50 protein-coding genes and 2 pseudogenes (1 of these 52 running past the window's edge) are annotated in these 57,671 nt (G+C 57.3%); 18 read left to right on the forward strand and 34 right to left on the reverse strand.

Annotation, left to right across the window (positions count from 1 at the left end; translation table 11 throughout):
• Positions 1-245: 245 nt before the first annotated feature.
• From PG5_RS15975 to PG5_RS16005, 7 genes are all read right to left on the reverse strand, one after another.
• The gene (locus PG5_RS15975) at positions 246-1,034 is read right to left on the reverse strand and encodes a CpsD/CapB family tyrosine-protein kinase (RefSeq protein ID WP_020798147.1); all 789 of its coding nucleotides are present in this window, start codon (positions 1,032-1,034) and stop codon (positions 246-248) included.
• Between the two features lie 11 nt (positions 1,035-1,045).
• Positions 1,046-2,608, reverse strand: coding sequence for a Wzz/FepE/Etk N-terminal domain-containing protein (locus tag PG5_RS15980; RefSeq protein ID WP_020798148.1), 1,563 nt, complete (start codon positions 2,606-2,608; stop codon positions 1,046-1,048).
• A 20-nt stretch (positions 2,609-2,628) separates the two neighbouring features.
• A complete protein-coding gene (locus PG5_RS15985) occupies positions 2,629-3,720 on the reverse strand; it encodes a hypothetical protein (protein WP_020798149.1) in 1,092 nt (363 codons plus the stop codon).
• Between the two features lie 56 nt (positions 3,721-3,776).
• Positions 3,777-4,334: a polysaccharide biosynthesis/export family protein gene (locus PG5_RS15990; protein ID WP_020798150.1), complete on the reverse strand. Its 558-nt coding sequence runs from the start codon at positions 4,332-4,334 to the stop codon at positions 3,777-3,779.
• A 109-nt stretch (positions 4,335-4,443) separates the two neighbouring features.
• Positions 4,444-4,779 (reverse strand): hypothetical protein, encoded by a 336-nt coding sequence (locus PG5_RS15995; RefSeq protein ID WP_131658025.1) that lies wholly within the window; start codon positions 4,777-4,779, stop codon positions 4,444-4,446.
• Between the two features lie 568 nt (positions 4,780-5,347).
• Positions 5,348-5,866, reverse strand: coding sequence for a G/U mismatch-specific DNA glycosylase (gene mug / locus PG5_RS16000; protein WP_020798151.1), 519 nt, complete (start codon positions 5,864-5,866; stop codon positions 5,348-5,350).
• The gene (locus PG5_RS16005) at positions 5,859-6,485 is read right to left on the reverse strand and encodes a TetR/AcrR family transcriptional regulator (RefSeq protein WP_020798152.1); all 627 of its coding nucleotides are present in this window, start codon (positions 6,483-6,485) and stop codon (positions 5,859-5,861) included. Before PG5_RS16005 ends, mug begins: the two co-directional genes overlap by 8 nt.
• Before the next feature lie 249 nt (positions 6,486-6,734).
• Here PG5_RS16005 and PG5_RS16010 point away from each other — a divergent pair, with 249 nt between their 5' ends.
• From PG5_RS16010 to PG5_RS16030, 5 genes are all read left to right on the forward strand, one after another.
• The gene (locus PG5_RS16010) at positions 6,735-7,853 is read left to right on the forward strand and encodes an HlyD family secretion protein (RefSeq protein WP_020798153.1); all 1,119 of its coding nucleotides are present in this window, start codon (positions 6,735-6,737) and stop codon (positions 7,851-7,853) included.
• On the forward strand, positions 7,853-9,352 hold the full coding sequence (locus PG5_RS16015) for a DHA2 family efflux MFS transporter permease subunit (protein ID WP_020798154.1): 1,500 nt from the start codon (positions 7,853-7,855) through the stop codon (positions 9,350-9,352). The genes PG5_RS16010 and PG5_RS16015 overlap by 1 nt, the downstream gene beginning before the upstream one ends.
• A gap of 19 nt (positions 9,353-9,371) precedes the next feature.
• Positions 9,372-10,832, forward strand: coding sequence for an efflux transporter outer membrane subunit (locus PG5_RS16020; protein ID WP_020798155.1), 1,461 nt, complete (start codon positions 9,372-9,374; stop codon positions 10,830-10,832).
• Between the two features lie 31 nt (positions 10,833-10,863).
• Positions 10,864-11,814 carry an aldo/keto reductase gene (locus tag PG5_RS16025; RefSeq protein ID WP_020798156.1) on the forward strand — a complete coding sequence of 317 codons (951 nt, stop codon included), beginning with the start codon at positions 10,864-10,866 and terminating at the stop codon, positions 11,812-11,814.
• 62 nt (positions 11,815-11,876) lie between these two features.
• The gene (locus tag PG5_RS16030; RefSeq protein ID WP_020798157.1) at positions 11,877-12,824 is read left to right on the forward strand and encodes a LysR family transcriptional regulator; all 948 of its coding nucleotides are present in this window, start codon (positions 11,877-11,879) and stop codon (positions 12,822-12,824) included.
• 36 nt (positions 12,825-12,860) lie between these two features.
• On the opposite strand, the gene PG5_RS16035 is transcribed toward PG5_RS16030, so the two are convergent.
• The 12 genes from PG5_RS16035 to PG5_RS16090 form a co-directional block, all read right to left on the reverse strand.
• The gene (locus tag PG5_RS16035; protein WP_020798158.1) at positions 12,861-13,127 is read right to left on the reverse strand and encodes a DUF2790 domain-containing protein; all 267 of its coding nucleotides are present in this window, start codon (positions 13,125-13,127) and stop codon (positions 12,861-12,863) included.
• Between the two features lie 245 nt (positions 13,128-13,372).
• Positions 13,373-15,037, reverse strand: a complete 1,665-nt coding sequence (locus tag PG5_RS16040) for a BCCT family transporter (RefSeq protein ID WP_020798159.1) — start codon at positions 15,035-15,037, stop codon at positions 13,373-13,375.
• Between the two features lie 211 nt (positions 15,038-15,248).
• Positions 15,249-16,430 (reverse strand): MFS transporter, encoded by a 1,182-nt coding sequence (locus PG5_RS16045; RefSeq protein ID WP_020798160.1) that lies wholly within the window; start codon positions 16,428-16,430, stop codon positions 15,249-15,251.
• A gap of 27 nt (positions 16,431-16,457) precedes the next feature.
• Entirely contained in the window at positions 16,458-16,829 is a 372-nt protein-coding gene (locus PG5_RS16050; protein ID WP_020798161.1) for an ethanolamine utilization protein, read from the reverse strand.
• Entirely contained in the window at positions 16,826-18,154 is a 1,329-nt protein-coding gene (locus PG5_RS16055; protein ID WP_020798162.1) for an FAD-binding oxidoreductase, read from the reverse strand. The genes PG5_RS16050 and PG5_RS16055 overlap by 4 nt, the downstream gene beginning before the upstream one ends.
• Before the next feature lie 10 nt (positions 18,155-18,164).
• Entirely contained in the window at positions 18,165-19,562 is a 1,398-nt protein-coding gene (locus PG5_RS16060; RefSeq protein WP_020798163.1) for an FAD-dependent oxidoreductase, read from the reverse strand.
• A gap of 5 nt (positions 19,563-19,567) precedes the next feature.
• On the reverse strand, positions 19,568-21,013 hold the full coding sequence (locus PG5_RS16065) for an aldehyde dehydrogenase family protein (RefSeq protein ID WP_020798164.1): 1,446 nt from the start codon (positions 21,011-21,013) through the stop codon (positions 19,568-19,570).
• A 12-nt stretch (positions 21,014-21,025) separates the two neighbouring features.
• Positions 21,026-22,213: an aromatic ring-hydroxylating dioxygenase subunit alpha gene (locus PG5_RS16070; RefSeq protein ID WP_020798166.1), complete on the reverse strand. Its 1,188-nt coding sequence runs from the start codon at positions 22,211-22,213 to the stop codon at positions 21,026-21,028.
• A 254-nt stretch (positions 22,214-22,467) separates the two neighbouring features.
• On the reverse strand, positions 22,468-23,385 hold the full coding sequence (locus PG5_RS16075) for a LysR substrate-binding domain-containing protein (RefSeq protein ID WP_020798167.1): 918 nt from the start codon (positions 23,383-23,385) through the stop codon (positions 22,468-22,470).
• 364 nt (positions 23,386-23,749) lie between these two features.
• The gene (locus tag PG5_RS16080; protein WP_033039167.1) at positions 23,750-24,397 is read right to left on the reverse strand and encodes a hypothetical protein; all 648 of its coding nucleotides are present in this window, start codon (positions 24,395-24,397) and stop codon (positions 23,750-23,752) included.
• Positions 24,398-25,079: 682 nt separating this feature from the next.
• Entirely contained in the window at positions 25,080-25,496 is a 417-nt protein-coding gene (locus PG5_RS16085; RefSeq protein ID WP_033039169.1) for an organic hydroperoxide resistance protein, read from the reverse strand.
• A gap of 206 nt (positions 25,497-25,702) precedes the next feature.
• Positions 25,703-26,056 (reverse strand): hypothetical protein, encoded by a 354-nt coding sequence (locus tag PG5_RS16090; protein WP_042955448.1) that lies wholly within the window; start codon positions 26,054-26,056, stop codon positions 25,703-25,705.
• Between the two features lie 182 nt (positions 26,057-26,238).
• On the opposite strand from PG5_RS16090, the gene potE reads away from it, so the two are divergent.
• From potE to PG5_RS16120, 6 genes are all read left to right on the forward strand, one after another.
• Positions 26,239-27,648 carry a putrescine-ornithine antiporter gene (potE, locus tag PG5_RS16095; RefSeq protein WP_020798171.1) on the forward strand — a complete coding sequence of 470 codons (1,410 nt, stop codon included), beginning with the start codon at positions 26,239-26,241 and terminating at the stop codon, positions 27,646-27,648.
• Positions 27,645-29,930, forward strand: a complete 2,286-nt coding sequence (locus tag PG5_RS16100; RefSeq protein WP_020798172.1) for an Orn/Lys/Arg decarboxylase N-terminal domain-containing protein — start codon at positions 27,645-27,647, stop codon at positions 29,928-29,930. The genes potE and PG5_RS16100 overlap by 4 nt, the downstream gene beginning before the upstream one ends.
• Positions 29,931-30,117: 187 nt before the next feature.
• On the forward strand, positions 30,118-30,519 hold the full coding sequence (locus tag PG5_RS16105; protein ID WP_020798173.1) for a hypothetical protein: 402 nt from the start codon (positions 30,118-30,120) through the stop codon (positions 30,517-30,519).
• 214 nt (positions 30,520-30,733) lie between these two features.
• Positions 30,734-31,012 (forward strand): DUF3303 domain-containing protein, encoded by a 279-nt coding sequence (locus PG5_RS16110; RefSeq protein ID WP_008063017.1) that lies wholly within the window; start codon positions 30,734-30,736, stop codon positions 31,010-31,012.
• 267 nt (positions 31,013-31,279) lie between these two features.
• A complete protein-coding gene (locus PG5_RS16115) occupies positions 31,280-32,548 on the forward strand; it encodes an OmpP1/FadL family transporter (protein WP_020798174.1) in 1,269 nt (422 codons plus the stop codon).
• Positions 32,549-32,594: 46 nt separating this feature from the next.
• Entirely contained in the window at positions 32,595-33,269 is a 675-nt protein-coding gene (locus PG5_RS16120) for a DUF3313 domain-containing protein (protein ID WP_020798175.1), read from the forward strand.
• An 84-nt stretch (positions 33,270-33,353) separates the two neighbouring features.
• On the opposite strand, the pseudogene ligD reads toward PG5_RS16120, so the two are convergent.
• A pseudogene (ligD, locus tag PG5_RS16125) lies at positions 33,354-35,192 on the reverse strand (DNA ligase D); the annotation flags it as partial.
• A gap of 197 nt (positions 35,193-35,389) precedes the next feature.
• On the opposite strand from ligD, the gene PG5_RS33555 reads away from it, so the two are divergent.
• From PG5_RS33555 to PG5_RS16135, 4 genes are read left to right on the forward strand one after another with little or no spacing between them, the layout of a single operon-like run.
• Complete coding sequence (locus PG5_RS33555) at positions 35,390-36,454, forward strand: site-specific integrase (RefSeq protein WP_197677868.1); 1,065 nt, start codon at positions 35,390-35,392, stop codon at positions 36,452-36,454.
• Positions 36,451-37,953, forward strand: a complete 1,503-nt coding sequence (locus PG5_RS33560) for a site-specific integrase (protein ID WP_020798178.1) — start codon at positions 36,451-36,453, stop codon at positions 37,951-37,953. Before PG5_RS33555 ends, PG5_RS33560 begins: the two co-directional genes overlap by 4 nt.
• Positions 37,953-39,884, forward strand: a complete 1,932-nt coding sequence (locus PG5_RS16130; protein ID WP_020798179.1) for a hypothetical protein — start codon at positions 37,953-37,955, stop codon at positions 39,882-39,884. Before PG5_RS33560 ends, PG5_RS16130 begins: the two co-directional genes overlap by 1 nt.
• On the forward strand, positions 39,881-40,339 hold the full coding sequence (locus PG5_RS16135; RefSeq protein WP_042955441.1) for a hypothetical protein: 459 nt from the start codon (positions 39,881-39,883) through the stop codon (positions 40,337-40,339). Before PG5_RS16130 ends, PG5_RS16135 begins: the two co-directional genes overlap by 4 nt.
• A 596-nt stretch (positions 40,340-40,935) precedes the next feature.
• Here the strand turns inward: PG5_RS16135 and PG5_RS16140 are convergent.
• Positions 40,936-41,670, reverse strand: coding sequence for a hypothetical protein (locus tag PG5_RS16140; protein ID WP_042955442.1), 735 nt, complete (start codon positions 41,668-41,670; stop codon positions 40,936-40,938).
• Complete coding sequence (locus PG5_RS16145) at positions 41,660-43,288, reverse strand: RNA-directed DNA polymerase (protein ID WP_020798181.1); 1,629 nt, start codon at positions 43,286-43,288, stop codon at positions 41,660-41,662. The genes PG5_RS16140 and PG5_RS16145 overlap by 11 nt, the downstream gene beginning before the upstream one ends.
• A gap of 327 nt (positions 43,289-43,615) precedes the next feature.
• Between PG5_RS16145 and PG5_RS16150 the strand changes: the two genes are divergently transcribed.
• A complete protein-coding gene (locus PG5_RS16150; protein ID WP_141195464.1) occupies positions 43,616-44,332 on the forward strand; it encodes a hypothetical protein in 717 nt (238 codons plus the stop codon).
• A 159-nt stretch (positions 44,333-44,491) separates the two neighbouring features.
• Here PG5_RS16150 and PG5_RS33565 read toward each other — a convergent pair.
• The 3 genes and pseudogenes from PG5_RS33565 to PG5_RS16165 form a co-directional block, all read right to left on the reverse strand.
• Positions 44,492-45,502 (reverse strand): annotated as a pseudogene (locus tag PG5_RS33565) (inositol monophosphatase).
• 201 nt (positions 45,503-45,703) lie between these two features.
• Positions 45,704-47,089 carry a DEAD/DEAH box helicase gene (locus PG5_RS16160; protein WP_020798184.1) on the reverse strand — a complete coding sequence of 462 codons (1,386 nt, stop codon included), beginning with the start codon at positions 47,087-47,089 and terminating at the stop codon, positions 45,704-45,706.
• Complete coding sequence (locus tag PG5_RS16165; RefSeq protein ID WP_020798185.1) at positions 47,086-47,667, reverse strand: hypothetical protein; 582 nt, start codon at positions 47,665-47,667, stop codon at positions 47,086-47,088. Before PG5_RS16165 ends, PG5_RS16160 begins: the two co-directional genes overlap by 4 nt.
• A 111-nt stretch (positions 47,668-47,778) precedes the next feature.
• On the opposite strand from PG5_RS16165, the gene PG5_RS16170 reads away from it, so the two are divergent.
• Both PG5_RS16170 and PG5_RS16175 read left to right on the forward strand, forming a co-directional pair.
• Positions 47,779-48,033 (forward strand): helix-turn-helix domain-containing protein, encoded by a 255-nt coding sequence (locus PG5_RS16170; RefSeq protein WP_020798186.1) that lies wholly within the window; start codon positions 47,779-47,781, stop codon positions 48,031-48,033.
• 199 nt (positions 48,034-48,232) lie between these two features.
• A complete protein-coding gene (locus PG5_RS16175) occupies positions 48,233-48,682 on the forward strand; it encodes an antitoxin Xre/MbcA/ParS toxin-binding domain-containing protein (protein WP_020798187.1) in 450 nt (149 codons plus the stop codon).
• 687 nt (positions 48,683-49,369) lie between these two features.
• On the opposite strand, the gene PG5_RS16180 is transcribed toward PG5_RS16175, so the two are convergent.
• The 9 genes in view from PG5_RS16180 to PG5_RS16220 are tightly spaced (at most 42 nt apart) and all read right to left on the reverse strand, a layout consistent with a single transcriptional unit that may run on beyond the window.
• Positions 49,370-50,563 carry an MFS transporter gene (locus PG5_RS16180; RefSeq protein ID WP_020798188.1) on the reverse strand — a complete coding sequence of 398 codons (1,194 nt, stop codon included), beginning with the start codon at positions 50,561-50,563 and terminating at the stop codon, positions 49,370-49,372.
• Positions 50,563-51,303 carry an alpha/beta fold hydrolase gene (locus tag PG5_RS16185; RefSeq protein WP_020798189.1) on the reverse strand — a complete coding sequence of 247 codons (741 nt, stop codon included), beginning with the start codon at positions 51,301-51,303 and terminating at the stop codon, positions 50,563-50,565. The genes PG5_RS16180 and PG5_RS16185 overlap by 1 nt, the downstream gene beginning before the upstream one ends.
• A 42-nt stretch (positions 51,304-51,345) precedes the next feature.
• On the reverse strand, positions 51,346-52,203 hold the full coding sequence (locus PG5_RS16190; protein ID WP_020798190.1) for a cache domain-containing protein: 858 nt from the start codon (positions 52,201-52,203) through the stop codon (positions 51,346-51,348).
• Entirely contained in the window at positions 52,200-53,081 is an 882-nt protein-coding gene (gene panC, locus PG5_RS16195; protein ID WP_020798191.1) for a pantoate--beta-alanine ligase, read from the reverse strand. Before panC ends, PG5_RS16190 begins: the two co-directional genes overlap by 4 nt.
• Positions 53,082-53,085: 4 nt before the next feature.
• Positions 53,086-53,637, reverse strand: coding sequence for a glutathione peroxidase (locus PG5_RS16200; protein ID WP_020798192.1), 552 nt, complete (start codon positions 53,635-53,637; stop codon positions 53,086-53,088).
• Between the two features lie 24 nt (positions 53,638-53,661).
• Positions 53,662-54,786, reverse strand: coding sequence for an acyl-CoA dehydrogenase family protein (locus PG5_RS16205; protein ID WP_020798193.1), 1,125 nt, complete (start codon positions 54,784-54,786; stop codon positions 53,662-53,664).
• Positions 54,787-54,828: 42 nt separating this feature from the next.
• Entirely contained in the window at positions 54,829-55,629 is an 801-nt protein-coding gene (locus PG5_RS16210; protein WP_020798194.1) for a crotonase/enoyl-CoA hydratase family protein, read from the reverse strand.
• The gene (locus PG5_RS16215; protein ID WP_020798195.1) at positions 55,626-56,699 is read right to left on the reverse strand and encodes an acyl-CoA dehydrogenase family protein; all 1,074 of its coding nucleotides are present in this window, start codon (positions 56,697-56,699) and stop codon (positions 55,626-55,628) included. Before PG5_RS16215 ends, PG5_RS16210 begins: the two co-directional genes overlap by 4 nt.
• On the reverse strand, positions 56,699-57,671 hold the 3' portion of the coding sequence (locus tag PG5_RS16220) for an acyl-CoA dehydrogenase family protein (RefSeq protein WP_020798196.1). Its footprint extends 176 nt past the window's final position; 973 of the gene's 1,149 nt are visible here — the last part of the coding sequence; the start codon falls outside the window, past its right edge; the stop codon is at positions 56,699-56,701. The genes PG5_RS16215 and PG5_RS16220 overlap by 1 nt, the downstream gene beginning before the upstream one ends.

Below are 57,671 nucleotides of genomic sequence, written 5' to 3' on the forward strand. Positions count from 1 at the left end.
TAAGGGCGAAACCATAAGTGACCGTTACCGCAGGAATGGATATGTACTCAGTCACAAATCCCCATTGGCCGCCAGGACGCCTTCGCCGGCAAGCCTGGCTCCTAAGGTAAAAGCGAAATCCAGCCTTTACCGCACCAATGGATATGAACTCAGACAACGAACAATAGGTCGGCCGTCAGGCCACCTTCGCGAGCAGGCTCGCTCCCACAGTTGATCGGGGACAACCGCGAGCCGTGCGGCAATTCCTAGTAAGGCCGTTTCGCCGGCCCCGACTTGTTCAGCACCGTACCAATCAGGTTCGCCCTGCCCAGATGATGCAGACTCTCCTCGATCTCTTTCTTGGTATTCATGCCATTGGCAACCACCAGCAAGACACAGTCGAACTTGGGCAGGATAGTTATCACATCATCCGAACTCAGCACCGGCGGCAAATCGAAGATCACAACTCGAGAGTTGTAGCGTTCGCGCAGATCAACGATCAAATCGCCCACCACCGGCGAAGACAGCACCTCGGTGGAGAGCGGAATCGGTTCGCGCGTCGGCAAGACCACAAAGCGCGGCAAGGTCGGATTGACCAGGACTTCTTGCAGCTCTGCTTCGTTGGTCAGGAATTCATTGAGCGATTTTTCCATCGGCAGCCCCAGGTAGCTACCGACCTTGGGACAACGCAGATCGAAATCCACCAGCAGCGCCGTCTTGGTCGTGTGGTGCGCGATACTCATTGCCAGGTTGATCGCCAACACCGACTTGCCCGCCTCCGGCGTCGGCGAGGTGATGGCGAGCGTGCGCCAGCCATTCTCCTCCATGGCCTTCAAGACCTGGGTACGCAGCAGATCGAACGCCCAGCCCATGTTCGAATTCTTGTTGTAGGCGACAATGCGATGGCGCTCCAGGTGCTCGGCCCGCAACGGTACAACCTTGGTTTGTACGTAACTGAGCGCATTGAGCGGTGCAGGCTGTCCGGATGAAGAGAGCACCAGGCCTGACGAAGGCGATTGTTCGCCCTTACCCAGAGGTGGCTTAATAATTTCCATCGCAATATTCCTTATTCAAACCGCGCCAGAGCCTTGAACATCAGCAGATCCAGTGGCATGTAGAAGAAGTGCAGGAGCACCAGAGAGACCACGATCATCAAGACGCCACAGAGCACCAGTATCGTTCGCCACTGTTTGCGACGAGCCAGTTCCGCCTGGGTATGAATGTAGGGAATGGCAACCAGTACGCGCCTGCCCAGCACACTGGTTAGCGCGTCGACACCCCGTACCCGCTGGCTCAGCATCTCCAGCAACATCACCAGTGCACCCGCCCCTACCGGCGCAAGGACAAAGCCCAGGGCCACGACTTTCTTGCGGTTCGGCCGTACCGGTTTTTCCGGCATCAGCGGCGCTTCGAGCAGCACAAAACGCTCGGCTTTGTTTTCCTGCTCCAGGCTTTCGGTAATCTTCGCACTCATCTCCTTGGTGCGAATTTCTTCGTATTTCTTGCGTGCGTTTTCATGGTCGCGCATCAGCGTGACCAGGCCACGTTCCACTTGCGGCGCCTCGAGAATCTGGCTTTCCAGGGTCGCGATCTTGTCCAACAACTGCTGCTTCTGCGCGGCCAGCGATCGCATGCGCTGTTCCGAGGCGGCAATGCGCGCCTGGACCCTGGCAACGTCCAGGCTGACCGGCGTGACGGAACCGCCGCGACCTTGACTGGCCTGCATGGCGGCGATCTTGCGTTTGACCGTCCGAACATCCGGGTGGGCTTCGGTGTAGATCGTCAGCAGCCGGGCGTACTCGGCCTTGAGGCTGGCCAGATCCTCTACCGGTTCAGCGGCCGCACCTGCCGTGCCCTGCTTGATCGACAGACCGGCATGGGCCGCCGACAGTTCCAGGTCCTGGAAGCGCAAATCCTCGTTGGCCGCCTTGTAGTCACGGTCGATATCCTTGAGCTCGAGTTCAGAGCGCGACAACATGTTCATGCGCAGTTCCTGATGCTCAGGCAACGCGTTGCCATGGGCTTGCTTGAAGTCCGCCAGCTTGTTCTCCAGCACTTCCAGTTCAGTGCGCAGCTTGTTCGCCTCCTGGGTCAGGAACTCCGTGGTTTCACTGGCGCGCTCGGTACGCTGCTTGATGTTCTCATTGAGGAACAGCGTCACCAGTTCGTTGGCCACTTCGTTCGCGACTTCTGGCTCCCTGTGCTCGAAGGCAAGGCGGAAGGCAATCGTTACCTCGCCTCGCCCCTTCACCGCCGCACTGACCAGGGCGACGGAAATCGCATTGCGCATCTCTTCGATCTTTTCGGTCAGGGTCAGGCGCCGGCTGCCCGTTTCGAAAAGATTGTACTTGTTGATGATCGCCTCCAAGTGCTCACGGGTCATCACACGCTGGCGGATGACTTCGATGCGCTCGTCAGCAAAGGTATTATTGTTCCCCGCCACCAGGTCCGGCGAAATCTGCTGAGATTCCACCAGGATAGTTCCGGACGACTGATAGATCGGTGGCATGGAGGTCGCCACCAATACAGCCGCCCCGATTATCACGGCCCCCGTCACAATCAACAGCCAGGCCCGGTGCTTGATTACTGCAATGTAGTCGTTGACCGACATTTCGTATTCAGAGGACATAAATACCACGCTGCTGAAGGTCAGAAGTCGGGGTGACTATAGATCAAGGTCATCCCTATGATGTTGGCATCGGCATTTGGCAAGCCGTCTCGCTCGCGCTCTTTGTAGGTGAAGGATAGGCGTGCAAGCCAAAAAGGCGAGAGCTCGCGACTCACAAACGCGCCGTATGTGCGAAAGGTACTGGGCGCGTCCCCTTTGGTTTTTTGCCAGGAGCCATCAACACCGACACGACTGGTCTCGTCGAGTAGATAACTCCAGTTACCCCGAAGCTCATCGGACTCGACCAGGCCGTTCTCCCCGTTGGCGATCGTGCTGCGACTGGCTTCGGCATTGGTCTCGACACGCTCACCGGTGTAACGCAGGCTCACGCCACCCTGGCCAGTGGGACCACTGTTGCTGTTGGATACCTTGTTCATACCGCCGTACACAGATCCCGTAAACCGCTCGGAGATCTGGTAGTTCACGCCGACCACCGGGGTGTAGCTGTTCGAGGAGCCCAGGGTGCTGGTGTCGTACTTGGGCTCATAACGCGTCGCTTCGAATCGGGTGAACAGTTCGACCCGCTCATTCCATTGATAAAGCCAGCTGAGACGGTTGGTCAGCTCATCGTAGTTGGTCAGCGAGGCGGTGTCGTATTCGACATGGGTGAGGTCGATTTCGTCGACCAGGCTGCTGCGCTCGGTCACCGCGGATCGCCAGTTACCGCCGATGTTCGAGAGCTTTTGCGTGCCATCGGTCGAGTCTGTGACACCGGTTTGCTGGACTTCAGTGGAAAGCGTCGAACTCTCGATGTATCTCGCCGTGAGTCCATAGCCACCCTTTTCGGTCTCACGCTGCCAACCAAACGATAGCCTCGGGTCTTCTCGATTGGACACGACGTCGGTATCGGACGAGCGCTCCACATTGACACCGAGGCCAAACTTCCACTGGTCCCGATCAAAATTACCCACCAGCGTGTAATCGGGGGCAATGATCGTTCGCGTGATCGCTTTCTCGTCACTCGTCAAGAGCAATGGATTGCTGTCGTGCTCGACTGTCATGGGCAGCGCAACTGCCGACTGCCAGGCGCCGGCGTAGGTCATGCCGGAACATGGCAAAGTCAATATTGCCATCACCACTCCGGTTGTTTGCAATGAACGCAAGTTAATCCTTAATGCATCGCGCAATGTCAGGGAACGACCAGCGTATCGCCGGCCTGAAGTTCAAAGTTAGTGGACATGTCACGTCCGGCGATCAGATCGTCGTAGTTGACGAGCAGTACTTTCTGTTTTTTCCCTTCGCGCCGCAAGAGCTTGATTTCGTCCTTGTCAGCGAACTTGTCCAACCCGCCAGCCTCGCTCAAGGCTTGCAGCACATCGGTCTCACCGTTCATCTGCACCTTGCCGGGCTTGATTACCTTGCCCTGGACATAGACGACATTGCCCTTGGCCTCGGTTACCACAACGCTGACTACCGGATCGGGATAATATTTCGTGAGTTTTTCAGTGATTATCTTTTCAGCTTGAGCCGTATCAAGCCCTTTGACCTTGACCGGCCCCGCCAGCTTCAAAGTGATGTAGCCATTGGGCAGCACATCTACGCGCTCTATTTTTTCCGCTGGCTCGCCCCAAATGGACACTTCAACCTTGTCTCCAGCGTTCAGGAGATAGGAGTTGTCTTCGGCGGCACGGGCCACGCCGGGCAAGATCGCCAGCGCACACAGTGCAGGTAACATTAAACGCAGCATCTGGAATCCTCCGCCTGGTTAGCTCATCTAATGAGGATCAACCGTTACAATCAGCGTCCTCTTTAGGCCTGTAGCACCCACAAGAAAAACTATTTCGCAAAACTCACACTTAAATCTTGCGCCTATTGGCGACAACGATGAAACCTAATAGTGCGGAAGAGAATAACCATACAACCGCAGAGACCGGGACTGCATTGGGCTGAGTGTCGTGAAACGCCGAATCACCCGCCAGCCCCTTGTCTTGTACTGAATTAATCGCGAACGGCTGCTTGGCAACTTCCGTCATTAAACCGTCGCATGCTGAACTATTGACGGAAGCATTTACTCCCGACTTGGATCCATTATCAGCGTTGGAAATTTTGGCACTTATGGCATCTAGCGAAGAGCCACCATGGACTGTACCAAGGCTCGTCGACGCCGCAGTCGCAGCTTCGGTCGAAGCCACGGCTGCCTGAGTCCTTGCACCCTCGCAAGCGCTACTTATGCGACTAATTTCATAGGGCAAATTGGCTGCTTGGGCAGTGGCAACGGCTACTCCATTCAGAGTCGCAAATAACACAATCAACTTAATGAAAACTGTCGTCCGCATATAACCGCCTCCCTGCGCTGAGGGTTTGGGATGAGTCGATTGAGGAAATCTGAATCAGGCTAAATGGAGCCTATAAGCAGATAGCCAGTACGTCAATAGCACGTCACAATAATAAATAGAAATATAAAACGGCGGCGGATAACGTCAAAAAAACGCCGCAAGCAGCCTAAGTGAATTGTCAGAGACAGCAAGTGTTTATGCATGCAGTGGCCTCTTATAAAAACGCCGTCAAATCACCCATCGCACACATAAACCAATGCAACGAAGATGCCGTCGAGCGTCGGCGTAGATCGCCTCCCATCGGACAGCCGATCACTGCCACACAGAGCCACGGAACGGGTCTGGGCGAGCGATATTCAGGGCCGGAAAAAATGGCGTCAGGCGCGTCCTTGGTGCACACCCAAGACTTTTCTGGACTCTCGCGCTAAAACAGGCGCGCGCCCAGTGCAACATACAGTTGGCTGTACGCAGCGACCAATTGCTCAAGGGAAAAGGCACGATTTCGCCCGCTGGGGTTGGGAAGGACCCAGACCGCGGCATTGCCGAATGTCTTCGGCTGCGGTCCCCAGGCAGCGTCGCGCTGATCGGACAAGGCGCAGTACGCCGCCTTACCGAGAAACGCCACGAAACGTGGCGCAATACCGGCGATCTTTTGTTCGAAAGCCGCCGCGGCCGCGACAAATTCATGGGCCGACAGCTGGTCCGCCCGCGCCGTCGGCCGCTGGACCACGGCGGTCAAACCACAGCCATGGCGCAGAATGTCCTGGTCTTGCTCCGGCTGAAGTTGATGTGACGTAAAACCGGCGAGGTGCAATGTGCGCCAAAAACGATTGCCCCGACCGGCAAAATGATGCCCCTGGGCCGCGGCAGTCACGCCTGGGTTGATGCCGCAAAAAACCACGTCCAATTGTGGCGCCAGTATATCGTCGAGCCCTTCACTCACCGCAGATCACACCGACCGCATTACGTGCGAGCGCCGTCAATTCCTCACGCGACTTGCCGGCTCGCGCACGGATCGAAATGCTGTGCAGCAGCGATGAAGCGAGCACCGCCAGGGCTCCTGCATCGACATCGTCTTTTAATTCGCCAGATGCAATGGCCCTGCGCAGGCGCGCCTCCATATCGGCATCCAACCTGCTCAGGCGATCACTGAGCACCGCTCGGATCTGCGGATCCTCGACAGCCTCGGTGGTCGCCGTGCCAATCGCGAAGCAGCCACGTGGCTGACCGTCGCCCGAAAAGTAGATCGACAACTGTCCCTCGTAGAAACGCATCAGCGCCTGGCACAACGTCAGTTGGTTGTCGGCCAGCGCGGCCTGCATGTCGGCGGCGGCAAACTCCCAGTACTGCTCGAGCGCCTTGATGTACAGCGCATGTTTGTCACCAAAGGCCGCATAGAGGCTGGGGCGATTCATCCCGGCCGCGGTGGCGATGCTGTCCAGGGAGGCGCCGGAATAGCCAGTGCTCCAGAACACACCGAGCGCTTGTTGCAACGCTGTCTGCGGGTCATACGCGCGGGGTCGGCCGCGGCCTTTGCCCGCTGTCACTTTATTTTGTGCCATGTCGTATAAAATCCTTGCAGGAAGGTGGATGCGGGGATATTTTTACACAATCGCACAAAAATAAGGAACCACAAATTCCTTGATTCATGTTTGTTCAAGCGCAGCTCAAACCGGGTGTTGCAGCGACGAAACAACGGTACCGGAGCGATCCTCCCAAGCACCTGCGGGTTTCTTTACCAAAACATTCATTGACGTCGGTGCCACGCGATTGCTGCAGGCCCGCCTTCCCGGTTAAAGGTGCATTCGATCATGAATCAATCCTTCGACATCACGGCTTCGCAGGCCTATGAGGCCCAGTCCCCGATCAACAAACCCCTTAAGGAGAAGCTGCGGCCCTGGCTCATGGTGGGCCTGCCTACCCTTTTCGCTGTCATTGGCTATGCGTACTACGTGGCTGGCGAACCCTTCGTTACCACCGATAACGCCTACGCCCGGGTGGCCAAGGCCTCGGTCAATGCACGGATTTCCGGGCAGGTCGTGGACATCGCCGTCCAGGACAACCAGAAGGTCAGCAAGGGCCAAGTGCTGTTTCGCCTCGACCCCAAGCCCCTGCATATCGCAATCGATCGTGCGCAAGCGCAACTGAGTGTCGCGCGGCTGCGCATCGATGGGCTCAAGGCCAGCTACCGTCAACAGCAGGCAGAACTGCAATCGGCCAAAGAGTCAGCGGACTTCGACCAGAAGGAATTCGCCCGCAAGAAAGCGCTGGTTGCGACCGACTTTGTTTCCCGGGCCATTTATGAGCGCGCGGAAACCGACCTGAAGATCGCTCGGCAACGCATCGCCTCGATCGAACAACAGATCGCCAGCACCGTCGTCGCCCTGGACGGCAACCCGAACATCGAGGCCGACAGTCACCCTTCGGTGCGTGAAGCCAAGGCGCAGCTCGATGAAGCGCAGCTGTACCTTGCCTACGCCACGGTCTATGCGCCTGCTGACGGCATAGTTGCCAAGGTCGACGACTTGCAGGTGGGCAACTACCTCAACAGCGGTGCGCCAGCCTTCGCGTTGATCAGCGACCATGAGATCTGGGTCGAGGCCAACTTCCGGGAAACCCAGGTTACGCACATGCGAGCAGGCCAGGAAGCGCGCATCAGCATCGACACTTACCCCGGGCACGTGTTCAAGGCCCACGTGACCAGCATGAGCCCCGGCGCCGGGTCGGACTTCGCCCTGCTGCCGCCGGAAAACGCCACCGGTAACTGGGTCAAGGTGGTCCAGCGGGTACCGGTTCGCCTCGAACTGGATGACGCGGACCCTGCCCTGCCACTGTTTTCCGGCACCAGTGCCACGGTCGAGGTCGATACCGGGCATCGCACGCCATGGTGGCACCCGCTCAAGTCGCTGCTGACCGCAGGTAACTTCTGATGAACGCCCATGCACAGACATCCGCGGATCCGGGCCGTGCGCACTCGCTCCGATTGGCGGTGCTGCTCGCCACTTACATGCAGTCCGCCAACCTGCCGCTGCCCAATGCGGTGCTGCGGCTGATTCAAGGCACCCTGTCGATGACTGACGACCAGGCCGGATGGATTTTCACGGCGTACCTCGCGGCGAGCGCCATCACCCTGCCGATTGCCCAGTGGCTTGCCGGACGTCTTGGCCTGAAGCTTGTCTATCAAGCCGCGCTGGCTGTCTTCGTCCTCGGCTTGCTGCTCGCGACGGTGGCCACGACGCCGCTGCAATTTATCGCTGCGCGGATCATCCAGGGCCTGGCCAGTGGCGTGCTGGCGCCCCTGTCGATGGCGATTGCCATGGAGACATTGGCGCCCGAGAAGCGCATGAAATTTGGTGCGACCTGGACCGCCATCGTGCTCCTGGGCATCGTCAGCGGCCCGAGCATCGGTGGCTGGATCGCCGAGCACTTCGATTGGCGCCCGATCTTCTACATCAGCCTGCCGCTGTCGGCGTACATCTTTTTGGTCGTGGCCCTGCTGCTGGCCGAGAAAAAACCCGAGAAAGCGCCTTCTTTCGACTTCTTCGGCTTCGGCAGTTTCACCCTGGCCTTGATCGGCCTGCAGATGCTGCTCGACCGCGGCGAACGCCTGGACTGGTTCGATTCGCCGGAAATCTGGATCGAAGCACTGGCCTGTGGGCTGGGGTTGTACTTGTTCATGGTGCACGTATTGACCAGCAAGACGCATTTCCTCAACAAGCGCCTGTTCCGTGATCGCAATTTCGTGCTGTCGACGCTGATCTTTTTCGCCGTGGGTTTCGTGCTGCTCTCGACCATGGCGCTGACCTCGCCGATGCTCGATGAAATTCTCGGCTACCCCCCAGATACCACCGGTGCCCTGACCATCCCGCGTGGCATCGGGCTGGTGGGTGCGTTTGTGCTGATGGGCTGGGTGCCCGAGCGTTTCGATCGCCGGCTATTCGTGGCGGCAGGCGTGGCCCTGGTGATCTTTGCCAACGGGCTGATGCTCGACTATTCGCCCTTGATGGACTGGTCGCCGGTGGCGGTTGCCGGGGCCATCCAGGGCATCGGCATCGGCCTGCTGATGCCGGCACTGACCAAGGTCGCGTTCAGCACCCTTGACCCCGCACTTCGGGCGGAGGGGACCGGCCTGTTCAATCTTTCGCGGGTCTACGGCAGCACCCTGGGCGTAGCGATCGTGCAGATTTTCTTCTTCAACAATACCCAGGCGATGCACCTGGCATTGGCCGCCAACGTGACGCCCTATCGCGCTGCCGCTCATGGGGGCACGGCGTCGATGTCGTTGCCGGCACTCGAAGGGCTTAACCACATGATCACCCATCAGGCCGCGTTCATCGCCGTTATCGGCCAGTTCAAGATCCTGCTGGTGGCGATGCTGGTGGTCAGCCCGCTGGTGGTCTTTCTGCGCAAACCGATACCGGCCAATTAATTTTCGTGGAGTCTGTGCAATGAAATCCAGTCATCTGTTCCCAACGAAAATCGCGGCAGTGTCGGCAATGGTCTTGCTCTCTGCCTGTACCGTCGGCCCTGACTTCAAGGCCCCGCCGACGAGCCAGTCGCAACACTACGATCAACAGGCCGAGCAGCGTCTTGGCCAGGGGAGTTCGCAGCGCATTGCCCTGGGCAACAAGGTCACCGGGCAATGGTGGTCCGCCTTTGGCTCGCCCACGCTCGACCAACTGGTGCGCCGGGCCATCGACGGCAATCTGGAGCTGGTCGCTGCCGATGCAACGATACGGCAGGCATCACAATCGGTGGCTGCGGCACGAGGCGCGCTGTATCCGCAGGTCGACTTCGCTGCGGCAGCGGGTCGCCAACGGCTGCACAACACCAAGGACCCGTCGGTCACCAACTTTTATGCAATCGGGCCGCGGGTGGGTTTCGACCTCGATGTCTTCGGTGGCAACAAGCGGCTCGTCGAACAGCAGCAAGCCTTTAGCGACTTGCAAAAGCATCGTTACGAAGCCGCGTACCTGACCCTGACCGGCGAGGTCGCCAGCCAGGCGTTGCTGGTGGCTTCTGCCAATGCGCAGATGCAGGCCGTGGAGACCTTGCTGGACAACGACACCCGCAACCTCGAACTGGTGCGCGCGGCCCATGCCAGCGGCACCACCACCCAGGTCGATGTGTCGCTGGCAGAGACCCGGCTTGCCCAGGACCGTACGTTGCTGCCGCCCCTGGCCCAGCAACGGGATGCTGCGCGCCATGCGCTGTCTATCCTGACGGGCAAGGGCCCGGCTGACTGGATTGCGCCGGACTTTGACCTCGACGAATTTGCCTTGCCGTCGAACATGCCGGTCAGCCTGCCCTCGGAAATGGCCCACGACCGTCCGGACGTGCGCCAGGCCGAGGCCGAGCTGCACATTGCCAGCGCCGCGGTCGGCGTGGCGACCGCCAATCTCTATCCGCGGGTGACGTTGTCCGCCTCCCTGGCCCAGGCCGCATCAGGCAATGGCGGCGCCGCACTCTGGGGGTTCGCGGTGGGAATCGCCGGGCCGATCTTCAACGGCGGAACCCTCAAGGCTGAACAACAGGCCGCCGTCGAGGGTTACAACGCCACGCTCGCTGACTACCAGCAGACCGTCATCAGCTCGTTCGGCCAGGTCGCGGACACGCTGCAAGCAATCAACCACGACGCGCAGGAATTTCGCGCCCAGGAGGATGCACTGCAAGCGGCCGACACCAGCTTGCGTCTGAACCGGCAAGCATATGCCCTGGGCGAGAACAGCACGCTCCAGGTGCTCGAAGCCGAGCGCGCCTATCAACAGGCGCTGCTGAGCCAGATCCGCGTCAAGACCGCGCAATACCTCGACACCGTGCAGCTTTTTGTAGCCCTCGGCGGCAACTCCGTCGGCGTGTTCGAGCAACGGTTGGCCAGCCGCCAGGCACCACAACGTTCGTATCAGTAGAGGCTGCGGCCTCGGTAGTTGGAGTCAAGACATGTCCTACGAAGCCTTTCACGATGAACTGCGAGATACCCGGTTTGCCCTCAATCACGGTTCTGGGCAGATGCCCGCCGTGGGTTTCGGCACCCTGTTCAAGGACCTCGGCGTCACCACCCAGGCGATCACCCACGCGCTGGAAACCGGGTTCCGTCATTTCGATTGCGCCGAGCGTTATCGCAACGAGGAATCGGTCGGCGTTGCCCTGCAAGCTTTCATGGACGCGGGCAAGGCCCGGCGCGAAGACCTGTTCATCACCACCAAGCTGTGGAACACCAACCACCGCCCCGAACGGGTGTTGCCGGCCTTTGAAGCCAGTTGCCGACGGCTGCAGGTGGATTACATCGATTGCTATCTGATCCACACGCCCTTCGCGTTCCAGGCCGGGGACGACCAGGACCCCAGGGATGCCTTCGGCCATGTCCTCTACGACTCTGGTGTAACCCTGATCGACACCTGGCGGGCCCTTGAGCAACTGGTCGATCAAGGTCGTTGCAGGTCCATCGGCCTGTCGGACATCACCTTGGAGGCGCTGAAAGAAATCGTCGCCGTGGCGCGAATCAAACCCGCGGTGGTGCAAGTCGAATCCCACCCGTACCTGCCGGAATGGGAACTGCTGGAGTACTGCAAGGAACACGGGATCATCCTCCTGGCCTTCGCGCCGCTGGGCCACGGCATGGAACCGAACGTGCTGGAGGACGAAGTGATCCTGGGCATCGCCCGGCACTTGCAAAGAACCCCGGCCCAGGTCGCACTGGCCTGGGCGGTACAGCGCGGTGTCGCGTTCCTGACCACCTCGGCGACACCCGCCCATATCCAGGAAAACTTCCATATCACCACCCTGCCCCACAGGGCCATGCTGGAAATTCACCAGGAGATCACAACGCGGATACGCTTCAATTCCGTAGTGGAAACCGGAGTACCGGGGTTCATCCCGCGCAAACAATGACAGGCCTGGAGGGGACGGTCATGTGCCGTCCTTTTTTTTGGTTGACCCAAGAGACGACAACGATGGATGTATTCCAGAGCATGCGTTTTTTCCTGGCGGTCGCCCAGAGCGGCAGCTTTACCGCAGCCGCGCATTTGCTGGACACCACCACGACCAACGTTTCCAAGGCGGTCTCCAGTCTCGAGGCCCGCCTGCAAACCCGCCTGATCAACCGTACGACCCGGCGCCTGGCCTTGACCGAAGCCGGCACGCGCTATCTGGAACGCTGCGAGAAGATTCTGGAAGAACTGCGAGAAGCGGAGGAGGAAGCAGGCACCGCACAGGTCACCCCCGTGGGCCGCCTGAAGATTCACGCGATGTCGGCCATCGGCAACCACTACGTGATTGACGCCATTGCCAAATACCGCGAGACACACCCCTCGGTCCTGTTTGACCTGGCCTTGACCAATCGGCTGCCCGATCTACTGGAAGAAGGTTATGACATGTCGATCGTGCTGGCGCGCGACCTGCCCGACTCGGGCTTCGTCGCCCAGCGGCTGGGCATCACCTACAGCATTCTCTGCGCTTCGCCGACCTACCTGGAAAAACGAGGAATACCCGACACGCCGGGTTCACTCGGCACACATGATTGCCTGAGAATCGTCAACACGGTGATGCCGGCCGAGCACTGGGTATTCGAGGGGCCCGAAGGCGTGGAGGCCGTCAACACACCGGTGTCGCCGTTTCACGTCAATACCGCCGATGCCATGACCGTCGCCATCACCCGCGGCATGGGCATTGGCATCCAGCCGATCGCGTCCGCCGTGGCCAGCCTCAAGGCAGGCACCCTGGTGCGGGTTCTGCCGCAGTACCATTTTGAAGAGTTGAACCTGTTTGCCATCTACCCTTCACGAAAATTCGTCGATGCAAAAATAAAAACCTGGGTGGAGTTTCTCAAGGACTACCTGCCCGGGTTGCTGGCTGACGATGACAAAATTGCCCGTTCATCTAAACGCACTACAAACATCTGAGGATGGAGTGTCGACCCTCCATCGTCACCGCCGTACTCAACCGTTCGAGCACCCAGTGCCCATGACTTGATACTGCATGACATGGCGCAGGCCCTGGGAATCTTCGTAGGTCATCTGCGCCGAAACCGGACCGCACTCTGGCGCGACATCAGTCATGGAAATGACCTTCTTGATGTCCAGTCTCGAACCGTAGGTGTAGGTCTCGATCGGTGGCTTATTGGCCGAGATTCTGGCATGGCTTTCTTCGGCAAAGGCCTGGGCACCGATGCAACTGAGCGCAAGGAAAATCGCGATTCTTTTCATGGGGCTCACCGTCTCGTTCAGGGTGGCTGATGGGTACCTCTGGAACCCTTGGCCCGGGTTCCTTCGGTAGAGACGATGCTAGGGGTTTGCCCGGGCGCCAAACAGCGCCCTGGCGGATAAACACTGTGAACAAAATGCGTAGGAATGCAGGGTTCGAAATCTGCAGGAGGTCATCAAACCGCAACCGTCAGCTGTGTCGGCAGCAGACGGTTGCGGTATGTTCACGCATGCCTCAGCAAGGCTTATCAGGCTGCAGTGGCCGCCAGAGCTTCACGCCCCACTTGTGAAGAACGCTCCTGCTGCGGCTGGCGATCGAGCGCTGGGGCCCAGGCCGGCACGCTCGGCATCTCCTTGCGCAAGCTGTGGATCAGCGTATAGGACATTACCAACAGCAACATGGCGATCGGCAAACCGGCGGCGATACTTGCCATCTGAATGGCCTTGAGTCCCCCGGCCAGCAACAACCCTGCGGCAATGGCACCTTCGAGAATGCACCAGAGCAGCCTGATCCAGTTCGGCGGATTGGTGCTGCCCAACGCACACAAGGTGCACAGAACCTGGGTGCCGGCATCCGCGGTGGTGACGAAATGCACACCCAGCAACACGCAAACCAGTATCGACAGCGCGGCACCCATGGCCTGGCCATCGAGCGACTGCAGCAAGGTGAACATGGCCGCGGTGGTTTCTTTCTTGGTGGCGAGCAACACGGTGCCGCCTTCGAACTTCGGCTGCTCCTGGGTCACCACCTGGCTGGCGACGGACGCCTGGTAAGCCTGCCTGTCGTGCTGTTCGTTTTTCAGCGCCGCGCCACCGAACACCGACATCCACAGGATGGTCACTAGGGTCGGTACCACCAGCGCCCCGATCACCAGTTCACGGATGGTCCGGCCTTTGGAAATGCGCGCGATGAACAGGCCGACAAAAGGACCCCAGGTCATCCACCATGGCCAGTAGAACGCCGTCCACCAGTTTTGCCATTCGCTGTCTTTCTGCGTGTCCATCCAGAAACTCAAGCCAACTATGTTTTGCACATAGTCGCCGGTGGATTCAAACATCAGGTTGAGAATGTAACGTGTAGGACCGATTGCCAACACGGCCAGCATCAGGATGAACGACAGGTACATATTGAGCGTGGAGATACGCTTCATTCCCTTGGACAGTCCGGCCAACAGCGAAATACAAGCAACGATACTGACAAACAGAATGATCGATAACTGCAAGCCGACACTGACCGGAATACCGAATACCTGATGCAATCCGGTATTGATCTGCACCACACCGAGGCCAAGGGACTGGGACACGCCAAAGGCCGTGATCACCACCCCCATGATATCGACCACATGGCCGACCCAGCCGTAGATACGATCGCCAATCAGCGGATAAAGCAGCGATCGCAGGGCCAGCGGCAAACCTTTACGGTAGGCGAAGTACGCCAGGCTCAAGCCAATCATGGAGAAGATCGCCCATGGATGCAGGCCCCAGTGGAACAGGGTGATGCGCATCGCCAGGGTCGCGGACTCGTCCGTCAAGCCTTTGGAAAACGGGTTGTCGGCGTAGTGCAGCATGGGTTCGGCCACGGACCAGAAAATCAGTCCGATGCCCATTCCCGCGCTGAACAGCATGGCAATCCAGGAGGCGAAACTGAACTCGGGAACATCCTGTTCGGTGCCAAGTTTCAAGTTGCCGAAACGGCTGATCGATATATAAAGCAGTACGCCCAGCACGCCACTGATCAGGGCGATGTAATACCATTTGAAGTTATGCAGGATAAACACCGAAGCCATTTCAAAAGCCTTGGCTGCCTGCTCGTCTTTAAATGCACAGAACACGACAAATATGATCACCGCTAATATCGAAGCCACGGTCACATTCGGATTAAGGCCTTTCAACAGGCCGGATTGAGCACGCATTGTTTTCCCCTTTTGTTTTTGTTTAAGGGTTTGGATATGTTCCGCAGTTCGCTTATCGCCTGGTATCGAATGACACCAGGACGGTTTCACCTGCAGGTAAATTCCGGTTTATTACGCCTTTGGCAGCGTCACCAAGATCGTTTAAAGCTGACCAGCGCTCAAACCATTTTTCGTCACCGACTCATGAGAAAAACGCATCAATAGGACGCAATCAAGCGCCTGTTTCCAGGGTACTTTCGCAGGCCCCCTGTTCGCTCAAGAGCGTGACTTTCGCCTGCCCTACGAACAGGGCCAGCAACACGGCGCTGCCCCCGAGGAAAAAATAAAAGCTCGACGCACCGAAGCCTTCCATCAGCGCCCCCGCAATGAGTGGCCCGATACAGGCGCCGACCCCAAAGGTGATCAACAGCATGCCCGAGAGCGAAACGCGCAAGGACGGCTCCATGTTGTCATTGGCCAACGCCACGCCCAGCGGGTACAGGCAGAACTGCAGAAAACCGATGCCTGCACCGAACCACAGCAATGTCGTGAACGATGGCGCTTGAGCGAACCCCAGCGGCAGGCTGATGAGTACCAGCAATACCGCCACCGCGCGGATCAGGCTCGCCCGGGGCAGCCGGTCCGACAGCCAGCCCAACGGCAACTGGGCCAATAGCCCGGCACCGATGGTCAACGCCAGGAACTGACCGACCTGCGCCGTGCCCAATCCTTGCTTGCTCGCATAGATCGCAGCCAGGCCGTAGAAGCTGCCATTGAGCATGCCCGACACCAGGATCGTCCCCAATGCCTGTGGAACGCGCCGCAGGAACAAGCGCAGGTCAATCGAGGTCGCGTGTACCGCCATGGGATGCGTGCGGCGGGTCAGCGCCACCGGCACCGAACACAGGGCGAACACCATCGCCACAGCCAACAGCGCACGGATTCCCAGCCCCTCGTCGAGACTCAAGGCCAATTGTCCGAGCATCATGCCGACGTAGCTGGCGACCATGTACAGCGCCAGGACACCGCCGCGCTGCTCGGTCCGGGCCTGGTCGTTGAGCCAGCTTTCCAGCACCATCAATTGGCACATCATGGCCAGTCCCACCAGCGCCCGCAGTACCAGCCAGAAGGCCAGGGACGTGCTGAACTCATGGGCCAGAACCGCCGCCGCAATCGTTGCCGCGCAAGCGGCGTAGGTGCGAATGTGCCCGACCTGAGCGATCAGGCTGCGCCCGACCCAGCCACCCAGCACCATCCCCAGGGCATTGGCGGCCATCAACGCGCCACCCGCCGTTTCGCTCGCACCCAAAGCATTGAGGCGCAGCGCCAGATAGGTCATCAGCAAGGTCGATCCCAGTTGCATCAACAAGCTGGCCAGGTAGAGGGCGCCGAAGGTTCTTGTCAGTGTTATCACCGTACCGACTCCCTGAATAATGATGGTTCAAGCCAAACCGTGCAGTTGCTTCCAGTTACCCGGGTGAACCACATACCCGAACAACGCGTGCCCGCCATAAACCAGTTCGGTGCCTTCGGGAATCCACAGCAACTGGCCGGGGGTGACGGCAAACAGCTCGTCGCCGACCTGCAACTCGAAGCACCCTTCGATGACGAAAATCACCTCGTCATACAGCACCGTCCAGGCCACTTGCGCCCCTTCCCAGCGGGCAAAACCCACACCGATGTTCGGCGAGACTTCGTTGTTGAGGGCTCGCGCCACATACGCGGCGCCTGGCGGGCCACCTCGAAAGGTAAAGTCCAGGTCCTGATGGTCGATGCGCAGCACCCGGCGGCAGCCTTTATCCGCCGGGCTCATAGCTCGCTCCGGCTGTTCCAGGCCGCCAGGCGAATGCGCGAACGAACGCCCAGGCCGAGAAAGGGTTCCGGCGGGTTAAGCGACGGCATGCCGGTCACCGCACGGATATCGTTGAGCTGGGCAGATTCTGCCCCCACCGCGAGATCAGCCAGCATCGTCCCGGAGATGGTGCCCCAGGCGGCACCGACGCCGTTGTCGCACGCCGACGCATAGACACCGTTTTCCAGTTCGCCAAAAAAGTTGGTGAAGTTACGCGAGATCGCGTAGACGCCGCCCCAGGTGTGACTGAAAGGCACCTGCGCCAACTGCGGGAAGCGCACCAAGAAGGCCTTGCGGTGCGCATCCTGCACTTTCGAACGCATGGCATCGCTGGTGCTGCGACCGTATTTGGGTACGTGCTTGTAGGTGTTACGGATAATCAGGCGGCGGTCCTGGGTCATGCGCACCGTGGTGCCGGCGTGATCCGCCGGGGTCAGCCCCCAGTCCAGTTGGCCGCCGTAGGTCGCCAGCTCCGCATCGGTCAGGGGACGGGTCCAGCTGGCGAAGGTCATGACGGGTAACAGGCGATTGCGCAGGTAACCGAACTCCTGGGTGAAGATACTCGTGCCCAGGAGCAACTGCGGGGTACGTATCTGCCCTGCCGTGCCGTGCAAGATCCAGCCGCCACGGCCGTCGCGCTCCAGGCGCTGGATGGGTGATTCTTCCAGCAACTCGACATTGGCCGGCAAGGTCCGGGCCAGACCCGTGACCAGCGCCGCCGGTTGCATCAGGTAGCAGCCGGGGGTGTAGATGGCGCCGCGATAATGGCCGGTGCCCAACACCTTGGCCAGCTCCGCGCTATCGGCCCGGCGGAACGGTTCGCCGAGGTCGCTCATCAGGCGTTCGAAATGATCCAGGTAAGCCAGGCCACGCTCGCCGACGGCGCCTTGATATTTACCGGCATGGGACCACTGGCAATCGATCCCATGGGTTTGCACCAGGCCCTCCAACTGCGCAATCGCGGCGCGGTTAAGCGACAGCAAGCGCTGTTTGTGCGCGGGGTCCGGATGCTCGAGGGCGAACTTGTGCGGCAGGTCGATCACGAATCCCGAGTTGCGCCCTGAGGCCCCATGGGCGACCCGTTGCGCATCCACCAACAGGATACGGGCTTGCGGATGATGCTCGGCCAGGCGACGAGCCGCCGCCAGGCCGGCAAAGCCCGCGCCGATGACGGCGTAGTCGGCACGCTGTTCGCCGGACAGGCGTCTGCAGGCCGGTTGATCGGGCAACGCTGCATACCAGCCGCAACTCGCATCGTCGTAAGGCAGGTTGATCGTGTTTTTCATGTGTCTGGCCTCAGGCAACTGCCTGCTGAGAGTGCTGACAGGACTGCAGCAATGCGCTGCGTTGCGTTTGCGCTTGGCGTCCAAGCAGGACAAAACCATTGAGCTGGCCGCGGTCATCGTAGAAACCGGCACTCAAGCCATCCTCGGTCGGCGTGCAGCGCCATTGACCCTCGCAGGCGCTGGCAGGCGCCAACAGACAAAGCGGCGCGGCCGGGGTTTTAACCGTGACGGGCATCAAGGGGTAGTCGACGGCGGTCGGTTGGCCGAGCAGGGTTTTGCTCAGGGCCTGGATGCCCTGGTTGATCGGTGCCAGGTAAGGCAGCAGTTGCCCGCCGATCTCGATGCAGTCACCCAGGGCATAGATGCCCGGTACTGAGGTTTGCAGCTGGGCGTTGACTTGAATGCCGCGTCCAACCGCCACGCCGGCGCTCTCGGCCAGGCTCAGGTCGGGGCGCAGACCAACGGCGGACAACACCAGGTCCACCTCGAGGGTGCGACCATCGGCGAGCGTCAGGCGATAGCCCTGCCCACTGGAGTCGATGGCCTGCAGCGTGTTCTGCAAATGCCACCGCACCCCGAGTTCACCCAGCGCATATTGCAGCATCTGCCCGGCCTCGGCGGGCAACAGGCGCTCCATCGGCCAGCGGCCCAGGCCGATGACATCGACGTCAAAACCGTTATGGGCCAGATCGTTGGCAAACTCGCAGCCGATCAGGCCGTCCCCGAGAATGGCGACGCGCCGCACGCCGCCCAGGCGCTCACGAAACCCCTGGTAGTCCTGCAGATTGTTGACGCTGATCAGCGCTGAAGTATCGCCCTGGATCGGCAAGCGAATCGGTTGCGCACCGCTGGCGAGGACCAACTGGCCGTATTCCATGTCACCGAAACTGGTGCGCAGGCGCCGTGCCGTACTGTCGATGCCCAGCACCTTGCAGTGCGGATAAACCCGCAGGTTCAGACGCTGCTCGATGGCCAGTGGCGTTTCGCCGGACAAGGCTTCGGCGCTCTTGCCCTGGGACAACCCGATCGAAAGCGCGGGCTTGGAGTACAGGTGACCGGACTCCTGGGTCAGCACGCGGATCTCGACCTTGGGGTCGGCCTTGCGCAACGCCTGGGCCAGGCCGTAACCGGCATAACCGCTGCCGATGATGACGATCGGCTGGCGTGGCGACGGCGCGGCAACAGCCAGCGGTGGCGCGCTGACCGGCACGCTGGCAACCGTGGCCGCCTGAGTGTACTCACTGATATCGAGCATATCGAAATCAGACTTGCCCACGTGGCATTCAGGGCACATCCAGTCTTCGGGGACATCTTCCCAGCGGGTGCCGGCGACGATGCCGTCCTGCGGCCATCCCAGTGCTTCGTCGTAAATCAGGCCACACACGATGCAAAGCCAAGTCTTGAACATGCTACTCACTCCCCGGCGACCCGGATCGCCACGTTTTTGGTGCGCACATAGCTGTACAAGGCTTCCTGGCCCTTTTCCCGGCCAAAGCCTGACAACCCAACGCCGCCAAAAGGCGTTTCAATGCCACCGGCATACCATTCGTTGACGAACACCTGGCCGGATTTCAGGCGACGCGTGCAGCGCATGGCGCGGCTGATGTCCTGGGTGAACACGCCGGCCACCAGGCCGAATTCAGTGCCATTGGCGATGGCAATCGCCTCTTCTTCGGTGTCGAACGGCAGGATCGCCAGGACTGGCCCGAACACTTCTTCCTGGGCAATGCACATCTGCGGGGTAACGTCGCGGAACACGGTCGGGCGCATGAAATGCCCGGCCCGGTCAGCGAATGCTTCACCACCGGTGACCGCCACCGCGCCGTCTTCCACTGCGCGGCGGCACAAGGCTTCGATACCCGCCAGTTGCCCGGCGCTGACCACGGGGGTGAGGTCTGCGTTGTCCTGCCCCAGGCCGACGCTGAGCCCCTCGGCCATGGCGACGACGGCCTCGACTACCTCTTCATAAATGTCGCGTTGCACCAACAGGCGCGACATCGCCGAACAGACCTGGCCGGCGTTGAAGAAAATGCCCGACTGGACGCTGGCCAGCAGTTGCTCGCGGTTTGCATCTGCAAAGGCGATCGCCGCGGACTTGCCGCCCAGCTCCATTACACTGGGAATCGCATGCTGCGCGGCATCGCGCAGGATCGACTGGCCCGTTGGTACAGAACCGGTGAACACGATCTGGTCGACAGCACGATGGCTGACCAGATACGCGCCGACTTCGCGGCCGCGGCCGCAAATCAGGTTGACCGCACCGTCGGGCAAGCCGGCCTTGGCAATAGCGCGGATTAGTACGCACATGCCCAGCGGTGAAAGCTCGGGGGACTTGATGACCACCGCATTGCCCGCCGCCAGGGCCGGCGCCAGCGAACGGGCGCAGATCGACACCGGGAAGTTCCACGGAACGATCTGTGCCGAAACGCCCATCGGGTCGTACAGGGTAAAGTCCATGTAGCCATTGCCCAACGGGATCGACGTGCCCTCGATCTTGTCGGCCATGCCGGCGTAATACTCGAAGTAGCGCGCCGCCTCGATGAACTCGTCCCGGGCATCGCTCAGGCGCTTGCCGTTTTCCTGGCACAGCACCCAGGCGCCCTCATCGGCCACGGCGCGAATTTCCTCGGCAATGCGCAGCAACCAGGTGACGCGCTGCGCCGGACGCACACGGTTCAACTCACCGCTGTCGGCACAGCGGCGGGCAGCCAGCAATGCGCGCTCGGCATCGTCGACGGTGGCCTGGGCGATGGTCGCGAGCGGCTCCGCCGTACCGGGGTTGTTGACCGCCAGGCGCTGGGCGCTGTCGCACCATTGACCGTCGATGTAATTGAGCCAGTGAGAGGCTATCGGATACATGGGACAACCTCCTCAGGCAGACGGCGTGGTGGCGAGCAGTTGACGGGCGGCCCACTGGTGGAAGAAATGCGTCGGAATGTCCATTTCCGGAGAGAACGCCCCACCCCTGTAGCCTGGGGAATGACGGCCTTTCTGCATGCCTTCGACCGAGCTGATGTCTTCAGCGAACACCACTTTCCAGGACTCCAGGATCGCCTCGCGGCAAGCGCTGAACTCCTCGCTGGTGGCGGCGTCGTCGCCCACATAGAACAGGCGCAAATGTTCGATCGTGCGTCCCGGCGAAACCGGCTCCAGCTGCATGGCGAAGGCATGGTCAGCCTGGATGCCGAGCAGGACGTTAGGGAAGAACGCGACATACTCGGCGTTGCGCAGGCGATCCAGCGGCCAGGCGGGAAATTTCGGCAAATGCGTGCCGGCGACGTCCGACAGGTTGTAGGCGTAGCTGCCCTGGCCGGCGAAGTGCTGGTCGAAAATGATGTTGTAGTGGTCTTCCAGGCGCGAGTACGAGTTCAGGCTCGGGTGCACCCACGGCAGGTGATAGGCCTCGCAGTAATTCTCGACCGCCAGCTTCCAGTTGCAGTTGATGTCCAGCGTCGTGGCGTCATGGCCAGGGCGGCGGCGCAGCAGGCTCATGCCGTCTTCGCCGAGAAACTGCGTCCAGCGTTGGGTCAGGGGCGCCAGCATGTCCTCGAGCGGTTGTGCTTCACCGGACAGGTTGATGAACACCATGTCCATCCAGATCGCGCTGCGGATGGCTTTCAGGCCATGTTTTTCACAGGCGAAGCGTTCGTCCTTGTGCTGGTCGATGCCGCCGACATGGGGCGTGCCACGCAGGCCGCCGTTGAGGTCGTAGGTCCAGGAATGGTAAGGGCAACGGATGACGCCTTGTACCTCACCGGCCTCCTCCACCAGCTTCATGCCGCGGTGGCTGCAAACGTTATGGAACACCTGCACCAGGCCTTCACGGTTGCGCATCAGCAGCAACGGCAACCCCATGAAATCGACAGGCTTGACCGAACCGGCCTTGCCCAGGTCGCTGGCGAAACCGACACACGCCCAGGTTTTACCCATGACCTGATCGCGCTCGAGCTCGAAGTAGCGTTGTTCGGTGTAGAACTCGTTGCCGAGGCCGGTCGCTTCATGAATCGGATTAAGGACGGTTTCAAGTTGATGCACAGGAATTTGCTGGATGCTGCTCATTATTGTTCTCCCCTGCTGGGCACGGTATTGAAGGGTCGGCAGGCACATGGGCCAAGGTCCGCTGGCAGCAAGTTTGGGAAAACAGAGGGGGGCTCGACAAACGATATTTCCGGCGCCATTCATGACTTTCTGTCATAAATAATCAGGAAGTCAGCGCATGCAATGTGGCCGCTCGGCATTGAAAATACCGAGGGTTCGAGGGATTAAAACTGAAGGTGATTCAGTTCGACTGACGATTAGCCATGACCACTTCGTTACTTGGTGTCCTGCGGCGCTGGAAGTTGATTCATCAGCCAACTGCGAAAGCGTTTTACACTTTGCCGCATACCGCCACGCGCCAAGGGCTCCAGCAAGCAGAACTGCGCATCGGTGCACAAAACCGTGTCGAGCGGTCGCACCAAGGCCCCCGTATGTAGGTAATCGTCGACCAGGTTGGACCAGGCCAGCGCGATACCCTGTCCGCTGATAGCAGACTGGATCAGCATCGAATAGCTATTGATATTGATCCGGCGTTTGGGTTCGACGCTTTTCAGGCCCAGGTTGCGGAACCATTCGGGCCAGCCAATCCAGTCACGCTGGGGGTCGTCGAGGAACAACCAGGTGCAGGCAGCAAGGTCCTCGGGCTTGTTCAAGGCCGGATGCCTGGCCAGGTAAGCGGGGCTGCACACCGGGAACACCTCTTCGGAAAACAACGGCGTGACCTGCATGTCCCTGGGCGGTGTCCGGCAGTAATACAAGGCCAGGTCACAATCGAGGCGAGAGAAATCCTTGACCTGGTCATGGGCGATGATTCGAAGATCGATCTCTTCGTTCTCGCGTTGAAACTCACTCACTTTTGGCAACAGCCACAGTGAAGCCATCGCCGTACTGGTGGCGACCGTCACCTGCTCGGCGCCCTGCCAATGGCGAATTTCACCGGTAGCCTGGGCAACCTGCAGCAGTGACGCACGGACCGTCTCGTAGTATTGGCTGGCTGCCGGGCTCAGGTGAATCGTGCGGGTGGTGCGTTCGAACAGGACCTTGCCCAAGTAGTCTTCAAGCAGGCGGACTTGTCGACTGATTGCCCCTTGGGTGACGTTCAATTCTTGTGCCGCCAGGGTAAAACTCAAATGGCGCGCTGCCGCTTCAAACGCGACCAAGCTGTTGAGGGGGGGTAACGGGTGGATTTTCATACAAGGCAGGTCACGTCGTTATTTTGGTTTTATCGCGGCAGTCTAGCCCCTGTCGTTGCAGGTGCACAGCGGCAAAAAACACACTCACTCAAGGCCATCTCCGCCGGCGAGCCTGCCTGTCAACGAAGATCGAGCCTGGATTCGACTGCAACCGTTTGAGCCCGATGAGGCCGGCCAGCATCGCCCCGATGCACAGCAGGCCCAAGGGTGCCCCTTGGCGCCCCACGAACTCCCTGTCGGGGTTGTGACACATGGCCTGTGCGGCGGATGCTTTCAGGTCCTGGCGACATTACTCCGCAAAATATGGCGCCAGGACCTTTTTCCACTTCTGCGCCAACGCGCCAGGCGCTCGCGCATCACCCTGTCAATGCGTGCCGGCCGTCGCCCATTGCGGCGCGATGGACGTGTTGTGGCGCTTGGCTCGCTGAGTCAGCGCCAGCATCGTCAAGAAGCCGAGCATGATCAGAACCGGGTATGCCATCAACAGATCGGAGAGCGAGTATTTCCAGGCCAAAGGACGGCCGACGCCGAGCATGGCGGCGTACAGCCACGACACCGCCGATAGTGCCCCACAAAACAGGGCAAGCATTCGGGCGCTGAATTCGAGGTCGAGCAAGGAGCCTGCCTTTTGCAGAGCCGGCAATACGAGTCGGTGCAGCAGGATGCCGTTATAGGTCAGCAGCACGACAATGATCACCTTGGCGTGAAGCTTCGGATTCATGAAGTACTCCAGGCCTTTGTCGAGGTAGTCGATGCCGATGATGGCAGTGCCTGTCACCCATAGACAGATCAACGCAACCACGACAGACTTCTGAAGACTTTCCATGTGCGCATTGTCATGTTCAGTGAACATTGTGCGCTTCAATATATCCCTGACCATTGCAATATCACTGGTCAACACCAAACCTATCGCCACACAACAGGCGAGCAAATGAACGTAAACAACGCCCAGCCGTAAAAACTCCATGAATTCTTTATGTTCGATCAGGCTCATAATTGTATTTATCGTCACGGGTATCTCTCCACCTTATTCGACAGTACAGATCGGTCAGTCAGCAGGCTTTTCCGCTCGACCTTGCTCATACAGGAAAACCGACCAATAGATTATTATTGATATCCTATTGGATCAGTAAGGGAGTTGATGACAACTTAGTTACTACCTCTCAATTTTCGGGTAAAAAAATCCCCATCTGCATTAATTGCATTTGAGGTTCTAATTCCGCTTCTTTTTTTCGATTGCGAGAGCCGGCCATGGATGCCGTGCTGCAGGATCTGAGGCCTACAGCGCGAAAATGTTCATTTTTTAACCACAGCACCGACAGGCGGTAGCGGCATCGAACGCCACCGACATGGATGATCGGTCATCAACTTACGCGTTGAGGCCCATGACAGCTGAGTTCGTTGGATTACATGAGCGTTGACACTTATAATTGGATCCACTAGTTGTCGTGGAGTAAAAAACGGGGTCAATCGCGAGAGGGCTGATTGATATCGCCCGCCAACAAACAGTCATACTATTTTCAGGGCTTGTCGATTTCAAGCATCCCGGGCACAGAAAGACCCCTGTGCTCTCCGGGTCAACTTAGCCTCCAAACATTGCAACAGTAACAACCCATTGTTGATCATTTAATATTTATTGAGTCTTGGCGACATTGCTTCTCCAAGCAGTCGCCAAGCGCGTTTTATATCTAAAATCAGACCAACTTCAATGTCACGTTGATGTTGTTGCGGGTGGCCTTGGAGTACGGGCAATACTTGTGCCCGGTGTCGACCAGTTTCTGTGCGGTTTCGCGGTCCAGCCCCGGCAGGCTCACATTCAGCCGGGCCTGCAGAAGATAGCCGCCTTCATTGGTACCCAAGTCCACCTCGGCATCGACGGCCACGTCCTTGGGCAATGCCACTTTCAGTTCTTTGGCAGCCACGCCCATCGCGCCAATGAAGCAGGCTGACCAACCGGCGGCGAACAACTGCTCCGGATTAGTGCCACCGCCGCCTGCGCCCGGAGACGACAGCTTGATGTCCAGAATGCCGTCGGAACTGCGCGAGGCGCCGTCCCGGCCGCCGGTGGTATGGGTTTTTGCGGTGTACAGGACTTTGTCGAGCTGGGTCATGATGATCTCCTGATTGAATTGAGGTTTATGCATTGTCAGGTGAATCAGTCTTCCGGCTTGGTGCCAGGCATTCAATATAGACGGCGGTGCCCGACCCAGCGCCCGATCCGACAAAGGCCCTCCTGCAACACGCAAACTTTGCAGGCGCGAGCAGGCTCGCGATGAAGGTCCACGATTACGCGGGGAGCTTGACACCCCGCGGTGTTCTAAAGTTTTTCGCGAGCATGCTCGCGCCTACTCGCCAACTTGTACTTCACACAATCGTCATAAAAACTCTGCCGGACCGCCGCCGGCTTGAGCCGTGTCGGGCTGTCATAAGTTTGTTCGGTAATGCCCATTGCCATCATCCGCATCCATGGCTTGGCAAACTTGTACGCCTGGATTTTTTGCCGTGCCGCATACAGCGAAACCCCGGACAACTTGAGTTCCTGGGCTCTTGCCGCCGTCCCTGCACCCCAACTGCATATATAAGTATCACCGGGCTTTAGTTCCCTGGCCTGGGCAGAAACTGTAAGACCCGCAACGCTGAAAGAGATCAGCGCGACCCAGACATTGCGCATTTGCATTCCACCTAACCGCCTGAAAATAAAGCGATTCTGGCAACACGCGAGAAATCTGGGGGCCAGCATAATGCCTTCTATTCAATTGATTGACTTGCGTCAGTAACCGAAAGTCATTTTCTTGCGACATTTCAAAACTTTGCTATAGCTAAGCTCTCACCGCCAACTAATGAGGCAACGGAATGTCAGTCGCAAAGAAAATGAGTGTGGGGCAACTGACGATGTTGACCGCGGTCAACATGTTGGGCTCAGGCATTGTGCTACTACCGTCGAAACTGGCGGAAGTCGGGTCGATTTCAATTCTTTCCTGGTTGATTACAGCCACCGGTTCACTGGCATTGGCCTACGCCTTTGCGCGATGTGGGATGCTCAGTCGAAAAACCGGCGGCATGGGGGGATATGCCGAATACACCTTCGGCAAGGCCGGTAACTACATCACCAACTACACCTATGGTCTCTCGTTGCTGATTGCCAACGTGGCGATCAGCATTACCGCGGTCGGCTACATCCAGGAACTGTTCCACATTGAACTGGACTCACTGCAAGTGGGCCTGGCGACCATCGCATTACTGTGGATCACCACGTTCGCCAACTTTGGCGGTGCGCGAATTACTGGTCGCATTGGCGCAGTCACCGTATGGGGCGTGATTGCGCCGGTAGTGCTGGTGTCGACCATTGGCTGGTTCTGGTTCGACAGCAGCGTGTATGCCGCCGGCTGGAACCCGCACAACATGGCCTGGTACGACGCCGCGGGGGCCTCGGTGGCGATCACCTTGTGGGCATTCCTGGGCCTTGAGTCAGCATGTGCCAACACCGATGCGGTGGAAAACCCCGAGAAGAACGTACCGATTGCGGTGCTCGGCGGCACCCTGGGTGCGGCAGTGATCTACATCGTTTCCACCAACGTGATTGCCGGCATCGTCGATAACCCGGAACTGGCCGCCTCCACCGCACCGTTCGGCCTGGTCTTCGCGAAGATGTTCACCCCACTGGTTGGCGACATTGTGATGGCCGCGATGGTATTGGCCTGCATCGGCTCGCTGCTGGGTTGGCAGTTCACCATTGCCCAGGTCTACAAGAGCTCGGCGGACACCGGTTACTTCCTGTCGATCTTCGCCAAGGCCAACAAGGCCGGGACGCCCATCGTCGGCATGCTGGTGCTGCTGGCGGCGCAGACGGCCCTGGGTTTCCTCACCATCAGCCCGGACCTCAGTAAACAGTTCGACACCCTGGTCAACCTCGCGGTGGTCACCAACCTGGTGCCGTACATCCTCTCCATGGCCGCGTTGATGACCATGCAAAAGGTCTCCAACGTACCCGCCGGCAAGGCGCTGGCTACCAACATCATTGCCTGGGTGGCGGCGGCCTACAGCTACCTGGCGCTCTATAGTTCCGGCGAACAGGCGCTGATGCTCGGCGGTGTGGCGACCATTTTCGGCTACACCCTGTTCGGTTTCGTCAACAACCGCCTGATTCGCCTTGAAGCACTCAACAACAGCGTGCCGACACAAACAGTCAGCGCGCAGCACATCACTGGCCAACCGGTGCCGGTGAATAGCCTGAAAAAAGCCACTCTGGAGATTCACGCATGACGGAATATAAACACTCACTCGGGATGCTCGCGCTGGTGGTCAGCAACCCAGCGGACAAGCGCACGGTGTTTGGTCGCGCCCTGACTCAATTGGTCAGTGACGTAGAGGGACGTGGCGTCAGCGTACTGGCCTCGGAAAGCCTCAGCGATGCCGCGTCGATCCTGCGTTCGGACCCGGCCGTTCAATGCGTGCTGATCAGCTGGGAAATGGACACCAGCGAAGGTCACGACGACTGCATCAAGTTGCTGGTCAAGCTGCGCGAGCGCAACACGCGCGTGCCGGTGTTCCTGATCAGCGACCGCACTACCGCGTCGAGCATTCCGCTCCTGGTCATGCAACACGCCGACGACTTCATCTGGCTGCCGGAAGACACCAGCCGCTTCCTCAGCGGACGTATCCTGGCGGCCATCGAACGCTATCGCCAGGCCGCCCTGCCGCCCATGTTCGGCGCACTGGTGAAGTTTGCCCGGTCCTATGAATATTCCTGGCACACCCCCGGTCATGCCGGTGGCACGGCATTTCTGAAAAGCACGGCGGGACGGGCGTTCTACGAGTTCTTCGGGGAAAACCTGCTGCGTTCCGACCTGTCGATCTCGGTCGGTGAACTCGGTTCGCTGCTCGATCACAGTGGCCCCATCGGCCAGGGCGAGCGCTATGCGGCCAAGGTGTTCGGTGCCCATCGCACGTATTACGTGACCAACGGTTCGTCGATGTCCAACCGCGTGATCCTCATGGCCAGCGTCACGCGTAACCAGATCGCCCTGTGCGACCGCAATTGCCACAAGTCCGCCGAGCATGCGATGACCCTTTCGGGGGCGCTGCCGACCTATCTGGTACCGACGCGTAACCGCTACGGCATCATCGGCCCGATCCTCCCGCAAACCCTGAGCAGCGAGGGCGTGAAAGCGGCCATCGCCAACAACCCACTGGTCAAGGAAGGCATCGATCCGACGCCGGTCCACGCGATCATCACCAACTCCACCTACGACGGCCTGACCTACAACGTCACCCGCGTCGAAGAACTGCTGGGCCAGAGTGTCGACCGCCTGCATTTCGACGAAGCCTGGTACGGTTATGCGCGCTTCAACCCGCTGTACCAAGACCGCCACGCCATGCACGGCAGCCCGGACGACCACGATGCTTCGAAGCCGACCGTATTCGCCACCCAGTCGACCCACAAGTTGCTGGCGGCCCTGTCGCAGGCCTCGATGATTCACGTGCGCAACGGCCGTAACCCGATCGAGCACGGACGCTTCAACGAGTCGTACATGATGCACGCCTCGACCTCGCCCAACTACGCGATCATGGCCTCCTGCGATGTCAGCTCGGCGATGATGGAAGCGCCCAGCGGGCAGATCCTCACCAGCGAATCCATAGAAGAAGCCGTGTCTTTCCGCCAGGTCATCTCACGCATGCACCACGAGATGTCGAGCAAGGACGACTGGTTCTTCACCTGCTGGCAGCCGCCCACCGTGCAAGTGGGCAATGCCACGGTGCCGTTCCACGAAGTCGATCCGCTGCTGCTCAAGACCGAGCCCAAATGCTGGGTCCTGCACCCCAACGAGGTGTGGCACGGCTTTGGCGACATCGAGGAAGGCTACTGCATGCTCGACCCGATCAAGGTCTCGGTGCTCAGCCCTGGCATGGGCGACGACGGCAACCTGCTGGCCACGGGCATCCCGGCCTGTGTACTGACGGCGTACCTCGGACGCCAGGGCATCGTCGTCGAGAAAACCACCGACTTCACAATCCTGTTCCTGTTCTCCATCGGCATCACCAAGGGCAAATGGGGCACGCTGGTCAACGCGCTGCTGGACTTCAAGCGCGACTATGACGACAACGTCGAACTGGAGCTGTGCCTGCCTGACCTGCTGGCCGGTAACCAGACCCGTTACGCCGGCATGGGCCTGAAGGACCTGGCGGACGAAATCTTCGCCGCCATGAAGTTACACAAGACCACCTCGGCCATGGCCCAGGCGTTCGGCACGCTACCGCAAGCCGTCTTCAGCCCGGTGGAGGCCTACGAGAAACTGGTGCGCAACGACATCGAACTGGTCACCCTGGAACAAGCCGCCGGGCGCATTGCCGCCACGGGCATCGTGCCGTATCCGCCGGGCATTCCCTTGCTGATGCCGGGTGAGAACGCCGGGGCTGCCGACGGGCCGCTGCTGGCCTATCTCAAGGCACTGGAAGCCTTCGACAGGTCCTTCCCGGGGTTCACCCATGACACCCACGGGATCGAAGCCGAGGCCGGGGTTTATCGGATGCTGGTACTGAAATAACAGGGACCCGCAACCCCCCTGTAGGAGCGAGCATGCTCGCGAATAACGTCCAGACAACGCGGGCATCCAGACAGCCCGCGTCATCGTTGACGTCCATCGTCGGAACGCCGCCCGGAGCAGGCTCGCTCCTACAGGGATCACATTACCTATGGGCAAATTCGATCACTGCGCTCTATGATTGAATCCCATGATCACCTCTGCCCCGATCCGCCAACCCTGCCCGCCCGGCGCCTGCGACTGCGGGCGTGACCCGCTGCTGGAAACACCGGGTGCGGATGTGCGCATCCTGTTCCTGACCCGCGCGGAAGAAAAACGCCTTGTCGAACGCCTGGAAAACCTGCAAAGCCTCCAGGACCTCGAACACCTGCAACGGCGGATGTTCGAGCAGTTGGGCATTCGCGTGAACATCGCTCCCGGTTTCAATGAAGTGCGGACCATGCGCGGCATCGGCATTCACATCGACGAACTGCCAGGACTATGCCGCAAGACCCGGGCAGCGATCCCGGCGGCGATTCGCCGGGCCATGGAGAAGCGCCCGCAAATCGCCTTCGAGCTGCTCAACGCCAACGACCTGTTGCGTGACACCTGATCGTCTGTTTCAGCGCTGAGACAGCTGCCATACACCCCCTGTAAAAGAGGATCGGCGGTCGTACGTGAAGTGCGTGGCGCTGCTATGCCTTCTGCAGGGAGCAATCGTTTCAGGCCAGACAGGATGACACTGGCAAGGCAAACGTGACCGAGGTCCCGGCGCCAACCCGGTGCGCGAAGACAGGCAGGTGCCAATCCCTGGAAGGAGGTGGCAGATGTTGTTCATCGTCAGCTGGAAAATCAGTTCGGCCAATCGCAACAGCGCGATCGAGCGCTTTCTCAAGACCGGTGGCGCGCCACCGGAAGGCGTCAAGATGCTCGGACGCTGGCACGCCGTGGGTGGCGCAGCCGGTTTTGGCGTGGCCGAGGCCAATGATCCGGTACCGATCCAGAAGTGGGTACTGCAATGGAGCGACCTGATGACCATGGAGGTCCAGGCGGCACTGACTGACGAACAGATAGCCCCGTTGCTGGCAGCCGCTGCCGGCAGGTAATGGTCTCGAGGCGGCGAGACCTGCTCGCCGCCTCGATTCGAAGCGATGCGGCAGAACGCGTTGAGCCCCCTGGAAACGCTCCTTGAGCCTTAGCGTGAACTATCGGTTTTAACTCACTAATTACTGGATATTTCTCGAGACCTACCTACGCTCTTTCGCGTGGGAAACAAATTTCATGGCAGTCAGTTGACTGCTCTCAGGGGAGTTGACACCGGTCGATGGCGACAGCCACCGGTGTCCGTAATGGGAATGCACAAAGGTGACCCCATGCAGCTGAAAAATTGCGCCCTACCCGCCGTCTCATTGCTCGCTCTGTGCTGCCAGCAGGTACAGGCTGGCGGCATCATGCTATACGAAGTCGGCACCGATAACGTCGGCCTGGCCAACGCCGGCGCCGCCGCCCGGGCCCAGGGCCCTTCCACCATCGCCAGCAACCCGGCGGGCATGAGCTACTTGCCAGGCACGCAGATCACCGCCGGCTTGCAGGTGCTCTACGGTGATATTTCGTTCGATCGCGACGACAGCACCAACGTCTCCGGCAGTGGCAGCGGCAACGCCCTTGACCCGTTGCCCGGTGGCAGTTTTTTCGTCAGCCATGAACTGGACGACCACTGGAGCGTGGGGTTCGGCCAGTACGGCGACTTCGGGTTGGCGGTCAATTACGACAATGACTGGTCGGGGCGCTACTTTTCGCAGAATTCCAGCCTGCTCGGCCTGTCGCTGGTGCCCAGCGTGGCGTACCGCTTCAACGATCAGTGGTCGGTGGGTGTCGGCGTCAAAGCCATGTACGGCATGCTCCAGGCCCAGACCGCGATTGACCGCTCGCCCTTCGGCTTCACCGAACGCGGCGACGGCCAGTTCAAATACAAGGACAAGGATTGGGGCTTCGGCGCCAACGTCGGGGTAATCTACGTCCCGCAACCTGGTACCCGCATTGGCCTGACCTACACCAGCAAGGTCGACCTGGAGTTCGAGGACGGGCTGGACATCAAGGGAAACGGACCACTACTGCAACGCCTGGATGATACCAACACCGAACTTGATATCACCGTGCCGCAAACCGTGACCCTGAGCCTGTTCCAGCAACTGGACCGGCAATGGGCGCTGCTGGCCTCGATCAACTGGCAGGACTGGTCGGAATTCGGCGATATCGGCGTCCAGGTCGACACCTCGGCAAACGATGCCCGATCCACCAACATCGACGCCGGTTTCAAGGACACCTGGCACCTGTCACTCGGCGCGCAATACCAGGCCACCGAGCAGTGGCTGTGGAACGTCGGCGTGGCTTACGACAGCAGTGCCGTGTCCGACAGCAAGCGTTCGGTGATCGTGCCCATGGCCGAATCCTGGCGCATTGCGACGGGCGCCACCTATGCGCTGAACAAAGACACCGACGTCAACCTCAGTTGGGCCATGGTCTGGATGGGCGACATGCCGGTTGACCAGAGCAAGGACCTGTCTCGCAATAGAATTTCCGGTCAATTCGACAATACCTGGATTCAAGCCGTGACCGGGAACATGACTTGGCGTTTCTGATTATCTGACTACGCTTAGACGAATTATCCAAGGAGCACACCGCACTATGAACCTGTCCCGTAAATTGCTTGTCGGAACTGCCTTGGCCGGGCTTCTGCTCGGCGGTTGTACCTCGAAAGTCACCGAGCGGGAGCAGTACTCCGGCTACCTGTCCAACTACAACAACCTTCAGGAAGTCGAGACGCCCAGCGGTGGCACGGCGATGCGCTGGGTCAGCCCATCGTGGAACCCCGACGCCTATGACACGGTGGCGTTCAACCGCCTGGAGCTCTACCCGGCCCCCAAGCCCAACGAGCGGGTCAACCAGCAGACCCTCAATGACATCCAGAACTACATGACCAGCAAAGCCAAGTCGACACTGGGGCAGAAGTACCGCGTGGTTTCCAGTCCAAGCGCCGCACCCAAGGGAGCGAAAACCCTGGTCATGCGCGCCGCCATCACCGGTGTGAGCGCTTCCAACGAAGGGATGAAATGGTATGAGGTAGTGCCCATCGCCGCCGTCGTCGGTGCGACACAGGCCGCCACCGGTCATCGGGACCAGGACACCGAACTGTTTATCGAAGCAGAGTTCATCGACGCGAAAAGCAACCAGACCGTGGCCAAGGTGGTGCGCAAGGTGTTCGGCAAACAGCTGTCAAACGAAAGCCAGAAAATCACCGCGCAGGATTTCAAGGCGGCGATCGACAAGTTGGGTAGCGACTTCCAGGCCTTCATAAAATAACGCAAGTGCTGTAGGCGCTGCCGCAGGCTGCGATCTTTTGATTCTGTTTTTTCAAGATCAAAAGATCGCAGCCTGCGGCAGCTCCTACTTCATTCCCACTCGCCGTCGCATCTCGGCTGTAATCGTCTGCCGGGTTTTCTTCAGGTCCGCCCAAGGCTCATCGCCCACTTCGGCCAGGCGTTCATGCGCGTTGTGGATGTTCCACTGGTTGCCGCCCTTGAGCGTAGGGACTTCTTCCCGAAAAATCGGCATCGACACCGGCAATCCTTCGCGGGTACGCACGGCGTAGGCGCAGATGGTCGTGGCGCCCAAGCCGTTACGCAGGTAGTCGATGAAAATCCGCCCTACCCGGTTCTTCGGCCCCGAAACAGCAGAAAAACGCTCCGGCAGCATCTTGGCCATGTGGCTGACAATGGCGTGGCTGAAGTCCTTGACCTCATCCCAGCCGTGCTTGCGAGTCAGCGGCACTACCAGGTGGATACCCTTGCCGCCGCTGGTCTTGAGGAACGCCTTGAGCCCCAGTTCGTCGAGCACCGTCAGGGTCAACTGAGTGGCCTCGACCATGCGCTTCCATGGCAGCGCCGGGTCCGGGTCGAGGTCGAGGACGAAGCGGTCGGGTTTGTCGAGGTTGTCGGTGGTGGCGTTCCAGGTGTGCAGCTCGACCGTGCTCATCTGCACCGCACCAATCAAGGCTTCGGCGTTGTTGATCACCATCATCGGCTGGCCTGTGAGTTGCTGGTCGAGGGTAGTGATGCCGGGGATCGCCAGGCGTTCGGCGTTTTTCTGGAAAAACAGTTCGCCAGCGATGCCATCCGGTGCACGCACCAGCGCCACGGGTCGGTCCTTGAGCTGAGGCAGAATCCATTCGGCAACACTGGCGTAGTACTGCGCCAGCTGCACTTTGGTCGCGCCCGTGCTGGCGTCGATCACCCGGTCGGGGTGGGTGATGCGTACCTTGCCCTGCTCAAGACCGACTTGAGAGGGTGCTGGTTCGACTTTCTTCTTCGAGGTCGTCGGTTTGGCGACGGTTTTTTTCGCGGGGGTAGTTTTCACGGCAGTCGGTCGCTCCTCGGTAATGTCTTTGGCGGGCTTGTCATCGCGCAGACCATGGAACACCGCATGGCGCACCGAACCGTCCTTGGTCATTTCGGCAAAGGCCACTTCCGCCAGCAGGCTGGGTTTGAGCCAATGCACAGCCTTGAACTCGGCACCGCTGGGCGGGTTGACCACGGCGGCTTTTTTCGTCTGCAAGGGCTTGAGTTGTTGATGAATGCTGTTGAGCGTTGCCTCGGTGAACCCGGTGCCGACCTTGCCTGCGTATCGCAACTCACCGCTGTCGCGGTCGTGCAACCCCAAGAGCAACGCACCGAAGGCACTGCGTGAACCTTTGGGGTCGGTGAAGCCGACGATGACGAATTCCTGTCGATGCTTGCATTTGAGTTTGACCCAGTCACTGCTGCGCCGCGATACATAGGGCGACCCCAGGCGTTTGCCGATGAGGCCTTCCATTTGCATCTGGCAGGCGCTATTGAGCAGGGCTTCCGGGTCTTCGCCAAAGGCGTCGGAGAAGCGCAGCAATGGGTCTTTGCTGGTTTTGAGCACGGTCGAGAGCGCCGCCCTGCGCTCCTCGACGGGCACTTCGCGCAGGTCCACGCCATTGAGATAGGGCAAATCAAACAGGTAGTAGAGGATATTCCCACTGCGGCCCGCTTCGAAGGCATTTTGCAAGGCCTGGAAATCCGGTACGCCTTGCTCGTCGGCCACCACCATTTCACCGTCGAGCCAGGCCGATTCCAGGCCCAGCCCCGCCAGCGCCTTGGCCTGGTCGGGCAGCTTGTGGGTCCAGTCGTGGCCGTTGCGAGTGAAGAGCTTGACCTCGTCATGGTCGATACGCGCCATGATGCGGTAGCCGTCGAACTTCAATAGGCACCTGTACAACCGTTGCGATTCAAGTTTCTTGGATGGGAGCCGTAATACTAAACTGTACCTATTGAGCGTTGCATTTCATGATTATTCACACAGACGCATTACCGAACTTTGTCATCGTAGACCCTCATCGCATGCTGCCTCGGTACTGGGCGACAGCTTGGTCATTGTCTACTCAAGGACATGCTCTCGCCGTGAATACGCGCAAGACAAAGCTTCGACACATTGACGCCTTCTACTCTTTCTGTGATGACCGATTTGGGCTCGATTCCTTCGATTTCGCAGTCAGCCATCGTGATGCTGTATCTACCCAGAAACTTGTCGAAGCGTTTTACTTGGAACTCACTTCAACTCCGGACTACACAACAACTGCTGTGCAGCGCTGGGATGCAGTACGCGAATTTGTTCGGCACCTCTCACGACAACGAGCGCCATCGAGTCAGGCATGGCGTTCATTGTCCTCGACCTTAGGGGCTATGGGGAGGATTCGAAAACCCCACCGAGGTCGTTTCCGTTTCATTCGCGCGATTCCTGTAGGTACACTGATTGATTTACTGGATGTTGCAAACCCGGGATCCGATCGCAATCCATTTCATGATGAACTCGTTCAGACAAGAAACTGGCTAATCGTTAACCTTTTACTTCTCGCTGGATTGCGTCGAGGCGAGTTGATGTTGCTGGAGTGTGGCTCGCTCAAATCCGACGTAGATTTAGAAACATGCGAAGTCGTCTATTGGCTTGACGTAACAACGACTACAGAGCATGACCCACGCTCTAGCTCGCCAAGCATGAAGACAGAGCATTCGCATCGGCAGGTGCCAATATCGGCAGACCTTGCTTTTCTCTTTGAGCAGTACGTATCGGAATACCGACACAACGGGAAGGAGCATGGTCTTCTACTTACAGCCATGAATGGTGCGCCTCTTTCTGCTGAGGCAATAACCAAGGTTTTCACCAAACTCTCAAGCGCTATTTCTTCAGAATTGCTTTCTCGATTTACCGAGCGCAGCGGTGGTAAAGGAAGAATATCGCCACATGATCTCAGGCATACCTGTGCCACCGCCAGATACTCCATGTTCATGGCTCATGAGCCAAACAGAGATCTCACATTCCAGCGCTTACGCGCTTTCTTCGGATGGTCCGCGCAATCGTCTATGCCTGAGCACTATGCACGTGCAGCGATTCAAGAAGACTTGCTACGTATATGGGGCCAACTCTTTGATACCAGGACGAGCATTCTGCGGGGGCTCACGCCATGAATTCGATACCTGACCAAACAAAGAATCCTACTACGGCTCATTCTGGGGGTGACGGATATGGTTCAGTACTTGATTGGGCATGGCCAGTTGCACCAACAACGCTTCCCATATATGACAAGTACACCGACACTAACTATATAATTCACTCAGAAGAAGACACTTGGCGGTTTAGTTACAAGGGCAACGTAGAATCAATCGTTTTCGCTAGCGGTAGCACTGGTTCGCTCCAGAGAAGACTAGCCTTACTAATCAGTGGCCGGTCTAGCCCAGGTACACTCCATCGGACGGGACGTCTGCTAGTACAGAAGTGGGATATTGTCGTAGCGCTCCTTCACACCCGACCTGAAAATATAAAAGCAACATGGGACGAGTATGTTGACACAATCCCACTTGCCGGTACATACAAAAATGTCCTCAAGCTAGCGTGCACAGCAAATGTAGGCCACTGGAGTGGTCGGGCGACACCGGTAGTTAATAGCCTGGATACTCGAGCGAACTCTGAAGTCGCCAGACACACGGGTAACATTGAGACTCGGCAGCACCTTATCAACGTACATCTACACGCAGGCATTATCAAAGCACTGGATGCTGCCGCGTGCATTACAGATCTTTCGACAATACAGCTCGAAGGGGCTGCCGCACTGTTACTTATATATCAGCATGGTGTCCGGCCAATTCAGGTTTTATGCCTCAACGTGCAACACGTTAGATTTTTTAAAGACGCATCGAACGAGACTGCCTGCGTCGCATCTTTCCATGCGGCCAAACAAAAAAACGGTGAGACATTTGAAATAGTCCGTCAGATCAAACCAGAATGGGTTCCCATAATCGCTCGACTCCATACAATCGCGGTAAATTCAGGGAGATCACGACTCTTCGACACATCTACTTCTTCGTTGCTGTGGTACCGCGCGAAAACCCTGTGCAAATTATTTAATGTGGAACTTACATGTACCGCGCCGCACCTTCGACATACAGCCGCTCAGGCGTTAGCAGATGCCGGACACACACGCGAAAGCATCCAACAGTTCTTAGGGCATACAGGTATAGCAAGCGCTGCAGTTTATGTTCGTGCCAGCTTGCAGCAAACGCAGCTCATTAACTCAGCCCTGGGAGCTTCCAAACTCTACAATAAAATACACGGCATTGCTTACAGAAAATTCGTGACTCTTGAAGAGATGCTTAATTCTGATGAAGACCAACAAATTGGCGGGATTGTTGGCGAGAGTTTAGTGGGAGGTATCGGACTCTGTAGGTCTGGCCAAAGCCACTGTAATTACAACCCAGTAACCTCGTGCTACGGCTGCGCGAAGTTCATGCCTTCATTGGATAGGGATGCCCATAGAGATGCCGTAGAAGGAATGCGCCAGCAAGTTCGAGTATATTTGGCGCGCGGTGTCCGGCCAGAAAATCCGGCCTACCTCCAACTCACCCGCGCACTCTCGGGCGCTCAGCAAGCGTTGGATGCAATCGAAGAATTGCATCTGAGGAAGCAATAATGACTGTGTTTCAACTTTCCGCCCCTGGCGAACTCCGTCCCCAGCAATTTCAACTATTTGTCGATAACATACGCCAAGCAGTCGAGGCAAAAGGGCTGCAGTGGGGTATACCTATGGATGATAAAGGCAAGCCGATTGAAGGTAGTGATTGGGACTTGAGAGTGTTAAACGGTAGCCACGACAGGTTTGCACCTGGAACAGTGGGATTCGGAATAGATGACCAAGTGCGTGAGCTCGCGATCAACGCACAATGGCCATTGGCGCGCTTGCCCGTGGGCGCGGTTTTGTCAGACTCCGTCCAAGACTTTATCAAGGCGATCATAGCTACCCGCTGTCTGAGTGGACGGACAGCAGATAATGCCCAAGTCATTGCGAAAGCTGCTAAGCGATTGTTTTCTTGCACCACAATACCTCCTTATAAAGTCTCGCGTGAGCATTTCGAGGCTCTACTTTCGCTTAAGTCTTGGAGTGACAAAGCAAAACGGGACTTTAGCGTGGTGGCGAAAATTATTGATGAAAACTTATTGTCTGAGCATTGCCCAGTCAAACCATCAGTGGAATCAAAACCGAAAACTGAACTCTTACCCGGTCTCAATACCCGAACCACCGGACACAAACTTCCGGACAAACATGCTTTGTTCGAGTTGACGCGAATCGTCTTCCAAGAGGTGCCGACAACGTTTAATGATGGCATTATCTTTTCTGTATTTAGACTCCTTATCCTGACTGGCCTGCGCATTACTGAGATCTTAACTCTCCCCGATGATTGTCTAGTCTGGCACAATCACATAGATGTAGTGACTGGAAAAAATGTGAGTGACATCGGTGGTATAGGTCGCTCGCTTCAGCTGCGTTACTACGCTGAGAAGCAAAGAGATGGAGCTCCTGACATTTTGATTGAGAAGTTTTATAACGTACCTTCGAGATTTGAAGGCCTAATCGAAACCACCGTCACCGAAACGTTGAACGCAACGACCTCCCTTCGGGAGATTTTGGAAAGGCAGTCACATACGCAAAATAACTATCCCAACTCAGATCTTCGAACATTTAAAACTTCTTCAGGACGCGTCGTAGGAACTTGGCAATGTCTATTCCTAACCACAGGATCAGTTTTGAGGTTCCCATTGATCGAACCGCTCACGCCGGATTCAGCAATTAGCACACCTCTCCCACCTCGTATTTATACAGCTCTTGGCAGCACAATAGGAAACGGTTCGCTCTCATTTTTTAAGAAATACGGCGGTACTCCACAGGAGAAGAATTTATCGATAAAGCCGCATTCTCTACGTCATCTTATGAATACTGAACTCTTTCGTCTTAACGTTCCTGATACTGCAATCACACACCAATTCGGCCGGGTTTCCGTTGCGCAGAGCTACGAGTATGACCACCGGAGTCTTTCGGAAAAACTGAAGTTTGTTCAACTTCCTTCGACCTCCCGCCCTCATGTTCCGCCAGGAAGCACTCAGGAGCTTGTGGCTAAGATGGTGGTAAGTGGCATCGCGGCCATCAGTCATTTAGGACAATCATTCAAACGCATCCAAGCAGAACATGGCGACGCAGCCGCGTTTGCATATCTTGCAGCAAACTCTGATGGATTTCATGTAACGCCCTATGGGTTCTGTACCAATAGCTTCTCTATTAATCCTTGTACGAGACACTTGAAGTGTTTTGACAGATGCAAACACTTTGCCGCAAGTGGTTTACCTGAGCATCGCGAAACCTTATTGGACCTTCGGGAGAGTCTTGTAATTATGCAGCATGCAGCGGAAGCGAAACCATCGCGAACCATGGGTCGAATCAATCAAATTACGCATGCGGTGAGGCTTATTGAGGGAGTTCAAGCTGCTTTAGATGCTCAACCACAGCAAAATGTATTCGCGGAAGGGGTTGACTACGCATCCCCCAACAAAAAGGACGTTTTCGCATGAGAAGATTACAAGACCCCACCAATGTTGAATTGAAGGCAATTCTAGAGCAGCTGCTTTCCGAAAACATCGATATTACCGTTCGAGAAGTCGCTCGACGTCACTCTGAGTTGAAGAACGCTTCGGCATTTACGCGAAACAGTACTCGAATGAGCTTCATCACTGAAGCGCGTCAGAAACAGCTTCAGGTCCGCGTTATTGCTACAGGCATAACGCCAACTGTCGTGCAGGCTAGTGTTGCGGCAAAGCGAACGGTGGAGGTGGCAGCTTTGGAATTGCAAATTAAACAACTTGTAGCTGCGCACGCAGGATTGATTCGTGCTGTTCAATTGGTCGGCGGGATGGGTGCACTCGAGCGATTTTGGAAAGAGTATAAAGAGATCGGTGACGCTGTTCAGGAACTCGGCGCTTTGCCTCAAGGGACTACGGTTCTAGAGTTTCCCCAGCCTGTAAAGTAGCTTCGACAACAGGCTTGCTAATCCGCAAGACCGCAAGCACTCGGCATCTACGCAGAGCCGGAGTGCTTGCTGCGAAATTGCACCCTACTTGACCAGCTGTTTGCATGGGACTTGACCAGATGCTTTGAATCGTCCTCAGAGTATGAGAGTTTTGCTCTCGCCCATTTTCAGATCACAGTTAGGTAACTGCACGGACTTGCCCCAATATTCGTGGAGGCATGGCCGGCAGAGAACGGCTAGACGCAGAAGTTCGCTTTTAGCCACCTCTACCATCCCTGACGATCTTTCGATCAAGGTGGAAGCGCGGTCTGGCTGGTCCATTCGCGATTTTCGTGAGTATTTTGGCTGTTTCCCATACCCTGCATTGATCACCATTCGCTGGTATGAAGAACTGGAGTGCATCAATAGGCCAGCTTCTTCCAGATAGTTAAGTCGCTTACAGCTAGTCCAGCTGATAGTCCGCCGAGTATGTCGAGCGACGAGACGCAAGTAGAGCCGACTGCCAGCTGGATTGTAAACAGCTCCCCGCTCTTGCGGGAATATAACCATCGGGATGGGTTGTGTTTGTCGCGTAGGTCAATGAAGGGCCAGAAGAACTAGAATTTTTGGATTTCAGTAAGAGTCGCAGCAAAAGCCTGGAGAGTCTCTACCTTGCTTTTGCCGCCGCCGGTGAGGTGAATGAACTCATCAAAGTCGATGTTTACGAGCTTGCCTGTTCTCGGATTCATCAAGACGCAAGACCTCCACTCATCATTGCCAGTCTCTACAGCCGCCGCATAGCTCAACAACCAGTACATTGCCACTTGCCTATAATCGGCAGCGGAGAAGTTACCGGCTGTGCATTTCACCTCGATTAGCTTTGACCCGGCAAAAAAATCGCCGGTTCCTGAGGCGATCCAACGAAAGCCGGGTATCACCGGTGCCGCACCATAAGCCGCGCTACAATCAGTAGCTACCTGCTTGACCATAGTCACAAGGTTGTCCGCTACGCGCAGGGCGATACGTTGATCATTCTCAGAGATTTCCGATGGGCTGATTGCATCGAAGAACCTGCTTTGCCTATCTGTAGCGGTGGCAACGCATTCTCCCCACGTCGGATTGTTACCAAGGACGAGCTGCTCACCTACGGCAAAGGCTAGCTCGAATAGCAGAGATTTTTGCAGTTTACTTGCTTGAATCGCTTCTACTGGCACGATGACCACCGCACAACCGACAGCCGATTTGTTATAAAGCGAAACGATGCCAGGCGTTAGTCCTGGGAAAATAGCATTCAGTATGCCGGGAATATTTCGAGCTATCGTTCTCGGATCACGCCCAGCTCTATTTGTCATCACACCAACTCCGATAGAGACCGGCGAAGGTCGGGCGATCCTGACGCTCTATTCCTAGCCTCCATGATTGCTCTAGGCTTGGGCCCATCTGACGGCGTAGACCATCCCCTTGGTCTCCAAAGGACTCGGCCGCGAGCCATGTCAATCGCTGACATTCCGCGTTGATTTCGCTCCATCGGCTTGAGACAGAGCTGAAACCGGACCTGTCTTTCCATAGACGCCAGCAGTCTATGCATGCCCTTTTGACTGTGTGGGACGAGTTAGATTTATAGGTTCTTTGGACAAAAGCAGCTCTGAGCGGCGTTTGCGAGAACTTCAGCACCCGAAGGTAGTGTAACAAGCTGGCTTCAGCTTGCAGTAAATGCTCAGAATGGAAAGCCACTCTATCTATCACCGCGTCTAGATCGGAGTGGATTTCTTCATATCCCGCCCCCGCTCTGAGGTTAGCCACACCTCGCATGATGGTTGACCACGAAGCGCGAAAGGCATGCAGGTTATTCGGTTCCAGCAGTGTAGACGCGAGTTGCAGGGCAACGATTGGGCTGTGGAATGTCAGTGTCCTACCTATCTGGGTAATCAAGAAATTATCCGGAAGCGACTTTTGCAATTCGCTGCCGAGCAATTTCTGGACGTCTAGATTTTCGACAGTCATTTTCAGTGACTCATAATCCCCTTCTGGGTTATCAGAGTAAGGATCATAATGTAGGTCGACATGTCTCAAAATTCCTGCATTGGTATCGTCACCACCAAGTTGAGTAGTAACGTATTCCTCATAATGCTTAGCCGTCATCATGATAGTTTTCGATTTATTTAGCGTGATCCCATAGTCTGCGAGAGCGTGTGATAGAAATGCTAACCCTGCGTAAGCGTCGGAATTCGAATCTGCAATGAGCACGTAATCGTCGACATATCGGTACCACCGTAAGCCATCATGTGTCATTTGATGGTCGACAGAGTTCAAAAACAGCTCTGCCAGAATCCGCGAGCACTGTCCTCCAACAGGTAGTCCGAAAGAACGTCCAGCTGAAAATTTTGTTAACAATGCGGTGATTTGGTTACCTACCCTGCCATCTGAGAACAGGTCATCGATTAGGTTTTCTAAGTAATGATGCGAGATGTGTTCGTAAAAGCTCGAAATGTCCGTTTGGATGACTACTGTCCCTTTGGGAGCGCGTGCAGCCTCTTTCGCCGTAGCCTCTCTGAACACTCTCCAGGATGAGCCTCGATCGAATAGCTCAGATCCGCCCTCCGTCTGGAACCTGTATGAGAAGGTTCGCTGATCACGTCTTGGCTCTAACTGATCGGCGATAGCTACACCCAATCCGTTGAAATAAATGCTCCAAAACGGGTGGAGCTTTGTAGTCACCCTGAATCCTGATGCACCTGTTGCGACCAAAAGGCGCTCGCTAAATACGGTTAATGCTGCAATTTTTTTTTTGCTATTGGATTCACTGTCTTTACGCAGCTCCTCCGAAAAAGCGAAAGCGACCTCTGCTAGCTCATTTTGCCTAGCTGAAACGAAATTCGTGTCGACATCGAAAGGGAGCGTGTCGTTGTCACCGTGCGCTCCGATATCAGCTGCCGCGCGCAGAAAATGCTCAAGTGTAACTTCAGTCATGTCCTTTCCCGGGCTGAAGACCTCTATTCGCCGGGCTCAGTGCACCGACAATCCTCTCACCCACCGATCATCTCAGCACGCCCGGTGCATGTCGATAGACGCTTAGTAAAGTAACCGGCTGAGCATACACATCGAATCGTCCGGGATTGTGCCTAGGCCGGCAGCTGCAGCGGCAAGACTTTCATGCGAGCCAACTGGAGCGTGAACTTCTCCTTCTTGGGGGAAACGAAGATCTTTCGACCCACAACTGCCTGTGAGCAGCGACAGAAACGGGCCCAGAGTGTGTAAAAACACAACTACGCTCAAAAGCCCTGTATCGAATTTCCTTTGACGCCTTCGAAAGAGGGCCCTCATGCCAAGTCGCCCAAGAACCGCAACCCTAGTCGGGATGGTTTCAGCTTTCCGCGTTTGATCACCGGTGCTCACCATGCAGAGTGGAATCTCAAGTCCTGCTGGATTCTGTCAGCGACATTGGCCCGGGCACCTGCCAGCGGCTTTGCTGCCTCCTCTGCCGTACTGGCGCTCCGCCAACTGGAGGCTGCATTGTTCATGATCGGTTATGACCTGCCTCGTGACGGGAGCAATGCTCAGGCTAAATTGACCACACCCCCGATGCCTGGTGACGCTTGGACCGAGTGCTACACCGCTGCAAGAGGCAATAAGTTCCACTACCAGATTGACGACGGCGCAATACGGCTCCATGAAGGCCGCCGCTACCCGATCGAGGTCATCAACAAGATGTTGAATATTCTTTGGGAAGTATCGGACAGCACGACATTCCCATTAGCCAACAGCGCAACGAAGATCCGTGCCGGCGAAAGCGCGTTTGGTATCGGCAAAGCCTACTACGAGGCGACCGACAAGAAGGGTAAGCCGCCTGACGCCAGCGCGCTTGCAGCCCTACTTCAAGATATTGGTGCACTACGCTTCACACCGGGCCGTCGTGACGCGTGGTCAATCAATACTGAAGTGTTCCCCCGCGAAGGGATGATTGACGTCACTGCACTCATCACCCGCGAAATCGAGCTGCTCGAACACCTGTAGCCAATCACTTGAACCGGAGCGTGCATCGCGCTCGCTCCGAGATTCTTATCCCTTCAATTTGTAAAGGAAGCCGCCATGTCAGCCAGATAATGATATGGAGATTTGGATAACGCGGATTGTTTGTTGGCTACTGCGACAGACTAATTTTCCAGGAAAAAATTATTTATCGGTGAAAATTCGATCCCAATCTCGAGCAGCCAATGTTCGGCACACAGCTTCCAATCCACCAAAACAGCGTCGTGATACTATTTGCATATTGTCCTGCGTTACGTACCGTATTGATTCGCCATTTTCATTGAGCAGAACGCCGCCCGCCCCCTTAAGCAACGCATGACCCGCGACAACATCATGCGCAGATACCTGGCATACAGAAACACCGCACACGCCATCGCCAGCGGCTACTTTTGCAAGCCTGTAGGCAATCGAGGGCATGCAGACAAAACTGCTTGGAGCGCAAAGCTGGTGATTTATTTCTGCCTTATTTACGGCAGCTGAACTGAGCATCACGCGACAATCGCTCGACCAAATCATGCCCGGAAGCTTGGGGGCTACGGATTTCCCATTGCGTAGCAAATTGGACAATCCTTCAGCCCAAGCGATGCAATCTGGAAACCCTTCGAGCGTTACGGGTGCGTAGACCACACCTAAGATTGGTGTGTGTTTGTATAGAAGGCCGACTGATATAGCTGAGCCTTTCAGCCCTCTCAGAAAATCGTTTGTGCCATCATTGGGGTCAACTACCCAACACCATGAATCTCCTGTCAGGTGTCAGGGTATGGCCGGTCTCCTCCCCCCAATAGTCGCAGAAAAACAGGTCAAGCAACCGCTGACGTAGAAGCTGTTCAATTTCGACATCAACGACTGCCTTGTCCCCCTGCCCCCTTGGCCCGTCTTCTCGTTGCCATTCTGTTACGAGGGTTGGCCTGCCTTGCAAACTATGTTGATGACGGAGGTAAGCAGCTCTGGCAGTTCTGGGCTTTTTGTGTGGTGCTCGAATGACGCCCCAGCGAGCCTGCCTAGCGGCTCGTGCGCTGAACCCAAATGCAGCGCGGCATCAAGAAAACGATTTGACGCTTTTTCGGACCTCGCGGAGATTGACCGCTGAGCCTCCGTTTTAAATTGAAACTTCATGGCCCATTTCGATGTTTTCGCTTTGCGTTTACCTTTCATTACCCCCCCACGCTCTTGATGAGCAAAATGGTTCGCTGTCGCGCCGATCACGATCAACGACCTCCCTCCTCTATCAGTGCTAAAGAAGGGTGGCAGCCGACCGAGCTCAGCGGAGAGATAGATCACAAGTTCCAACATAGGTGGACCCCCAGGCCACGCTGAACCAGCACTGATATGGTCTCTTAATGGACAAAATACACATCAGAAAACGGCCAACAGTTGCTGGCGATAATTCTTCGAAAAGCTTATTTGATAAGTCGATGTAGGGGACAAATCGACCTCCGATAGAAATTTCTGCGCTGTAGCAGTAGGCGTAGAGCTGCCTGGGTCTCCACTGAGAGTGTTCACGGAACAATCCAACTCACCTTCGATTGCACAAGCCTGGGGTGCAGGCGCACCTAAAGCGCACACAACAGCCAGATCTTCCGGCAAATCATCTGCGATACGCTGAGAGAATCGCTTCAGTGTCGGCTCCGCCAGGACGAATAACCAAGCTTGATCATCAATCTCGCCCATACGTCGAAGGATTCTTCCCAGCACCTGACGATAATGCAGTTCAGTACGGATTCGACTGAGGTAGCAGCAAACTTGAAGCCGAGGAATATCGGTCCCCTCACTGATCATTCCCACTGCAACAATCCAACGGCAGTCGCTATTTTTGAACCCATTGATTACCTGTTGCGCATCCGGGGTTCTGGTTGTCACGACTTGGAAGCTTTCGCCCTTGTCCTTCAGCGCCATGGCGACTTGTTGAGCATGCTTGATATTCGTGGCAACTACCAAGCCCGCGGCATTCGGTTTAAGCATCCGCACTTCATCAAGTTTCTTGCTCCCCAGGTCAAGCAACTGGAGAAGCGCGTCCTTATGACAAATCAGATCCTCGTATGAGACCGGAGACTCACGCAGCAGCTTAGCGATGCTGGGAAAAAGCTTGATCGTACTCTCGTTTGCAGAATCTTCTTTGAGCCTCAGCATCTGGTTATCTAACAGAACAATGCGAGGTGACCGACAAACCCCGTCGGAAATGGCGTCTTTAAGGCCGTAGCGATAGTCGCAAATCAATCGGCCTTCCGGGTTGGAGTAACGAGCCAGAGCAATGCCTCTGTCATCGGAGCGCCAGGGTGTACCCGATAGAGCCAAGGTAAAAGCGGCACGGTCCTGCATCTTCAAAAGAATTTGTTGTCCCCAGGCATTGCTTAAAAGCGGATCGTGTCCTGAGCAGTGATGGATTTCGTCGAATATTGCAAACACGCGATAGTCATCGAAAAGCCTCCAGAAAGCCTCATCCTGGTGCTCCATGGCTTGATAGGTACTTGCGGTTCCAATGGCACCGATCAGTCCATCCAAACGCCTCCCCAATACTGTAGAGAACGTAGTGCGAAAGCCTTCGACGACTTGGCACGAGGGAGCAAAACACAGCACGAGATCGATCTTGCCCTGCTCCAACAAACGCCGAGCAAGCTCTGCGGCCATCCGAGTCTTCCCCGCCCCCGGGGTGGCTTGACAGAAGAAGTGCGGCGTTGAGGTGTAGTGTTCCAACGCGATCTCAATGCATTGACTCTGCCATTTTCTCGGCAATGCTTTCATCGTGCGGACGTGACTGTCTTGAGCGTCTTTTCGACCGCCCGGAGATGCCCTAGAAGACGAGAGCTTCGGTCTCGAGCCTCCAAATACTCGCCTTCGACTTGGTCTTTCAGATGCGGCATTTCCTCGAGCAGCTGCTTATACCGCTCCGCCTCTCCCATCGAAGAAAGGAAGTCGAGGCGAATTTCTTTGAGTATGGACTCCAAGTGCTCGATCACATCTGGGCCTGACTGCTCTGGGTCCATGCTTTGTAAGGGCTGATGTAACGGTTTATTTGTCGGCTTAGCACTGCTCTCGTACCCATTATCGACGAGCTCTACCTGCAAGTTCGCCGGAATTCCGTGCCAGTGATAGATCTGACCTCGCTTTTGTCGTTTTTCATCCTGAATGACCCATCCACTACGCAGCATGCGTCGGATCTGCTCATAGACATATCGACGCAAGTCGCTGCTGTTAAAAGTCATACCCGTCAGGTGAGTAGCGTACGCGTCACGCAGCTCCTGGGTCGTAAATTGGCGTAGATGCTCCTGCTGAAACAGGTCGTAAAGCCGCCTGTCGAGGATAAATGAATCGGGTTTCATGCAGGCACCTGGAAGGGAAATTCGCGGAACGATCAAAATGCGGATTATAATCCGTGGTTGATTCATCCGCAAACGCACGATAGTGCCGCCTCAGTGGGAACCGAGGCGGTTATGCATCAGCTTGCAAAGGCATTGGGCGAAAGAATACGGACACAACGGAAGGCCAAAGGATTTTCACAAGATGCCTTGGCGCTTTCCTGCAGTGTCGATCGTAGCTATATGGGGCGTATTGAACGCGGTGAAGTCAACATCACCGTGGAAAAGCTATATCGCATAGCCACCGTATTGGAATGCGAGCCGCAATTTCTCTTGCCTGAGGCGCTGTCTCTCCACGAATTGGCTTCTGATTTGGCGGCAAGCGACTGAGCCAACAAGCATGCGTCGACATGAATTTAGCTATCCCTATCGTTTTTTCCCCGACCGAACGCTCTAGTGATTGGGCGCTTCCCTGCCTCCTCCAGTTCTAAATGAACCATGCGGCAGCGGCCGTTAAAATTTGCGCGCTTTCATGCGATACGGATGTGCCAGATACTAAGTGGCAAAGATCCAACCATGAAGGTGCGCCATGCTTGCCGAAGTGCTGAACGAGAATTCTTATCGTGACTTCCGGGACCGGTTGTCAGATTTTCTCAATGTCCCCATCGACGCTTCAGACTCGGACATCCATGAGATGATCAATGCCGGCTTTTCAGCAGATCGGATCAACATTTTTTGCGAGCAGGGCAAAATCCCCCCGCAACAACGCGACCAGATCATCCCTTACAAGACACTCAGCTCTAGGTTGACGCTCGGGCAGAGACTCACGGTGGATGAGAGTGAGCGCTTATTTCGACATGCCTACATCGCCGCTATGGCAGAAGTACTTTTTGGTAGAAGAGAGAAAGCCAGTTCGTGGCTCTCGAAGCCTAAGGATCATTTTTCCGGGAAAAGTCCAATAGCAATGCTCTCAACCAAACAAGGCACTCACCAGGTTGAGCAATTACTAATACAGGTTGCTGAAGGGTACGCATTTTGATCGCTGGGCACGTCGGTGCAACGCAGAATTGAGAGATTCTTCCTCCAGCTAAACCGACTGGGAACAGACGGCGGCTTCGCCACACCGAAGACCGCCACGATCCGTGCCACCGCAGTGTCAGTGCTCATGTTCATGCGCTCGACATCGAGGTGAATGGAGTCGATGCGGATCTTTGCGTCATTCCACGAACGAATCGGGCACAGTCATCAGGATCGGAGAAAGGCCATTTCACGACTATCATTCCGTCTGCGCAAGGCAACCCGATGCTGACGGACTGCTAGTTCTGAATGTTTGGCCCTAGCTTCACCGACAAGAAAGCAGGCAAGTCACTGAGGTGTCGATCACCGTAAAGCGACAACCAATTTCGCACGAAGTTGGCATTAAAAGCACTCCACTTCAACAATAATAAAGGGCAATTCATGAGCATCGTATGGGATACAGTTCGCCCCTCGTGAGCCCCTCACCGCCCAGTCAACGTCCATCGCGAAAGCTGGACCACTCCAGATGACCTCGTGTCGATTTTCGGAATCGGGAACGGAATGCCGCCGTAACAACCCTCCAGCGGCAAGCGATTACTAGTTGGTCTTGCAAGTGGTCACGTTGGTAACCGTTTTTTGATAGCCGCTGTCGGGTATAGCCGCTGTGCCATGGGGCGGACATCCGTAGCAACAGCACCTCTTATCGCTCCTACCTTTTATTCCTACACAAATAGAGCACCGCAACAAACCCACCCATCGACATCAACGCAGCACAGAGAAATATCGCCGCATAGCCTAGGCCAGAAGCAACCAGGCCCATCACCGGGCCGGCCAGCCCCACTGCGATATCAAAGAATAAAGAAAGTGCACTGAGCGCCGAATTACGGTTGGCCGCCGGAGTGCTGGACAGTGTTTCCACCCCTAATCCCGGATAGACCCATGACACCCCTATCCCGGTCAGCGCACCGCCAGCAATTGCCAGTGCGGGAGATGGCGCCAGCCATATCAGCAGCATTCCCAAGGTCTGTACAAGCAGGCAGCCGCCCACCACCTTGTAGCCCCTGTATCGCTGCAGTATTCCGGGCGACGACAAGCGGGCAACGATAAAACCAGCACCGAACCCACTCAAACAGTAGGCGGCGTTGTCCCACCCGTTGCTGTCGAAGTACAGTGCGACGAATGCCGTCAGGCCGCCAAACCCTACTGAACTGCACACAAGGACCAGGCCATTGGGCATGACCGCGAAAAGAACTCGATAAAATGCCAATCGGGCGCCTGAAATCAAGGGCGCCGGGCGCTTGCCCAGCGCCAAAAGCAGGAACATCAGGCCAAGCAATACGGTGCACAGTCCGACACTGGCAATACCTAACGAATTACGCAGCAGCACGCCCAGCGGCGCTCCGACTGCCGCACCACCATAAGCCGCTATTCCGTTCCACGACATGACCTGTGCTGCCCGAGGCGCACCACATAATCCAATGGCCCAGGTGCAACAAGGCGTGGAGATCATGGCCGTGGACGCCCCCAACACCAGCCTGCCCAGCAGTATGAGCGTCAGGGTCAACCAGGGTTGGGTGTGCAAGATGAGCGCAAGTGCGGTCAGGATGCCGCTCAACATCAAGCCGCTGAGCCCACACACCACCGCGTATTTGGCGCCCAGGCGATCAGCCACGCCACCGGCCAACGGGCGAGCCAGGAGCGTCGCCAGGTACTGCGAGCTGATCACCACGCCGGCAAAAATCGAGGTCAGGCCCAGGTCATTGAGGACATAGCCCGGCAACACCGCAAGTGGCAAGCCACTGCAGACGTACGAGATGAAGTTGAAGCAGATAATGGACAGGATCAACCAGTGGCTGCCGATAGCCTTGCCATTACTACGGCTTAAAACACCGATGTCGCCCATCACCCATGCCGCTCCAGGCCCCATACGACATCCGCAAGCAACTGCGGGTGTGATACGAACGGCTCATGCGCTGTATCGATCTCGACAACCACCTCTGCGTCGGCACGTTGCGCAAACCGCCGCTGCCAGTCGACGGGCAGGATGTTGTCGCGCAGGGTGATGATGTAACTCGCCGCAATGATGCCCGGATATCCCACGCGGCTGATGGCGTCTGTCGCCACACAGAGTGGCGTCGTGTCCTGGCTCGCTTCACTTAACAACCAACCCAGGGTTTGCTCACTCAAATCTTGCCCGAACATCGCCACGGCCAGCGCCTGAGGGGTGGTTTGCGCAGGATCCAGCGGCCAGCCAACATGGTCCGGACTTTCGCCATGCAGCCTGGTGCCAAGCAGCTGCAGAATTGATTGGCCTTCACTGGGCAATGCGCAAGCCAGGTACACCAACTGCGAATACAGTTGGGGAGCGGCCAGTACCATCATCGGCAGCAGGGCTCCCGCGATGGAATGCCCAAGCAGGACGGCCTGGTTCACGCCGAGTGCACGCAGGTCCTCATTAAGCTCCTCGACCACATCATCGAGCCGCAGGGACACAACATCCCGCCCGCGCTTGGTGCCGCACCCTGGCATATCTAGGGTAATCACTCGCTCGAAGCATCCGGGCTGCTGGTTTAATACTTCAATAAAGGGCCCCCAACACCAGGAGCCGTGGTTGCCGCCATGCAGCAATACCAAATCAGTCATGCGCACGCTCCTGAGAGTGGGTACCAGTCGTACCTGTCTTGATCACTTGACTGCATAGCAACCCACGGCGACGACGAACCCGTTTACCCGCTGCAGAAAAGTTCTCTTGTATTCGTTTTGCCCGGTAATCGGGTTACGCCACAGATAAGCGATCTCACCTGTTTCATGGCCGCTCATCTGTTTGAGGATGTCCTCGCCAATCGGCTTGCCATCGACTGAGCGCAATGACTTGAAGTCGGTGCCGATCAGCCGGGACGAAAAACCGTGAGCGACAAACCGCTTGGTCTTGAGATCCACCACAAAGGCATACAGATCATCCTCGGTGAACTGTTTATCGTGCTGGTTAATGAGCCCGAAGGTGGTTTTCGCGTCGTTGGCAACTTGTCGCGAAATCTGCCCAAGCAGCTGTTGGGCCTGTTCGGGGGAGGACCGTGGCATGTAGTAACCCACGACGATCAACCGATCCTTGACGCGCTGATAGAACACGCGTTTGCGCTCGACCTTGGCGTGTTGCCAGTTCCACCAGCGGTATTCGGCGCTACGCACAATGCCATCGTCAGGCTGTGCAATGGCATGCTCGAATGCCTCCTTGAGATCGACATCCAGGACACTTAACACCGGCTTGCCGACCAGCGAAGCGGAAGGCCCGCCGCTGGCGAGCATCACACCGGAGGTATCGACCACGTAGATGTACAGTTCACCATCGATAAAGGCCCCCTGCCGACTGAACTCGGCCAACGCCGAGTCACCCTTGGCTTTGTACTCGTCAACAGCTTTTACCAACAAGGCATTTGCGCGTTGGGTGTCAGCACTGTAAGCGTCGACCGCTGCTTGCTGAGCAAAGCCGACGAGGGAGAAAAAACACAGGCACAACGCAGCGATCGCTCGATAATGACTCATGGTTGTGCCTCTGGTGAAGTTTCCGATGCCCGAAGGTCCACTGTCAGATTGTCAATGAGCCGTGTTTTGCCAATGCGCGCCGCCACCAGAATCACAAAGTGAGTATCGGTGCTTTTCAGTGGTGTCAGATCCTGGGCATTCCTGATTTCAAAGTATTCCAGCTGAAAACCGGCGTCACTGATACGTTGATGACATTCAATCAACTGGCGCTCAGCCACCCGCCTCTCGAGCTGGATACTCGCCGCCATTTGCTTCAAACAAGCGTAGAGGACGGGGGCTACCGAGCGCTCATGCTCGGTCAGATAGTCGTTGCGCGAGGATAATGCCAAGCCGTCCGAGGCTCGGATCGTCGGTGCACCGACAACGTCAGTCACCATGTTGAGATCCCTGACCATCGAGCGCACGATTGCCAGCTGCTGATAATCCTTTTCCCCGAAAACCGCCACGTCTGGCTGGGCAATGTTTAGCAGCTTGGCGACTACAGTGGCCATGCCGTCAAAGTGACCAGGGCGTGCCGCACCGCAAAGACCTTCAGAAACGTTCGGCACACTGACGATGGCCTGATTGAGCATTCCATCCGGATAGATCTGTTCGACAGCGGGGGCAAACAGCACATCACACCCGGCATTGACCAGTCTTTCGCGATCAGCGTCGGGCGTGCGGGGATAGTTGGCCAGGTCTTCATTGGCCCCGAACTGGAGTGGATTGACGAAGATGCTGGCGACGACGAAGTCCGCTCGTTGCTTTGCGCAATGAATCAGGGCTATATGACCGTCATGCAAATTGCCCATGGTCGGCACCAGTGCGACTTTCTTGTTCTCACCCCGGGCGCGGGCCACGAGCGCACGCAGCGCGCCAACCGTATCGACTGTCTGCACCGCGTTACGCCTCTTTAGCCAGTTGCGCCTCGATTGCCTCAATCAACCGCGGATCATCCGCTGCAACGTCCGGAGCGAAACGAGCGACGACCGCACCCTGGCGATCGATCAGAAACTTCTCGAAGTTCCAGAGCACGTCCGTCGTGTTGGCGGACTCGATCCCGTAACCCAGCAGACGCTCGCGCATTGGACCTTCGCCTGTGGACTCGGGTTGCGCGGCTGTCAGTTCGGCGTAGAGAGGATGCTGCTCGGTGCCAACAACCGAGATTTTCGAGAACAGGGGAAAGTGAACGCCATAGTTCACTGAGCAGAACTCAGCGATTTCCGCGTCGCTATAGGGCTCCTGTTCCCTGAAATCGTTGGCAGGGAAACCCAGCACTTCCAGCCCTTGTGAATGCTTGCTCTGGTAGAGCTTTTCCAGACCTTCGTATTGCGGGGTCAGGCCACATTTAGAAGCCACGTTGACCACCAGCAGGACTTTGCCCCGATAATCGCCAAGGCGGCTGGCACTGCCATCGATCTGCTTCAGCGAAATATCATAAAGAGAGTTACTCATTTGTCTGCCTCATGCAGGTTGGCTTCAAAGGGTACGGCCGATGATTTCTTTCATGATCTCCGAGGTGCCGCCATAGATACGGGCCACTCGCGCGTCGACCCAGGCGCGGCTGATCTTGTATTCGCTCATGAAGCCGTAGCCGCCATGCAATTGCAGGAACTCGTCGAGCAGCTTGCCCTGCATTTCCGATCCCAGCAGCTTGGCCATCGCTGCGATTTCGGGCGTCAACTCGCCGCGCATCACCTTGGCCAGGCAGTCGTCGACGAACACCCGCAACATAGTGGCTTGGGCCTTGGCTTCGGCAAGCTTGAAGCGGGTGTTCTGGAAGTCGAGAACCGGTTTGCCAAAGACTTTGCGTTCACGGGTGTAGCCGATGGTTTCTTCCAGCAGCGTGTCGATCGATTGGGCGGCACGGATAGCAATGATCAAGCGTTCCCAGGCCAATTGGTGAGTCAGGTATTTGAACCCCATCCCCTCCTCCCCCAATCGATTGCCAACCGGCACCCTTACCTCATCGAAAAACAGCTCGGCAGTGTCCTGCCCTTTCAGACCGATCTTTTCCAGCAGACGACCCTTGCCAAAACCCGCACGACTTTCTTCGACGCAGATCAAGGTCAGCTCTTTGGCAGCAGGATCAATCTTGGTGGCGGTCACCACCAGGCCGGCATTGCCGCCGTTGGTGATGAAGGTCTTCTGGCCGTTGACGATGTAGTCATCACCGTCGCGGCGCGCCGAAGTGCGCATGGATCGCAGGTCGCTGCCGATGCCTGGTTCGCTCATGGCGATCACGCCAATCAACTCACCGCTGACCATGCGCGGCAGCCATTGCTGCTTCTGCTCTTCGCTGCCATAGGCAACGATGTAAGGGGTGACGATTTCCGAGTGAGTGGTAAAACCCACCGCGGTGGCATTGGCTCGCGCCAGTTCTTCGATCATCACCGCAGAATGACCGAAGTCGCCTCCCGGGCCGCCGTATTCTTCGGGCACCGTGGAGCACAGCAAGCCGTTCTCGCCGGCCTTGAGCCAGACTTCCTTGGGCACGATGCCGTTCTTTTCCCACTCATGCAGGTAGGGCACGATTTCGCGATCGACGAAACGGCGGGCCTGATCACGGAACATATTGTGGTCTTCTCGAAATACGCCACGCATCTTGCTTACTCCAGATCGATTCTTGTTGTTGGCAATGAGTAATCAGCGGTCCCGGTATTGCGGCTCGCGCTTATCGACAAAAGCGGCCACCGCTTCCTGATGGTCTTCGGTGTGATGGGCGAGTGCCTGGTATGCGGCAGACAACTCCAGTAGCGAGTCGAGACGCATATGTTGGCCTTCGCGCAGCAGGCGCTTGCACAGCCGCAACGCATGGCCCGGGTTGCTGGCGATCCGCCGCGCCAAGGCTTGCGCTTCCGACTGCAGGGTTTCATGGGTGCAGACCTGCTCTACCAGGCCCCATTCCAGCGCTTTTGCAGCATCGATAGCGTCACCGGTAAACGCCATCAGGCTGGCTTTCGGGATGCCGATGATGCGCGGCAACAGCCAGGCGCCGCCGTCACCCGGAACAATGCCCAGGCGCACAAAACTCTCGGCGAAGATCGCCTTGGGTGCCGCCAGCCGGATGTCGCACATGCACGCCAGATCCAGGCCCGCACCAATCGCTGGGCCGTTGACCGCGGCGATCACCGGGATATCCAACTCGTAGATCGCCAGGGGAATACGTTGAATGCCATCACGGTAGGTGTTGCGCAGCTCATAAGGCGAGCCAGCGAAGATGCCGCCACGCTCATGCATGTCCTTGACGTTGCCACCGGCACAAAAGGCGCTGCCATTACCGGTGAGCACCATGACCCGCACCGTTGGGTCGCGACGTAATTGGGCACAGAGGTCGACAAACTCCTGAATTTGCTCGGGCGTCGTCAACGCGTTGCGGGTTTCGGGATGGTTCATGCGCACAGTGACGACACCGCCATCGCGCTCTATCTGAAGAAACGGGCTCATACCGGATCACTCACAAGTCGGGTTAATGAATGTTGGCCATGACCTGTCAGTAACGGCCAGTACCCTTCGCTTCCACCCTGGCAGACCCGGACGCCCAGGCGTTGGCTCCAAAGGCTGGCCGATCCGAATTCGCTGCGCCACGCCCACAACCGCCGGGTGAGCAAATGCAGGGGATATTCCTCGGTAAAGCCAATGGCACCATGCACCGAATGGGCAAAGCCGGCGCCAACACTGGCCGCTTCTGCCGTGCTGATTTTTGCGGCCGCAATGGTCAACGTGGCGAGTCCACAACGCGATTCCACGAAGGCAGCCTCGGCGGCAATCCCGGCGGCGGCGGCTTGTTCCGCGAATACCGCCAGTTGCTGTTGAATGGCCTGGAACGAGCCGATGGCCTTGCCGAATTGTTTGCGTTCCCCGGCATAGTTGGCAGTCATGTCCAATAGCGCATGCAATGCCCCGGCAGTCTGCGCCGCGCGCAGCATCGCGCCGCCCAATTCCAGGACATTGGCGTCGAACCCGTTGGGCAGCGGCGCTTGCGCCAGTACCTGGGCGCTGTTGAAACCCAGGTCATCACGCGGTTCGCCAGCCACATTCAGACTGAGCGTGAGTTCACTGGCAGCGCTACGCGATAGCAAAACCACATGCGGAACCCCCGTTGAGCTGTTGGCAATCGCGACAACCTCTTCGACATTACGCCCCCAAGGTACCGAATAGGCGGTGCCATTAACGCGCTCGCCATCGAGCACCAGATTGGCATTGGCAGCCATGCTCAGCGCACCAGCCCTCCCCTCCAGGCCTGACTTGCTCAGCAGCCAGTTGGCCAGCAAGGCCTCACCTATTGGGGCCGGAACGGAAAAGCGTCCGGCGGCACGCACCAGCACATACATATCAGACCAACTGGCTTCGGCTCCGCCCAGCGCTTCGCTGACACCCGCCAAAGAGAAGCCCGACTCATCCAGCGCGGCCCATAAATCCGCCGGCCATTCCCCGCCTTCACACCTCATCACATAAGCGGGCGTCGCCAAATCGGCGAACAGGCGTTCAATCGTCGTTTCAAATATCTCGCGCATTATCGCAACCCCAGGCCGCGGGCAATGATGCCGCGCAGAATTTCACGAGTGCCCCCGCGCAGTGAGAACGAGGGCGCCATCTGAGTCAGGTAGGCGAGTACCCGGGCATGTTCGCTGCCGCCGTCTTGCCGTGGCTCGGTTTCCAGCAGCAGCTGGGCAACCTCGGGGATTTCCTGTTCAAAGGCATTGCCGAGGTCTTTCACGCAGGAAGCCGCCCAGGCTGGGTGCTCACCCGCTGCCAGCTGTGCCGTAACCGACAATGACATGTTGCGCAGGGTCAGCAGCTTGGCCGAAAGACGCCCGATTTCTCGCGCCTGTAACGCGTTGGGGGTCTTGCCCAGCGCATCGATCAGGGTTTTCAGCAGCGCCATGCAGCTGAGGAACCGTTCAGGGCCGCTACGCTCGAAGGCCAGTTCGGCGGTCACTTGATCCCAGCCTTTGCCTTCAGTACCGATCAAGGCATCAGCCGGCAACCGCACATTGTCGAAAAACACTTCGTTGAAATGCTCGCCACCGGCCAGGTCTCGAATGGGTCGGATGGTGATGCCGGGCAGGCTCAGGTCGACAATGAATTGCGACATGCCCTCGTGACGGGCCTCCTGTTTTTCACCGGTACGCACCAGGGCAATCATGTACTGCGAATGATGGGCGTTGGTGGTCCAGACCTTCTGGCCATTGACCAGCCAGCTATCGCCCTCACGGACGGCGGTACTCTTGATCGAAGCCAGGTCGGAGCCTGAGTTGGGCTCGCTCATGCCAATGCAGAAGTAGCTTTCACCCCGGCAAATGGCTGGCAGGTAATACTGTTTTTGTTGCTCGGTACCGAAGCGATTGATCAGCGGACCGCTTTGGCGGTCGGCGATCCAGTGGGCCGATACCGGTGCACCGGCAGCCAGCAACTCTTCGATAATCACATATCGGGCAAAGGGCCCCGCCTCGGCGCCACCATAAGCCTTGGGCAAGGCCATGCCG

This window comes from Pseudomonas sp. G5(2012), from assembly GCF_000408945.1.
GTDB classification, from domain to species: Bacteria; Pseudomonadota; Gammaproteobacteria; order Pseudomonadales; family Pseudomonadaceae; genus Aquipseudomonas; species Aquipseudomonas umsongensis.

Excerpts from the sequence above, each read along its gene's own strand:
- PG5_RS15975 (WP_020798147.1), bottom strand. The coding sequence starts at position 1,034 with ATGGAAATTATTAAGCCACCTCTGGGTAAGGGCGAACAATCGCCTTCG.
- PG5_RS15980 (WP_020798148.1), bottom strand. The coding sequence starts at position 2,608 with ATGTCCTCTGAATACGAAATGTCGGTCAACGACTACATTGCAGTAATC.
- PG5_RS15985 (WP_020798149.1), bottom strand. The coding sequence starts at position 3,720 with ATGGCAATATTGACTTTGCCATGTTCCGGCATGACCTACGCCGGCGCC.
- PG5_RS15990 (WP_020798150.1), bottom strand. The coding sequence starts at position 4,334 with ATGCTGCGTTTAATGTTACCTGCACTGTGTGCGCTGGCGATCTTGCCC.
- PG5_RS16005 (WP_020798152.1), bottom strand. The coding sequence starts at position 6,485 with ATGGCACAAAATAAAGTGACAGCGGGCAAAGGCCGCGGCCGACCCCGC.
- PG5_RS16010 (WP_020798153.1), top strand. The coding sequence starts at position 6,735 with ATGAATCAATCCTTCGACATCACGGCTTCGCAGGCCTATGAGGCCCAG.
- PG5_RS16015 (WP_020798154.1), top strand. The coding sequence starts at position 7,853 with ATGAACGCCCATGCACAGACATCCGCGGATCCGGGCCGTGCGCACTCG.
- PG5_RS16020 (WP_020798155.1), top strand. The coding sequence starts at position 9,372 with ATGAAATCCAGTCATCTGTTCCCAACGAAAATCGCGGCAGTGTCGGCA.
- PG5_RS16025 (WP_020798156.1), top strand. The coding sequence starts at position 10,864 with ATGTCCTACGAAGCCTTTCACGATGAACTGCGAGATACCCGGTTTGCC.
- PG5_RS16030 (WP_020798157.1), top strand. The coding sequence starts at position 11,877 with ATGGATGTATTCCAGAGCATGCGTTTTTTCCTGGCGGTCGCCCAGAGC.
- PG5_RS16035 (WP_020798158.1), bottom strand. The coding sequence starts at position 13,127 with ATGAAAAGAATCGCGATTTTCCTTGCGCTCAGTTGCATCGGTGCCCAG.
- PG5_RS16040 (WP_020798159.1), bottom strand. The coding sequence starts at position 15,037 with ATGCGTGCTCAATCCGGCCTGTTGAAAGGCCTTAATCCGAATGTGACC.
- PG5_RS16050 (WP_020798161.1), bottom strand. The coding sequence starts at position 16,829 with ATGAGCCCGGCGGATAAAGGCTGCCGCCGGGTGCTGCGCATCGACCAT.
- PG5_RS16055 (WP_020798162.1), bottom strand. The coding sequence starts at position 18,154 with ATGAAAAACACGATCAACCTGCCTTACGACGATGCGAGTTGCGGCTGG.
- PG5_RS16060 (WP_020798163.1), bottom strand. The coding sequence starts at position 19,562 with ATGTTCAAGACTTGGCTTTGCATCGTGTGTGGCCTGATTTACGACGAA.
- PG5_RS16065 (WP_020798164.1), bottom strand. The coding sequence starts at position 21,013 with ATGTATCCGATAGCCTCTCACTGGCTCAATTACATCGACGGTCAATGG.
- PG5_RS16070 (WP_020798166.1), bottom strand. The coding sequence starts at position 22,213 with ATGAGCAGCATCCAGCAAATTCCTGTGCATCAACTTGAAACCGTCCTT.
- PG5_RS16075 (WP_020798167.1), bottom strand. The coding sequence starts at position 23,385 with ATGAAAATCCACCCGTTACCCCCCCTCAACAGCTTGGTCGCGTTTGAA.
- PG5_RS16085 (WP_033039169.1), bottom strand. The coding sequence starts at position 25,496 with ATGACCCAGCTCGACAAAGTCCTGTACACCGCAAAAACCCATACCACC.
- PG5_RS16090 (WP_042955448.1), bottom strand. The coding sequence starts at position 26,056 with ATGCGCAATGTCTGGGTCGCGCTGATCTCTTTCAGCGTTGCGGGTCTT.
- potE (WP_020798171.1), top strand. The coding sequence starts at position 26,239 with ATGTCAGTCGCAAAGAAAATGAGTGTGGGGCAACTGACGATGTTGACC.
- PG5_RS16100 (WP_020798172.1), top strand. The coding sequence starts at position 27,645 with ATGACGGAATATAAACACTCACTCGGGATGCTCGCGCTGGTGGTCAGC.
- PG5_RS16105 (WP_020798173.1), top strand. The coding sequence starts at position 30,118 with ATGATCACCTCTGCCCCGATCCGCCAACCCTGCCCGCCCGGCGCCTGC.
- PG5_RS16110 (WP_008063017.1), top strand. The coding sequence starts at position 30,734 with ATGTTGTTCATCGTCAGCTGGAAAATCAGTTCGGCCAATCGCAACAGC.
- PG5_RS16115 (WP_020798174.1), top strand. The coding sequence starts at position 31,280 with ATGCAGCTGAAAAATTGCGCCCTACCCGCCGTCTCATTGCTCGCTCTG.
- PG5_RS16120 (WP_020798175.1), top strand. The coding sequence starts at position 32,595 with ATGAACCTGTCCCGTAAATTGCTTGTCGGAACTGCCTTGGCCGGGCTT.
- PG5_RS33560 (WP_020798178.1), top strand. The coding sequence starts at position 36,451 with ATGAATTCGATACCTGACCAAACAAAGAATCCTACTACGGCTCATTCT.
- PG5_RS16130 (WP_020798179.1), top strand. The coding sequence starts at position 37,953 with ATGACTGTGTTTCAACTTTCCGCCCCTGGCGAACTCCGTCCCCAGCAA.
- PG5_RS16135 (WP_042955441.1), top strand. The coding sequence starts at position 39,881 with ATGAGAAGATTACAAGACCCCACCAATGTTGAATTGAAGGCAATTCTA.
- PG5_RS16140 (WP_042955442.1), bottom strand. The coding sequence starts at position 41,670 with ATGACAAATAGAGCTGGGCGTGATCCGAGAACGATAGCTCGAAATATT.
- PG5_RS16145 (WP_020798181.1), bottom strand. The coding sequence starts at position 43,288 with ATGACTGAAGTTACACTTGAGCATTTTCTGCGCGCGGCAGCTGATATC.
- PG5_RS16160 (WP_020798184.1), bottom strand. The coding sequence starts at position 47,089 with ATGAAAGCATTGCCGAGAAAATGGCAGAGTCAATGCATTGAGATCGCG.
- PG5_RS16165 (WP_020798185.1), bottom strand. The coding sequence starts at position 47,667 with ATGAAACCCGATTCATTTATCCTCGACAGGCGGCTTTACGACCTGTTT.
- PG5_RS16170 (WP_020798186.1), top strand. The coding sequence starts at position 47,779 with ATGCATCAGCTTGCAAAGGCATTGGGCGAAAGAATACGGACACAACGG.
- PG5_RS16175 (WP_020798187.1), top strand. The coding sequence starts at position 48,233 with ATGCTTGCCGAAGTGCTGAACGAGAATTCTTATCGTGACTTCCGGGAC.
- PG5_RS16180 (WP_020798188.1), bottom strand. The coding sequence starts at position 50,563 with ATGGGCGACATCGGTGTTTTAAGCCGTAGTAATGGCAAGGCTATCGGC.
- PG5_RS16185 (WP_020798189.1), bottom strand. The coding sequence starts at position 51,303 with ATGACTGATTTGGTATTGCTGCATGGCGGCAACCACGGCTCCTGGTGT.
- PG5_RS16190 (WP_020798190.1), bottom strand. The coding sequence starts at position 52,203 with ATGAGTCATTATCGAGCGATCGCTGCGTTGTGCCTGTGTTTTTTCTCC.
- PG5_RS16200 (WP_020798192.1), bottom strand. The coding sequence starts at position 53,637 with ATGAGTAACTCTCTTTATGATATTTCGCTGAAGCAGATCGATGGCAGT.
- PG5_RS16205 (WP_020798193.1), bottom strand. The coding sequence starts at position 54,786 with ATGCGTGGCGTATTTCGAGAAGACCACAATATGTTCCGTGATCAGGCC.
- PG5_RS16210 (WP_020798194.1), bottom strand. The coding sequence starts at position 55,629 with ATGAGCCCGTTTCTTCAGATAGAGCGCGATGGCGGTGTCGTCACTGTG.
- PG5_RS16215 (WP_020798195.1), bottom strand. The coding sequence starts at position 56,699 with ATGCGCGAGATATTTGAAACGACGATTGAACGCCTGTTCGCCGATTTG.